Here is a 56751-nt window from a genome sequence, read left to right as displayed (position 1 = left end):
TCGCTTGAATGTCAAAGGTCGGATTGCGGGTTTCGCGGGCCTCGCGCAAGGCACGCTTGCGTTCATCTGCCGCCGATCCGGTGCGTTCAACGTCACTCATCGGCCGATGGCGCAGACCGTAGTACAGGTTATCGCGAATGGTCCCGGTCCAGACATGCACCGAGGACCCGACATAGGCGATCTCGCGGCCCAGGGTGGATTCTGTCAAGCGCTCCAGATCGTGCCCGGCAATCTCCACCCGGCCAGCGGTAGGGCTGAGCAGACCGGCAGCCAATTGCAGGATCTCGGCGCGCCCGGACCCGTCTGGCCCGACAACCGCCACCGCCGTTGCCTTGCGGACATGGAGTGACGCACTGAACACCTCCTGACCGGCAACACCGCCGGTGAAGCTCACTCCGTTCAGAACCACGTCACCATCCAGCGAGACGCGCTCGTCACCGGTGAGGCGTTCAACCGGATAGATGTCCGCCGGATCGAAGTTCTCGACCACAGTCTGGTATTTCACATTCACATCGGCGACGAGCTGATAGTAGTCCAGCAGTTCCTTCCAGGGCCCGGCAAGATCCTTGTAGGCAGCAATGACTGCCAGCAAGGCACCAATGCTGAGACTTCCCTCGATCACAAGATAGCCACCGATCATGTAGAAAAAGAACGGCGTCAGCTGATTGAGGAAATTATTCAGGAATTTGATGAAATACTTCCGGTTGTATATCTCATAACGAATCTTGAAGTTGGAATAGAGGCGATCTGCCACGTCGGCCGAGTGCCAGGCCGAGGCGTCGTTGGCGTGAATTTCCGGAACTGCGCTGATCGCCTCGCCGACCTTGTCGGAAACGATGCGGATGTTCTTCACCCGCTCGCGCGATAACAGCACAACCTTCCGCTGCAGTTTCGGAATGATATAGGCTTGGACAGGATAGGAACTGATTGCGGCAAGACCCAGCAGCGGATCCTGCATGAAGATGAAGCCGAGCTGCACGACCAGCAACCCGCCCTGATAGGCCGGCAGGGCGAAGGCTTCACCGATAAAACCACCGACATCCTCGACCTCGGCCGTGATCATCGGGATGATCTCGCCGGAACTTACTTTACGAAAATGCGGCAGCCGGAACCGCAGCACGCGCTGGAACAGCTCGAAGCGCAAACGCCGCAACATGCGCTCGCCAAGCCGGCCCTTGTAGACATTGATGCCAAGCTTGATGCCGTTGCTGACGATCACCAGTGTCAGAAACGCGACGCAGAGCAGAAACAGATAAGAGATCTGGTCAAACTCGAAACCGAAGATGACCCGGGGAAACCCGTCTCCCTGGACCGCGTCATTGACGATCAGCTTCGGCAGCTCAAGCAGGATGTAACTGACCGGATAAGACAGGACAGTTACGAACAGGATCAGGAGTTGCTGGCGGGCGCTGAACCTCCAGATGAAGCGAAAGAGGCTTTTTTCCATATCCCGGTCCAGTCAGGCACTTTTTGCCATCGCAGTAGTGGTAAGACGTTGCGTATTAACTCGCAACGCCGGATGTGCCATAGAGAGGGGATAGACGGTCGGGAAGGCCGCAAATTTATCAAGGTTTGGGTGTTGCCCCGAGGCAGGTTCCTCGTGACACGACCCAGGGGCAGCAACGGGGCAACATGCGATCCGAATCGCCGCGCATCCTGATTTACAGCCACGACTCCTTCGGGCTCGGTCATCTTCGGCGCTGCCGCGCGATCGCTCAGGCGCTCGTCGGTTCCTTCGACACCCTTTCGGTCCTGATTCTGTCAGGTTCTCCGATCATCGGTAGTTTCGAGTTCCGCTCGCGCGTGGATTTTGTGCGTATTCCCGGCGTCATCAAGCTGCGCGACGGGGAATATACCTCGCTGTCGCTGCATCTCAACATCGACCATACGCTGGAAATCCGCTCCTCGATCATCGAGCACACGGCACAGGTGTTCGAGCCGGACATCTTCATCGTCGACAAGGAGCCGCTTGGCTTGCGCGGTGAAGTCCTGCCGACGCTGGAGCAGCTCAAGAAGGCCGGAACACGGCTGATCCTCGGCCTGCGCGACGTTCTCGATGATCCGCAAGTGCTGCAGCAGGAGTGGGACCGCAAGAACGTCCGCCCGGCGCTTGAGGAACTCTACGACGAGATCTGGGTCTATGGGCCGGAAGGCATGTGCAATCCGCTGGCAGGCATCGATCTGCCGCAGAGCGTGCATGACAAGCTGCTGTACACAGGTTTCCTGCGCCGTGAAATGCCCAAGGGCGCTAGGCTCAGCGAACCGCTGCCCTTCGGCGAGGAGCCTTTCATTCTGGTGACGCCCGGTGGCGGCGGCGACGGGGTGGAAATGGTCGACTGGGTCATGCGGGCATACGAATCCCATGCCAAGCCGCTGTTTCCGGCACTGATCGTTTTGGGGCCGTTCATGCCGGCCGCATCGGTGAGCGAATTCATGACCCGCGCCGAGCATCTGCGGGATGTCCACATCATGCGCTTCACGCCGCAGATGGAGCCCTATCTGCAGGCAGCCACCGCCATTGTCGGCATGGGTGGCTACAACACCTTCTGCGAGATCCTGTCCTTCGACAAGCCGACCCTGCTAGTGCCACGCGTCATTCCGCGCCGCGAGCAGGCCATCCGCGCGGACCGGGCGGCCGAGACCGGCCTTCTGACCGTGCTGCCGATCGAGCAGTATCCGGATCCCGACCAGATGCTTGATGCCTTGTCGGCGCTGCCGCATGCGGCCCCGCCCTCGGCTGCTGGTATCGACAACCTGCTCGGTGGCCTTGATGTCATCGAAAAGCGGGTCGGGCAGATCCTGTCGGCGCCGGACCGGTCGCGTGTCCTTCGACGCGCCGGGCTTTGAAGGAACTGCGCGCGCCATGTCCCGCATTGCCGTTGTCGTCAAAGGCTATCCGCGCCTGTCGGAGACCTTCATTGCCCAGGAAATTCTCGGGCTGCAGAAGCGCTGCATCGGCCAGCTGATCGTTGCCCTGCGCCAGCCCTACGACCCCTATATCCACGACCTGCACCGGCAGATCACGGCCGATGTGCTCTACCTGCCCGAATACCTGAAGGACGACCCGAAGCGGGTGGCGCGAGCGCGCCGCTGGGCCGAAAAGCAGCCGAACTATGCTGCCGCCCGGGCACTGTTCGAAGCCGATCTGGCCCATGAGAACAACATCGGCCGGCATCGCCGCTGGGGTCAGGCCTGTGTCTTCGCGCATGAGCTGCCCGAGGATGTGACCTGGATCCACACCCACTATCTGCACACGCCCTGCTCGGTCGCCCGCTATGCGGCACATCTGTCGGGCCGCCGCTGGTCCTTCTCGGCCCATGCCAAGGACATCTGGACCAGCCCTGAGTGGGATCTGCGCACGAAGCTGGATGATGCGGCCTGGGGTGTCACCTGCACGCGGACCAATGTCGACTACCTGCGCAGCCTCAGCGCCGAGCCGGACAAGGTCGAACTCGTCTACCATGGCCTCGATTTCTCGCCGTTCCCCGCACCGGCAGCTCCGGAGGAGAAGCGCGACGGAACGGGCTCGCCGGTGCGGCTCGTGTCGGTCGGCAGGGCGGTCGAGAAGAAGGGCTATGACGACCTTCTGAAAGCGCTCGCGCGCCTGCCTGCGGGTCTAAACTGGCAGTTCATCCATATCGGCGGCGGCGAGCTGTCGAACCGTCTCAAGGACATGGCCGGCAAGCTCGGCATCAGCGACCGCATCGTCTGGCGCGGGGCGCAGCCGCGCGAGGCGGTGATCGAGACCTGCCGCCGCGCCGATCTCTTCATCCTGCCATCAAAGCTGGCGAAAAGCGGTGACCGCGACGGGCTGCCGAACGTGCTGATGGAGGCGCAGTCCATGGGCCTGTGCTGCCTTTCGACGCGCGTGTCGGCCATCCCGGAGCTGATCGACGACCAGCAGACAGGCGTCCTCGTCGAGCCCGGCAATCCGCAGGCACTGTCCGATGCCATGGCAGAGCTAATCGGCAATCCCGACCGCCGCATCGCGCTTGGGCTGGCGGCGGCGGCCAAAGTGCGGCGCGACTTCTCGACAGAGCCCGGCATCGACCGGCTTGCCGCCAAGTTCCGGCCCGTGCTGTGAGTGGCCTCAGGATCGCCTTCACCGCCCCGATGAAGCCGCTGGACGATCCGCGTCCGTCCGGTGACAGGACCTTTGCGCGGCTGATCGTGCGCGCGCTTGAATCCGCCGGCCACAGTGTCCGCATTGCCTCGCGCTTTGCCTCGTGGCGCCAGGCGGGGAGCGAACTGCCCGAGGCCAAGGCGGCAGCGCTGGCCGAGGCGGCACGGGTCGAGGCAGAGTGGCGGGCGGAGGGCTACCTGCCGGACGTCTTCCTGAGCTATCACCTCTATCACAAGGCGCCAGACTGGATCGGGCCGGCCCTGTCGAACGCCTTCGACATGCCTTATGCCGTGATCGAAGCGAGCCGCGCGCCCAAGCGGGCAACGGGCGAATGGGCCTTCGGATTTGCCGCTGCAGACGCCGCTCTGGGCAGAGCCGATGCCGTTGGGGCCATTCACCGGGCCGACATGGGCTGCCTTGCGGCCGCGCTGCCCTCGGATCGGCTTTATCTTTTGCTCCCTTTCCTGGATGCAGCGCCGTTCCAGGCGCAGCACCGGATTCAACCGGATGCGAGCAGCACAGCAGCTGTGCGCCTGCTGGCCGTCGGCATGATGCGGCATGGCGACAAGGAGCGCTCCTATCGGGTGCTGGCCGAGGCGTTGCGCCACGTGTCGGCTTTTGACTGGCATCTCACCATCGTCGGCGACGGCCCCGCGCGGGCGGAGATCGAGGCGCTGTTTCCGCCGCACCGCTGCAGCTTCCTGGGGGCGCTGCACCCCGAGGAACTGCCGGCGGTCTATGCGGATCATGACCTCTTCGTCTGGCCGGCAATCCGCGAGGCCTTCGGCTTCGTGTTTCTTGAGGCGCAGGCCAGCGGCTTGCCGGTTGTCGGCGGGGCGACGTTCGGCGTTCCGGACGTGGTTGCGGACGGGGTGACCGGTCTGCTCGCGCCGGAAGGCGACGTCGAAGGCTTCGCAGCCGCCCTGCAGCGCCTTCTTTCGGATGCCGACCTGCGCCTGCAGATGGGCGTCGCCGCCAGCCGCCACATCCGCGAACGGCACACGCTGGAGGCTGGAGCCGCAAGGGTGACGGCCTTTCTGGACGCGGCCATCGCCACCCGCAGCAAGGCCGGAGCGCGCGCCTCATGACCCGTCGTGCCTTCATCCATGTGCAGCATCTGCTGGGCACCGGTCATGCAGTGCGGGCGGTGGCCATCGGCAAGGCGCTCGCCCGCGAGGGCGTCGCGGTGCGGCTTGCGACCGGCAACCTGCTGCCGCCGACGCTGGACACCTCGGGTCTTGAGGTGATCGCGCTGCCGCCGGTGCGCGCCCTAGACGCCAGCTTCCGCACGCTCGTGTCGCCGGACGGCAGCCCCCTGCCCGCCGGCTTCGAGGAAACACGGCGGCAGGCGTTGCTGGCGGCCTTCCTGACTGAACCCGTCGACCTGCTCCTCACCGAGACCTACCCTTTCGGACGGCGGCAATTTGCCCATGAGCTGGAGCCGCTGCTGGAGACGGCCCGCGCGCTGCCAAGGCGGCCGCTGATCGCCGCCTCGATCCGCGACATCCTCGTGCGCAAGAAGGATCCCGCCAAGGAAGCCTGGATGGCAGAGCGGGCGCTCGCCCACTATGACCGGGTGCTGGTGCATTCCGATCCCGCCTTCACGCGGCTTGAGGACAGTTTCCCCTTTGCCGACCGGGTCGCGCATCTGGTGCGCTACACCGGCTATGTCGGTGGCGGGGCACGGCCGGAACCGCCGGCCGGTGACGGCGCGGACGAGGTGATTGTCTCCTGCGGTGGCGGCGCGGTGGCGCGGGCCCTGCTTGAGGCCGCCCTTGGCGCGCGGGAACTTTCGCAGCAGGCCGGCGACTGCCGCTGGCGGCTGCTGGTCGGCCACGACCTCCCGGATCCAGAGTTTTCAGCGCTTGCTGCTGCCGCCTCCGCAGGAGTTCTGGTGGAGCGGGCGCGGCGCGATTTCCCGGGCCTCTTGCCCCGCGCGCGCCTGTCGGTGAGCCAGGCCGGCTACAACACCGTGCTCGACGTGCTGGCTGCCGGGGTTCGGGCGGTGCTGGTGCCCTTTGCCCAGGGCGACGAGACCGAGCAGACGCAGCGCGCCGAGGCGCTGGCCCGCCATGGCCGGGCGGTCATGGTGCCGGAAGCCGGACTGACTGCACAGGGCCTGGCCGCCGCCGTCGATGCCGCCCTGTCGCGGCCCGTCGCACAAGCCGATGTTGCCATGAACGGCGCTGCCGAAAGCGCCCGCCAGCTCCTGACCGATCTTGAGGAGATCCGCCGGTGACGTCCGAACTTGCCGCCTTTCGCGCGCATCTCATCGCCCATCTCGACTGGTTCGCCGAGCGCGGCACCCAGGTTCGCTTCTGGTGGCGCGACGATGACGCCATCGCGCCGACGCCGGCGCTGGAGCGGCTGCTTGCTGCGGCCAACGCCCACGACGTCGATGTCGGGCTGGCCGTGATCCCGAAGACCGCGACTGAGGCCCTCGCCGACCGGCTGCGCAACGAGCCCCATGCCGTCGTGCTGCAGCATGGCTGGCAGCATCTCAACCACCAGCGCAAGGACCTGGGGGAAAAGGCAGCCGAGTTCGGCGACCGCCGCGCGCCGGGCGACGCCTTTGCCGAGCTGGTGGCCGGGCGCGAAAGGCTCGAGGCCCTGTTCCCGGCGGCCTTCGTGCCCGCCTTCGTGCCGCCCTGGAACCGGATCGCCCCGCCGGTCGCTCGCCAGCTGGCGGAGGCAGGGCTGAAGGGCCTGTCGACCTTCACCTGGGAGACCCTGATCCCGGCGCAGGTGCAGACGCATCTCGACATCATCAAGTGGAAGAAGGACCGCCGCTTCATTGGCTGGGCATCAGTGAGCGAGCGGCTGGAGCTGCAGTTCCTGCGCCGCCGCAACACCGGCGGCGAGCCGCTCGGCATCCTGACCCATCACCTCGACCACGATGCGGGCTGCGAGGCCTTCGTCGAGGAATTCCTTGCCATCGCCGCCCACCACCCGGGCGCGGCCTGGCCACGCATCGCCGATCTCTTTGCCGAGGTGGCTGCCGCCGCCTAACCAGCCTTTTCCTCATCCAACGCCCGCCTGAGGCGGCGCAGGAGGACCGAGCGGCTCTTCTCGTCCGCCGCGCCTTCAAGGGCCGACTGGATGTCGAGGAGCAGCTGCGGATAGTCGGCGCTCCAGTCGCGCCGCTCGGCAATGCCGGCCTCCGCGCGCGGCGGCGGACCGTCGCGCCGGAGCACCGCCCTGCCCGGCATCAGGTCGTAGATAGCATCCAGCGCCGGCACGACCACATGGCCATCGGCAAAGCCCTTTGCCACCAGGCTCTCGCAGAGCGCCAGCGCCTGGCTTTCCTCGCCGTGGGTCAGGAACAGGCTGCCATGCACCGGCCGCCGCTCGAGGATCCATTCGATCAGGTCGCTGCGGGCGGCATGGCCGGAGTAGATGTCGACCGAGCGGATGTCGGCGCGCACGGTAATCTCCTCACCCATCAGGCGCACGTTGCGCTGGCCTTCCAGCAGCTGCGCGCCCAGCGTGCCCGGCGCCTGATAGCCGACCAGAAGTACCGTTGTTGCCGGCTTCCAGAGACGGTTCTTCAGGTGATGCCGGATGCGGCCGGCATCGCACATGCCGCTGGCTGCGATGATGATCGCGCCGCTGGCAATCCGGTTCAGCGCCTTGCTGTCCTCCACGCTCTCGCACAGGCTGATCCAGCGGTTGTCGAGCAAATGCGGATGCGTGCTCAACTGCTCGAGATCCGCCGCGTGCCGGTTGAAGACCTCGGTCGCGGCGATGGCCAGCGGAGAGTCCAGGAAGATCGGCACATGGCCAATGCTGCCGCTTTCCATCAGGCGCATCAGGTCGACGATCAGCTCCTGCGTGCGCTCGACGGCAAAAGCCGGGATCAGCAGCACGCCGCCCCGGTCCAGCGCATGGCGCACCTCGCCGGCGAGAACCAAAAGGCGCTGCTCTTCAGTGATCTGCGGCCGCTCGCGCCCGCCATAGGTGGATTCGCAGATGAGATGATCCACCCCGCTCACCGCATCCGGATCCGGATGGAACGCCTTGTTGTCCGGGCCGATGTCGCCGGAGAACAGGAGCCGCATCGGCGATGCGGACGGATCAAGGCTGTCGTCCACATGGGCGACCGCGATCTCCAGTTCGACGGAGGCCGAGCCGAGGATATGCCCGGCATTCCAGAACCGCGCCCGCACACCCGGCAACACGTCAAGCCAGATGTCATAGTCATGGGCGGCAAACATCGCCTGGCATGCGATGGCGTCGGTCTGGCTGTAGATCGGGGTCACAGTGTCCTTGCCGCGCCTGAGGTTGCGCCGGTTGAGGTTCTCGACCTCCGTTTCCTGGATGTGGCCGCTGTCCGGCAGCATGAAGGTGAGGAGATCGCGGGTGCCTTCGGTCATGTGCACCGGCCCGCGATAGCCGGCCTTCCAGAGCTTCGGGATCAGCCCCGCATGATCGATGTGGGCATGGGTGAGGATCACCGCGTCGAGGCTGTCGGCGGCAAAGGGAAAGGGCCGGTAGTTCAGCTCCTTCACGGCCTTGGAGCCCTGGAACAGGCCACAATCGATGAGAAGGCGCTGCCCGGCGATGTCCAGCAGGTAGGAAGAGCCCGTCACCATGCGGGCTGCGCCACAGAAGGTCAGTCGAACCGCCATTGCTCCCTCCTCATTTCGTTGGAAGGCGAGCATAGCCGCTTGTCGGCCCGTGACCAGCGGCAAGGCACGGAAAGGGACGTCAAGTCGCAAGGATGCGGATCGCGTTACGGCAGGCTGCGTGCCGGTTCAGACGGCCGCCTGGCAGCTGCGGCAGGTGCCGCGCAGCTCGATGGTGGTCTTGGCCAGGGCAAAACCATTGTTGCCGGCCCAGCCCTTGAGCTGGCGCGTGATCGCCGCATCGGCAAATTCGCTGACAGAACCGCAGGCCTCGCAGATGGCAAAGGCCATGGTCTCGTGGTCGACGCATTGCGGATGGCTGCAGGCGACGAAGGCGTTGAGGCTCTCCAGCCGGTGCACCATGCCGAACTCGACCAGCTTTTCCAGCGCCCGATAGACCTGCAGCGGGGCGCGGAAGCCGTCGTCGCGCAGTTGGTCGAGGATCGTGTAGGCCGTGAGCGGCCCACCGGCCCGCGACAGGGCGCCGTAGACCAGCGTCTGGTTGCGCGTCAGTTTGGCCGGTGCGCTGCCATGGTCATGCGTGTGATCGTGACCATGGTCATGGTCAGGGGCATCGTCATGACCGGAGGCCGCGTGATCATGCGAGTGCTCAGCCATGTCCTCGTTCCTCTGTTCAGGCGTCCTTGCCAATGCGCCGCAGGAGACTTCCGATCCCTGTCGCGACCGGCGTCAGGCTTACACCGAAAAGCAGCATTGCCGCCACCACGATGGAGGGCCCTGAGGGTGTATCGAATTCCAGCGAGCCGAACAGGCCGGCCAGCACGGCCACCGCTCCCGCAATGGCCGCCAGCACGGCCATCTGCTCCGGACCCGTCGCCAACCGCCGGGCAGTGGCTGCCGGGATGATCAGCAGCGCGGTGATGAGCAACACGCCGACGATCTTCATCGCGATGGCGATGACGGTGGCCATCAGCACCATGAAGATCAGGTTGGCACGGGCCGGTTTCAACCCCTCGGCTTCGGCCAGATCCGCACTGACGGTCGCGGCAAACAACGGCTGCCAGATCATCGCCAGCACGCCAAGGACCGCCGCCCCACCGCCATAGATGAGACCAATGTCCAGCCGCGACACAGACAGGATGTCACCGAACAGGAAGCCCATCAGGTCCATCCGCACCCAGGTCATGAAGGCGAGACAGACAAGGCCGAGTGCCAGCGAGGAATGGGCGAGCAGCCCGAGCAGCGCGTCGGACGACAGCCCGCCCCGCTTCTGCAAGGCCAGCAGCAGCAGCGAGATGATCGTGCAGACGGCAAAGACCGCCAGCGTGATGTTGATTTCCAGCAGGAACGCCAGTGCCACGCCGAGCAGGGCTGCATGGGAGAGCGTGTCGCCGAAATAGGCCATGCGACGCCAGACAATGAAGCAGCCCAGCGGCCCGGCAACGAGGGCCACCCCCACTCCAGCCAGGATCGCACGCAGGAAGAAATCATCGAGCATCCGTGGTCTCCCCGCGCCGTGCCGGGTGGTCATGACCGTGGTGGTGGTCATGATGATCGTGGTCATGGTGATGGCCATGATCATGCGCATGATCGTGATGGTGCCCGTCGCCCGGATGGCAATGGTCCGTCACCGAACCATCCTGATGCCGGACGCGCCCATCGGGCAGATGCTCGTGGTCGTGGCTGTGCTCATAGACCGCCAGCGCACCGGCCGCGCGCGGGCCGAACAGGTCGCGGTAGGCCGCTGACCGCGCGACGCTGACCGGCGTGCCACGGCAGCAGACATGCCCGTTGAGGCAAACCACCTGGTCGGTGGCCGCCATCACCACGTGCAGGTCATGCGAGATCATCAGGATGCCGCAGCCGATCTCGTCACGCACCGCCTTGATCAGGTCGTAGAGGACAATCTCGCCATTGAAGTCGACACCCTGGACCGGTTCGTCCAGCACAAGGAGATCCGGTTTGCGAGCGATGGCGCGGGCAATCAGCACACGCTGCATCTCGCCGCCGGAAAGGTTGCGCATCTCTGACTTGCCCAGGTGCTCGACGCCCGTCATGCGCAGCGCCGCCCGGCTGTCCGCTTCAGCGAGCGGGCCGGTCAGCCGCATGAAACGAGCGACGGTCAGGGGCAGGGTCCAGTCGATCGCAAGCTTTTGCGGAACGTAGCCGACCCGCAGGCCGTCCAGGCGATCGGCAGATCCCTCGGTCAGCTTCAGGATGCCCAGCGCCATCTTGGCCGTGGTGGATTTGCCTGAGCCATTAGGTCCGATCAGCGTGACGATTTCGCCCGGAGAGACCGAGAGATCAACGCCGCGCACAAGCCAGCGCTCGTCCTTGAAGACGCCTGCGCCGGTCAGGCGAACAAGAGATTTCGGGGATGTTGGCAACGCGCGATTCCTGATCCCGCAAAACAGCGGATTGCCTTTGCTTATGTCACACGTTATAGGGTAACGCAATTCTTGTTATAACATTACAACTCTGAAGGAGTGTCAGATGACCCGTGCGCCCTCCCCCGCAACCGTGCGCCGCAACCGGCCGTTCCGTTCCCTCGCAGCGTTGCTGACGACGACTGCCGTCTTGTTGCCTTTCTCTGGCCTGCAGGCGGCAGCGGCCCCCAAGGTGGTCGCGTCGATCAAGCCGGTTCACTCCCTCGTTGCCGCCGTGATGCAGGGCGTTGGCGAACCGGACATCATCGTCGATGGCGCCGCCTCGCCGCACACCTTCGCCCTGAAGCCGTCCACGGCCCGGGTGCTGGCTGGCGCGGATCTGGTGTTCTGGGTAGGTCCGGAACTGGAAGCGTTCCTCGAAAAGCCGATCAAGACCCTCGGCGAAAAGGCCGAAGTGGTGGAGCTGTCGCAGGCACATGACCTGACCCTCCTTCCGGTGCGCGAAGGCGGCGACTTTGACGAACATGACCATGGCGAGGGCGGCCATGCCCACGGCAGCAAAGATGCAAAAGCCGGGCATGATCACGGGCACAACCATAGCCATAGCCATAGCCATGACCATGGACACGCGCACGGCGCGTTCGACGCCCACCTGTGGCTCGATCCGGCCAATGCCCGCGCGATGGTGCACGAGATCGAAGAACACCTGACCGAGGCCGATCCGGCCAACGCAGCGACGTACAAGGCCAATGCCGAAGCGCTCACCGCACGGCTGACCGCGCTCGAGGCAGAGCTGACAAAGGAGCTGGAGCCGGTCAAGGGCAAGCCCTTCATCGTTTTCCACGATGCCTACCAGTATTTCGAGAAGCGCTTCGGCATCCAGGCCGCCGGTTCGATCACGCTGAGCCCTGAAGTCATGCCCGGTGCAGAGCGGGTCAGCGAACTGCGCAGCAAGATCACATCGCTGAAGGCGGGCTGCGTCTTCTCCGAACCGCAGTTCGAACCGAAGCTGGTCGGCATGCTGATCGAAGGCACGTCCGTCGGCACCGGCGTCCTCGATCCCCTCGGCGCCTCATTGCCGAATGGCCCTGGCCTCTATGAGCAGCTCCTGCGCGACATGGCCGGGTCGTTGAAGGGGTGTCTGGCGAAGTAGGCGCTCCTGAACCACCGCCGCCCGGCGTCAGGCCAGGCGGTGGCGGGTGGCATGACACCCGCGCGCCATCCCCCGCTCCGTGTCACCCCGGCCGAGCAACGCGAGAGCCGGGGCCCACTCGCTTCCGGAGCGGTGCGGCGAGCGCCGCAGCGCTGCGATAGGCATCCAAACTTCGCCGCAGCCTGTGGTGCCACCGTGCCAAACTCCGCTGCTCTGCAAACGAGTGGGCCCCGGGTCTGCGCTACGCTGCGCCCGGGGTGACATCGTTGGACTTCCCGACGTCAACGCATCGCCCAGCCTCACAGCCGGGCGGTTCACTTCACATTCGATAAGCGGTCAGATGCCCTCGCCGCCGAAGACATAACCGTTGGCGGCGATGATGCCGGCGCGGCGAAGGTGGTTGAGCACGTCCTCGGCTGCCGCTTCCGGATCGCGGCCGACGGTCGCCACCTGCAGTTCCGGCGTCTCGGGCGCTTCATAAGGGCTGTCGATGCCGGTGAAATTGGCGATTTGCCCGGCATCCGCTTTGGCGTAGAGACCCTTCGGGTCGCGCTTGCGGCATTCGTCGATGGGCGTGTCGACAAAGATCTCGACGAACTCGCCCTCCCCCAGCAGCTCGCGCGCCATCTGTCGCTCAGTGCGGAACGGCGAGATGAAGGACACGAGCACGATCAGGCCGGCATCCACGAAGAGCCGGGAGACCTCCGCGACACGGCGGATGTTCTCCACCCGGTCGGCGTCAGAGAAGCCGAGGTCCTTGTTGAGGCCATGGCGGATGTTGTCGCCGTCGAGCACATAGGTGTGGCGGCCTTCCAGGTGCAGCTTCTTTTCCACGATGGAGGCGATGGTCGACTTGCCGGAGCCGGACAGGCCGGTGAACCATAGCACCGCCGGCTTCTGCCGCAGGCTTTCGGCCCGGGCTTCCTTGTCAACGTCCAGCGCCTGCCAGTGGATGTTGCTGGCCCGCCGCTCCGCCTTCACCACCATGCCGGCGCCGACCGTGGCATTGCTCATCCGGTCGATCAGGATGAACGAGCCGGTGGTGCGGTTCGCGCGATAGGGATCAAGCGCAATCGGTGCGGACAGGCTGAATTCGGCGAGCGCAATCTCGTTGAGCGCCAGCGTTTCAGCCGGGGCTTCCTCGAAGGTGTTGACGTTGATCTTGTGCGCCAGCGCCGTCAGCGTGGCCGTCACGGTCCTTGTGCCGATCTTAAGCAGATAAGAGCGGCCCGGCAGCAGGGCCGCATCGGCCATCCAGATCACATGCGCCGACAGGCTGTCAGCCACCGCCGGGCGCTCGTCGGAGCGCGACAGCACGTCGCCGCGGGAAATGTCGATCTCGTCGCGCAAGACCAGCGTGACCGCCTCCCCTGCCTTCGCGCTGTCCACGTCAGAGAAGCCGTTGACGATGCGGGTAACCGTCGAGCTCTTGCCCGAGGCGGCCACCGTCACGTTGCTGCCGACGGTGACGAGGCCGCTGGCGAGCGTGCCGGAATAGCCGCGGAAGTCGAGGTTCGGACGGTTGACCCACTGGACCGGGAAACGGAACTCGGCGGCCGTTTCCTTCTCGCCGACGTCAACGGTCTCCAGGTGCTCAAGCAGCGTCGGCCCCTGATACCAGGGCATGCGGCCCGAGCGGCTGGTGACATTGTCTCCATAGCGGGCAGACATCGGCACCGCGACCACCGTCTCGAAGCGGAAGTTGCCGCCGAGCGCGGCAAAATCGCGCTCGATCTCGTCGAAGCGCTCCTGCGAGAAATCAACGAGGTCGATCTTGTTCACCGCAAGAACGATGTGCCGGATGCCAAGCAGCGAGGCGATGAAGGCATGACGGCGCGTCTGGGTCATCAGCCCGTGGCGGGCATCGACCAGCAGCACGGCGAGATCGGCGGTGGAGGCACCGGTCGCCATGTTGCGGGTGTACTGCTCGTGGCCAGGCGTGTCGGCAACGATGAACTTGCGCTTGTCCGTGGCGAAGAAACGATAGGCGACGTCGATGGTGATGCCCTGCTCGCGCTCGGCCTCAAGGCCATCGACCAGCAGCGCCAGGTCAATGTCCTCGCCAACCGTGCCATGCCGGCGGCTGTCGCGCTCAAGTGCGGCAAGCTGGTCCTCGAAGATCAGCTTGGTGTCATAGAGCAGCCGGCCGATCAGGGTCGACTTGCCGTCATCGACGCTGCCGCAAGTCAGAAAGCGGAGCTGGTCCTTGTTCTGCTGCGCGCGGATGTAATCGAGCACAACCTCTTCGGAGGCGAGGTGATCCGTGAAATCCATGATCAGAAGTATCCTTCGCGCTTCTTCTTTTCCATCGAGGCGGCGTCGTCGTGGTCAATCAGGCGACCGGAGCGCTCGGAGGTGCGGGCAATCAGCATCTCGCGCAGGATGGCCGGCAGGGTCGCGGCATCGGACTCGATGGCACCGGTGAGCGGGTAGCAGCCAAGGGTGCGGAAGCGGACCATCTTCTCCTCGACGGTCTCGCCGGGGCGGATCTTCATCCGGTCATCGTCGACCATGATCAGCATGCCATCGCGCTCGACCACCGGACGCGGGGCAGCGTAGTAGAGCGGCACCATCGGGATGTTCTCGGCCAGGATGTACTGCCAGATGTCCAGCTCGGTCCAGTTGGACAGCGGGAAGGCGCGGATGGATTCCCCTTTGGCCACCCGGGCGTTGTAGAGGTTCCACAGTTCCGGACGCTGGTTCTTCGGGTCCCAGGTGTGCGAGGCGGTGCGGAAGGAGAAGACACGCTCCTTGGCGCGGCTCTTTTCCTCATCCCGGCGCGCGCCGCCGAAGGCCGCGTCGAAGCCGTACTTGGTCAGCGCCTGCTTCAGCGCCTCGGTTTTCATCACATGGGTGTGGACCGACGAGCCGTGATCAAACGGGTTGATGCCCTGGGCAAGGCCTTCCGGATTGGAGTGGATGATCAGGTCCAGCCCGAGCCGCTTCACGGTCTCGTCGCGGAAGGAGATCATCTCGCGGAACTTCCAACCTGTATCGACATGCATCAGCGGGAAAGGCGGCTTCGAAGGATAGAAGGCCTTCATCGCCAGATGCAGCATGACCGACGAATCCTTGCCGATGGAATAGAGCATCACCGGGTTGCGGAATTCGGCCGCCACCTCGCGGATGATGTGAATGCTCTCCGCTTCAAGCCGCCGGAGATTGCTGAGCCGATCAGACATGCGCCACTTCTTCCCTCGCGCCCCGGGGTCTCACCGCGGTTCGGCGGCTGGGGCGATCATGGCGCAACCCTACAAAAGCGGGCCGGTTCACATAAGAAACGGTTTTGCGGGCTTTTGGGAGGAACGGCTTTTCCGGTTCGTTTTTCTCGCCAAGCGGAGAAATCCCTTCGGCAGGGGATCAATCGCCCCGGATGGCCGCAGATCCCTGCCGGGAATCCAGCCCTCCTCCCGCAAATGCTTTGCATCAATGCGTCAACGCCCCGGATGGCCTGAGACCCCGGGGCGTTGATGGATGCAGCTTGTGCTGTCGGTCGAGGAATGGGCTAGCCGAAGAACCTTGGAATGAACAGCACGATCGCCGGGAACAGCAGCAAAAGCCCAACACGCACGATCTCCATGCCGAAGAAGGGCATCACCCCCTTGAAGGTCTCGGTCATCGGCACGTCCTTGGCGAGCGCGTTGATGATGAAGACATTGAGCCCGACCGGCGGCGTGATCAGCCCCAGCTCCACCACGATCAATGTCAGGATGCCGAACCAGATCTTCAGCTCGTCCGCTGACAGGCCATAGGCCGCCGTCGCAGCCGTGACGTAGTCACCGCCGTTGAGATCGATCAGCACCGGCCAGAAGAACGGCACCATGACGAGGATCATCGCGAGGCTTTCCATGAAGCAGCCAAGGATGACGAGGATGATCAGGATGGCGATCAGTACGACCCAGGGGTCGAGGCCGCTGCTGCCAGCCCATTCCGCCAGACCCGAAGGAAGTCCGGCGCGGGTGAAGAAGCCCTTCACCACCTCGGCCCCGAACAGGATGAAATAGATCATGCCGCTGGTGACGGCCGTTTCCAGCATGGCATTCTTGGTCTTGCCGACCGTCAGCCCTTCCGCGCCCCACAGCCGCTGGGCGAAGCCGTAGACGAGAATGACGAACACGCCGATGGCCGCTGCCGGCGTCGGCGTGAACAGGCCGATGCCGAGGCCGAGGATGATCGAGCCGAAGATCAGGATCACCGGAATGAGGCGCAACAGCGCGCGGTTGCGCTCCTCACGCGGCATGGCGGCTGCCACGGGCGCGAGCGACGGATTGAGCCTGACCTGGATCGCAATGACCGCTATGAAGGCGACAACGGCGATAAAGCCGGGAATGACCGCCGCCCGGAACATCTCGATGATCGAGGCCTCCACGATCACCGCATAGATGACCAGTGCGACCGAGGGCGGAATGAGAATGCCGAGGGTGCCGCCCGCCGCCAGCGTGCCGGTGGCCAGTCGCGGCGAATAGTTGAGCCGCCGGAGCTCCGGCAGCGCCACCCGGCCCATGGTGGAGGCTGTGGCCAGTGACGAGCCGCAGACCGCACCAAAGCCGGCACAAGCCCCAATGGCCGAGATCGCCACACCGCCCCTCACCCGGCCCATCAGCGCATTCATGCCCTGGAACAGGTCGCGGCTGAGATTGGCGTGACTGGCGAGATAGCCCATGAACACGAACAAGGGTACGACCGAGAGGTCATAGCTTGCCATGTTGGTCCACAGCAGCGACTTGAACTGCTTGATGTAAGGCTCGAACCGAACATGCGGCAGGGCCAGCGACAGGGCGAACATGCCGCCGATGCCGACGAGGATCATGGCCAGACCAACCGGCACGCGCAAAATCAGGAGCCCGAACAACAGGCCAAGGCCGACCAGGCCGATCAGTTCTGCCTCACCCACGGGCTTCCCCCTCGAAAAGCTGCATCACGCAGACCAGCGCCCACAGGATCATCGAAACAACACCAGGCCCGTACCAGGGCCATTCCTGCCAGCCGAGAATGGCCGTGCGCGTCTGGTCGCCCATCGTCTCGTTCAGGCCGATCCACATCCAGTAGGCCAGGAACACGGCGATGCACCCCATGGTCAGCAGCCAGAGCTTGTCCAGCCCGGCGCGAACGACTTTCGGCAGCGACTGCACGAAGAGGTCGACCACCACATGCCCGCGCTTCAGCTGGCAGTAGGGGATGAAGGACAGCGCCGCGACGCTGATCGCCAGCCGAACGAAGTCCTCATAACCGGAAATGCCGGCAACGGAAGAGCCAAAGAGCCCGGCAATCCGGTTGGCTGTGAAGGCGGAGACATTGATCGTCGTGACGAGGACAATGGCGAGGATGAACAGGCCGCCAAGAAGGGCCCAGGCCGCTGTGGCTTTGCGCAGCAGGGAAATCATGCCACCTCCATGGATAGTGTCTCAGGTGCCCTCCCCACGGGCACTCTGCAGTCCCCTGAGAGCGCAGAAGGCAAGCGGCCGGAAACGGATCGCGTTCCCGGCCGCTGTCAGTTGATGCAACTTACTTGGCCGGGGCTTCGATCACGAGCGCGCGGGCCTTTTCGACCATCGCCGCCGCATCGAGACCTGCGCCGGACGCTTCCTTGATCCAGCGATCAACCACAACCTGCCCCTTGTCGTCAAAGGCCTTGGTTTCTTCCGCTGTCAGCTCGATCAGCTCGCCCTTGGACTTGCGCAGGTCCTTGCCGCCATTCTCGATGCCATCCCAGACAGCACCGTATTTGGCGGCGATATTGCCCATGGAATGATCATCGATCACCTTCTTCAGATCGTCCGGCAGGCTGTCATAGCGGTCCTTGTTCATGGCGATCATGAAGGTGGACGTGCCAAAACGCGTCCCCCCTGCGCCTTCCGTGGAATACTGCGTCAGTTCCTGCAGCTTGAGGGCCGGGAAAATCTCGAACGGAACAAGCGTGCCATCGAGCACGCCCTTGGACAAGGCCTCCGGCACTTCCGGCACCGGCATGCCAACCGGTTCAGCGCCATAGGCCTCGATGGTCCAGCCGCCAGTGCGCGAAGGCGTCCTGACTTTCAGGCCGGTCAGATCTTCAGGCTTGCGGATCGGCTTGCTCACCATGTGGAACGCCTGCCCACCATGGGTATGCAGCAGGATCGGCTTCACGTCCTTGAAGTCCTCGGCTACCATGTCGAACGCGCCGGTCAGCGCAATCGTCGTCTGCATTGCTGAGCCCTTATGCACGGTTGGCAGTTCAAACACTTCGCTGCGCGGGAACGTCCCGGGCGTGTAGCCGAGCACGGTCCAGACGATATCGACAACGCCGTCACGGACCTGACGGTACAGTTCCGGCGGCTTGCCGCCGAGCGACATGGACGGGAAGATCTCGACCTTGATCCGGCCGCCAGAGGCTTCCTCAACGCTCTTGGCCCAGGGCTCCAGCATCTGGGTCTGAGCCGGGGCCTTTGGCCCGAGAAAATGGTGCAGTGTCAATTTGACTTCCTGCGCCGAGGCGCTGGCGATCATCATCGAAGCAGTGACCAGCCCGGTCGCCATTGCGAGAATACGCTTCATCTGTGGTCCTCCCTGTGTTGAGGGGCCAGCGGACCGCGCCCCTGCGTTGCCCCTGCCGTCAGTCGGCACATGCGTGCCGCTCCTCCTGTCGGACAAGGGTCTGATCCTCACGCTACCCACCCACTTTCGTTATGTAAAATGAACAATTATCGAAGCTGAATAACTTGTGGTTATGCAGCTTTGCTCCCAGATCACAAACGAACCGCCGCCTTGTCCGCAGCGAACCGCAGGCAGCCCTGCAACATGACAAGGGCTGGTGTCGGTGCTGTGTCAGCCCGTGTCGTCAACCCCACCGGCCCGGTCGTGCCCGTGGTCTCGATCGGCAATTCGACCAAATCGCCCGCTGCGACATCGCGCGAAACCACACCGGATGAAATGATCCACACCGCATCGGTGTCGAGGGTAAAGCTGCGGCCGAAGGTGTTGGAGATCGTCTCGACGCGGCGCGGCAGATTGGTGACGCCGGCTGCGATGAGCAGGCGCTCCACATAAGGCCGGATGATCGCCTCCTGCGTCGGATAGAGCACAACATGATCGGCCAGACGTCGAACATCGAGCGGCTTGCGATCAAGCAACGGATGCCCCTTGCGCACCACGAACGACACACTCTCCGAATAGAGATGGGTGAAGGACAGGCCTGCCATCTGTTCCGGGTCAGCCAGGCGACCGACCACCAGATCCAGTTCCCCCAACCGAAGCCGGCTGAGCAGGAACGTGTTCGGCCCGGTGATCAGCGTCAGGGTGGTCTCAACGCTTTCGGCGAGGAACCGCTGCACCGCTGTCGGCACGATTCGCGCCGCCACGCTCGGCAGCACGCCGATGTTGAGATAGGACTCTCCCGACATGCGCGCCTGAGCCACGCTGTCCAGCCCCTGCTTCAACGCCGCCAGACTGGCGCCGGCGTAGTGAAGCAGCACCTCGCCGAACTGCGTCAGCACCACGCCCTTGCGGGAACGGTCAAACAGTCGAACCTCGAGAATCTCCTCCAGCTCGCGCAGGGTCTTGGATACGGCGGGCTGGGTGATCGACAATTCCTCTGCCGCCTTCACCAGGCTGCGCAGGCGCGCGACCTCGAGGAAGCACTGGATGTGCCGGTATTTCACCCGCGGATCGATCACTTTCATTCCCTTCGGTTATACAAATGACCTGATTTCTCATTTTACATAACCGAAGCATGGATGAAATATGGGGCAAGCACAAGAACAGGCTGATCGGACACCGCATCAGCCGGGAGCCCCAAGGAACAAACAATGCGCATGATCGCGGCGAACGGTCTGGCCTTGCATGTGGACGACAGCGGCGAGACGGACTTGCCGGCAGTCGTGCTGTGCAATTCGCTTGGAACCGACCTGCGCAGCTGGGATGCGGTCGCAGATCACCTGAAGGGCCGCATGCGCGTCATCCGGCACGATGCACGCGGCCATGGCCTCTCCGAATGTCCCGAAGGCCCCTACTCCATCAACGATCTGGTCGATGACCTTGCGGCGGCACTCGCGCAGCTTGGCGTTGACCGCAGCATTCCCGTCGGCCTGTCGGTAGGCGGCCTTGTGGCGCAGGGCTTTGCGGCCCGTCATCCGGACAAGGTGCCGGCGCTTGTTCTCAGCAACACCGCCGCCCGCATCGGCACGGCCGAGACATGGCAGGACCGCATCCGCCTGATCGAGGCAGGCGGGATCGAGGCAATTGCAGATCCGATCCTGGAGCGCTGGTTTTCGGCCGCCTTCCGCAAGGCAGAGCCCGTCGCGCTTGCCGGCTGGCGCGCGATGCTGACGCGCACGCCGCGCCAAGGATATCTCGCCACCTGTGCCGCCCTTGCCGCCGCTGACCTGACCCACAGCACATCGCAGCTGCCGATGCCAACGCTGGTGATTGCGGGCAGCGAGGACGGTGCCACGCCGCCGGCCCTCGTCGAGGCCACGGCCCGGCTAATACGGGACGCCCGCTTCATCCTGATCGCCGGCGCAGGCCACCTGCCCTGCATCGAGACCCCGGATGCCTTCTGCGCCGCCCTGGATGCCTTTCTTGAGGAGACCGCCGTTGTCTGACCCCGTGCCCGCTGCCCCCAAGGTCCGCTCGCCCGGGTCGCGCCATGCCACCGGCATGACCACGCGACGCGCCGTGCTGGGCGACGCCCATGTCGACCGCTCGATTGCCAGCATGACCCCCTTCGACGCCGACTTTCAGACCCTGATCGTGGAGAGCGCCTGGGGAACGGTGTGGAGCGATGACACGCTGACCCGGCGCGAACGCAGCCTCGTCACCATCGCGCTTCTGGCCGGGCTCGGCCATCATGAGGAACTGGCGATGCATGTCAGGGCCACCGCCAACACCGGTGCCTCGGCCCGCGACATTCGCGAAGCCTTGATGCATGTGGCCATCTATGCCGGGGTTCCGGCTGCCAACACGGCCTTCCGCATTGCCCGCGACACGCTGGCTGCGGCAGGTCGGCTGGACGACGAAATGAGGGAACCTGAGGACGGCGACGCCGTTCGCCACAAGGGAGAGCAGCCGTGAGCAGCTTCGGCACCAACCGCCCTGCAGGGCCGCGCGAGGGCGACTATTACCAGCGCGATCTCACTGTGCATCCGCCAGCCTTCACCCCGATCTACAAGACCTCGGTCACGCGCTCGCCGCAGAAGGCGCTTCTGTCACTGGAGCAGGGCATCGGCGAGATCACTGGCCCGGTGTTCACCGCCGATGACCTCGGCCCGCTCGATAACGATCTGATCCTCAACTACGCCAAGACCGGCGAGCCCATCGGCGAGCGCATCATCGTGCATGGCCGGGTGCTGGACGAGAACGGGCGCGGGGTGCCGCACACGCTGGTCGAATTCTGGCAGGCCAATGCGGGCGGCCGCTACCGGCACAAGAAGGACACTTATCTCGCCCCGATCGACCCGAATTTCGGCGGCTGCGGCCGCTGCCTGACGGACGAGAACGGCTATTACTACTTCCGCACGATCAAGCCGGGCCCGTATCCCTGGCGCAACTATGTCAACAGCTGGCGTCCGGCCCATATCCACTTCTCGATCTTCGGCCGCTCCTTCACCCAGCGCCTGATCACCCAGATGTATTTCGAGGGCGATCCGCTCATCGACGTCTGCCCGATCGTCAAGACGATCCCGGATCCCGAGGCGATCAAGCGCCTGATCGCGCCGCTGGACCTGCGCGCCACTGTGCCGCTCGACTGCCGCGCCTACAAGTTCGACATCGTCCTGCGCGGGCGGCGGTCCACCCTGTTCGAGAACCGGCTGGAAGGAAACTGACCATGGTGCAGCCGCTCAACTATCTCTCCGAGACGACCAGCCAGACGGCCGGCCCTTATGTCCATATCGGTCTCGCACCGGCCGCCGCCGGCTTCGACATTTTCGAGAAGAATTTCTCGCATGTGGTTGCAGGACCTCAGACACGCGGCACCCGCATCCGCATCGAGGGCCGGGTGCTGGATGGCACGGGCACGCCGGTGCGCGACGTGCTGGTCGAGAGCTGGCAGGCCAACAGCGAGGGCCGGTTCAACCATCCGGACGACACCCAGACCAAGGCGCTCGACCCGGACTTTCGCGGCTGGGGCCGCTCCTGTTCGGATTTCGACACCGGCGTCTTCCTCCTCGACACCATTAAGCCGGGTTCGGTGCCCTGGCGCGACGGCCGGCCCCAGGCCCCGCACATCAGCCTCTGGATCGTCGCGCGCGGCATCAATATCGGTTTGAATACAAGGCTTTACTTCTCTGATGAAGAGAGCGCCAACGCGAATGACCCGGTGCTGCGCCTGATCGAGCAGGAGGTCCGCCGCAAGACGCTGATCGCGGAGCGGCAGGAAACGCCGGACGGCCTTGTCTACCGCTTCGACATCCATCTCCAGGGCGATCGGGAAACCGTCTTCTTCGACATCTGACCGCCCTGCCGGGACCGGTTTCCCACCACCTGGCCCCTTCCCCATTTTCACTTGATCCGAAGAGCTGAAGCGACCAGCCATGGCGAAAATCCAGTCCCTGCACGACGCCGTTGCGGAGAACATCCACGACGGAGATTCCGTTGCATTTGAAGGCTTTACCCATCTCATCCCGCATGCGGCCGCGCATGAGGTGATCCGTCAGGGGCGCAAGGATCTGACCGTGATCCGGATGACGCCGGACATGATCTACGACCAGCTGATCGGCATGGGCTGCGTGAAGAAGCTGATCTTCTCCTTCGCCGGCAACCCGGGCGTCGGCCTCCTGCGCCGCTTGCGCGATGCGGTGGAGAACGGCTGGCCGCACCCGATCGAGATCGAGGAGCACAGCCACGCGGCCATGGCCAATGCCTATGAGGCGGGCGCGTCGGGCCTGCCCTGCGCCATCTTCCGCGGCTATCGCGGCGCGGAGCTGACGCGGGTCAACCCCAACATCCGCTTCGTCAAGTGCCCCTTCACCGGCGAGGAACTGGCGGCCGTTCCGGCACTCCGGCCGGACGTGACCGTGATCCATGCCCAGCGGGCCGACCGGAAGGGCAACGTGCTGCTGGAGGGAATTGTCGGGGTGCAGAAGGAAGCCGTGCTGGCGGCCAGGCGCGCCATCGTGACCGTCGAGGAGATCGTCGACGACCTCGCAAGCCCCAGCCCCAATGCCTGCATCCTGCCGTCCTGGACCGTCACCTCGGTGGTGAAGGTGCCCGGCGGGGCGCATCCCTCCTATGTGCAGGGCGTCTATCCGCGCGACAACGCCGCCTATATCGAATGGGACAAGATCGCGTCAGACCGCGACAATTTCCTGACCTGGATGACCCAAAACGTGACCAATGCCGGCCCCGACGTGTTCGCCGGCCGGGTTGCCCCGCTCCTCAAGACGGGAGACGCGTAAGATGACCAGCTTTACCCCGACCGAGATGATGACCATCGCCGCTGCCCGCGCGCTGACCAACGACGATGTCTGCTTCGTCGGCATCGGTGCCCCCTCGGCGGCCTGCAACCTCGCCCGGCTGACCCATGCGCCGGACATCACCCTCATCTACGAGAGCGGCACCATCGGCACCGCGCCGAACGTGCTGCCCCTGTCCATCGGTGATGGCGAACTTTGCGAGACGGCGCTCTGCACCGTGTCGGTGCCGGAGATGTTCCGCTACTGGCTGCAGGGCGGGCGGATCACCATCGGCTTTCTCGGCGGGGCGCAGATCGACCGCTTCGGCAACCTCAACACCACCGTCGTCGGCAGCTACGAGAAGCCGAAGGTGCGCCTGCCCGGTGGCGGCGGGGCGCCGGAGATCGCGATCTCCTGCCGCGAGATCTTCATCACCATGAAACAGTCGAACCGCGGCTTCGTCGAGAAGCTCGACTTCGTCACCTCGCTGGGCCACGGCAAGGGCGGCACGGACCGGGCCGATCATGGCGTGACCACCAAGGGTCCGACCCGGCTGATCACCGATTTGGCCATCTGGCAACCGGACGCCGAAACGAAAGAATTCACGGTCACCTCGCTTCATCCGGGCGTGACCCGCGAGATGGTCGCGGATACGGTCGGCTGGAAAGCCAGATTCGCGGCGGAGGTGGGCGAGACCCCTGCCCCGACGCAAGAGGAGCTTGAGGTGCTGCGCGACCTGCATGCGCGCACCAAGGCTGCCCATGGAGGAGGTTCTGATGCGTGATGTCTTCATCTGCGACTATGTGCGCAGCCCGATCGGCCGGTTTGGCGGCAGCCTGTCCGGCGTGCGCGCCGACGATCTGGCGGCCGTGCCGATCGCCGCGCTGATGGCGCGCAATCCGGATGTGGACTGGGCCGTGCTGGACGAGGTGATCTACGGCTGCGCCAACCAGGCGGGCGAGGACAACCGCAACGTCGCCCGCATGGCCGCCCTGCTGGCCGGCCTGCCCGACACCGTCCCGGGCACCACCATGAACCGGCTCTGCGGCTCCGGCATGGATGCGGTGATCACGGCAGCCCGCGCCATCAAGTGCGGCGAGGCCGAGATCATGATCGCCGGCGGCGTGGAAAGCATGTCGCGCGCGCCCTTCGTCATGCCGAAGGCCGACACCGCCTTTTCGCGCCATGCCGAGATCCACGACACCACGATCGGCTGGCGCTTCGTCAACCCCTTGATGAAGAAGCAGTATGGCATCGACTCGATGCCCGAGACGGCCGAGAACGTCGCCACCGAATTCAACATCTCCCGCGCCGACCAGGACGCCTTTGCGCTCCGGAGCCAGCAGAAGGCCGTCGCCGCCCAGGAGAATGGCCGGCTCGCCAGGGAAATCGTCCCCGTCTCGATCAGCCAGCGCAAGGGCGATCCGATCCTGATCGACAAGGACGAGCACCCGCGCGCCGACACCACGCTGGACGGCCTTGCCAAGCTGAAGGCGCCGTTCCGCGACGGTGGCTCCGTGACGGCCGGCAATGCGTCCGGCGTCAACGACGGCTCGGCGGCGCTGATCCTTGCCTCGCGCGCGGCGGTGGAGAAATACGGCCTGACGCCGATTGCCCGCGTGCTTGGCGGGGCAACCGCCGGCGTGCCGCCGCGCATCATGGGCATCGGCCCGGCCCCGGCGACGCGCAAGCTCTGCGCCCGGCTCGGCCTGTCGCCCGCCAGCTTCGACGTGATCGAGCTGAACGAGGCCTTCGCCTCGCAGGGCCTTGCCGTGCTGCGCGATCTCGGTCTTGCCGACGATGCGCCGCAGGTGAACCCGAACGGCGGCGCCATCGCCCTCGGCCATCCGCTTGGCGCATCGGGCGCCCGCATCACCGGCACGGCAGCACTGGAGCTGAAGCAGCGCGGCGGCAAGCTGGCGCTGGCCACCATGTGCATCGGCGTCGGCCAGGGCATCGCCATCGCCATCGAGGCGGTCTGAGCCATGTCCCCAAGCCGCGATTGCCTCCTCGCCGGACTGATCCGCGATCCAGAGACCGAAGCCCTGCTCGGGGCGACGGCCGAGGTCGCGGCCCTACTGGAGGTGGAAGCGGCACTGGCGCTGGCGGAGGCCGACTGCGGCCTGATCCCGGCGGAGGCGGCGGCGCGGATTGCCGACGCCGCCCGGCTCCTGACGCCGGACCTTGAGGCGCTCAAGGCAGGGATGGGGCGCGACGGCGTCCCCGTTCCCGCCCTCGTTGCCGCCCTGCGCCAGGCGGTGCCGGCGGAGGATGCCGGCTATGTCCATTGGGGCGCGACCAGCCAGGACATCGTCGACACCGCGCTGGTGCTGCGTCTTGCCCGGATCCTCGATCTGTTCGAGACGCGGCTGAAAGCGCTCGCCCTTGCGCTTGGCGCGCTGGCCGAAGCGCACCGGGCAACGCCGATTGCCGCGCGCACGCGGATGCAACAGGCAACGCCGACGAGCTTCGGTCTCAAGGTCGCAGGCTGGGTGCTGCCGCTGACGCGCCATCTCGACCGGCTCGCCGAGCTGCGCCCCCGGCTGCTCGCCGTCTCGCTCGGCGGGGCCTCGGGCAATCTGGCGGCACTCGGGCCTGAGGCGCTCGCCGTCGAGGCGCGGCTCGCCGCCCGGCTGAAGCTGACGACCCTGGCCCTGCCCTGGCACACCGCGCGCGACACGATGCTGGAACTGGGCAGCCTGCTGGCGCTCATCACCGGCAGTCTCGGCAAGATGGGCCAAGATGTGGTGCTGCTCGCCCAGAACGAGATCGGCGAGGTCAGCCTTGCCGGGGCGGGCGGCTCCTCGACCATGCCGAACAAGGCCAATCCGGTGGCGGCCGAAGTGCTGATCGCGCTCGCCCGCAGCACCGGTGGTCTTGCCGGCGTGCTCAATCAGGCAGCCCTTGCCGAACAGGAGCGCAGCGGTGCGGCCTGGCTGATCGAACAGCTGCACCTGCCCGACATGCTGCTGCAGACGGGCGCTGCCCTTGCCACGGCGGCCGACCTTGTTGCCGGCCTCAGCGTCAACGAAGCGGCCATGCGCGCGACCTTCGAGGCAGCACAAGGCCTGATGCTGGCCGAGGCCGCCAGCTTCGCCCTCGCCGACCACATGCCGCGCAGCGCGGCGCAAGCCCTCGTCAAGACCGCCTGCGCCGAGGCGCTTACCTCCGGCCAGAACCTCATCGACGTCCTGCGCACGAAGGCGTCCGCCCCGATCGACTGGGACAGCCTCAAGGACCCCGCCCGGCATTTGGGCGCGGCCGATGCGCTGATTGGCCGGGCGCTGGAGGCATTGAGGCGGGGGTGAATTGGGGCTGGAGATCGGCGGGGTCTAGTAGGTTTTCGAGGTTCGTGTTCTAACGAGCCGAAATTCTGTTCAACCAAACTCATGGCACTGGGCGGGGTACCCCCCCTAACCCCTCCCCACCAGGGGGAGGGGGGCGGAGAGGCTGTGCCATGGGGGCGAAGGCAGGCCGAGACCAACACTCTGGTTTCGAATTCGTGGGAGATCAAGGCACGGCGCTTCTGCTCCCCTCCCCCTCGTGGGGAGGGGTTGGGGGTGGGGGTGGGGGGCTCGGCGGGGCGGAACGGTTCAGCGATAGAGAGTGCCTCTGGGTTGGCGTGCTGCGTCCTTGCATAGAGGCTGGAGCGTGGGACTCCCCCCCACCCCTAACCCCTCCCCACCAGGGGGAGGGGGGCGGAGAGGCTTTGCCGTGACGCCATAATCGCCGACACCAATATTCTGAATTCGACGTGGCAGGAAACCCGGGCTCGGCGCTTCTGCTCCCCTCCCCCTCGTGGGGGCCGAAGGCGGGGCGAGACCCGAGGCTCGACCCCGGTAGGGTCGGGGGTGGGGGGCTCTGCGGAAAACAAAGGGTTCAAACGTCAATCATTCTCCGGGCCAAACAATCCAAGGCGCAGGAGGATGGTTTCGACGACGCCTTCCAGATTGTGTTCGACGTCGCGGGCGGAAAAGCGCCAGACGGTGAAGCCCTGGGATGCGAGCCACTGGTCGCGGGTGGCATCGTGGCGGGACTGGCCGGGGGCGCCGTGGCTGTCGCCATCAATCTCGATGACGAGGCGATGGGACAAGAGGGCGAAGTCGGCGATGTAGGGGCCGATGGGAGCTTGCCGGCGGACATGAAGGCCTTGCGCTTTCAGGGCGCGAAGATGCGGCCAGAGGGCGCGTTCCTGAAAGGTCTGGTCGCGGCGCAGGTCCTTGGCCCGCGTCCGGGTTCCATCCGTGATCCGGCTCATCCGGTCCCCCTTCCCTTGCGACCAACCATGTGACACGATCCGATCCAGTCTGCCGGATCCGGTTGCCGCCGTCATCTGATCCACTTGAGCGGCCTCGCAAATTGATTCAGCCGGGTCACAATCCGATTCCGTTTCATTGGACAAGACGCTGTTTCCGCAGCAGCTTTGGCAAGTTGATGTGGTGAGTCCGATGGTTGCGAAACTGAGTCAGGCGCTTCAGGAAATGAGTCAGAAGCCAGGCGGGCATCGCCGGCGAAATTGTCCAAGCGAATGCCCGGATCGTCCATTCAGGCAGAACAGCGCATGGGAGAGAGTGGCCTTCACCGGCGGCGGAGGGGCGGCCGGGTGAGGAGGAGATCCCCGTGCGCACGCAGGTCGTCATCATTGGAGCCGGGCCGTCGGGCCTGCTGCTGTCGCAGCTTCTGCATCTGAACGGCATCGATTGCGTGGTGCTGGAGCGCAAGAGCGCCGACTATGTGCTGTCGCGCATCCGCGCCGGCGTGCTGGAACAGGGCATGGTGGACATGCTGGAGCGGGCTGGCCTCGGCCAGCGGATGCACGAGATCGGGCTGCCGCATGACGGCTTCCGCCTTGCCGTGGGCGAGACGGCCCTCAGGATTGACCTGATGCGGCTGACCGGGCGCAGCGTCATGGTCTATGGCCAGACCGAGGTGACGCGGGACCTGATGCAGGCGCATGACGCGCGGGGCGCACAGGTCATTTACGAGGCCGAGGCGGTGACGCCGCTCGACTTCGACGGCGACCAGCCGCGGGTGACCTATGTGCAGGACGGGGTGACGCGGGAGATCGCCTGCGACTTCATCTGTGGCTGCGACGGCTATCATGGCGTGGCGCGGGCGAGCGTGCCCAAGGGGGCGATCACCGACTACGAGAAGGTCTATCCTTTCGGCTGGCTCGGCATCCTGGCGCATGTGCCGCCGGTGGACCACGAGCTGATCTATGCCAACCATCCGCGCGGCTTCGCGCTGGCCTCGATGCGCTCGCACAGCCTGTCGCGCTACTACATCCAGGTGCCGCTCGACACGCCGCTGGAGGCCTGGCCGGATGCGGCGATCTGGGACGAGCTGAAGCGCCGGCTGGGCGAGGAGGCGGCCGCACGGATGACGACGGGACCGTCGATCGAGAAGAGCATTGCCCCCTTGCGCAGCTTCGTCGCCGAACCGCTGCGCTTCGGCCGGCTGTTCCTGGCCGGGGATGCGGGCCATATCGTGCCGCCGACGGGGGCAAAGGGGCTCAATCTGGCCGCCTCAGACATCCACTATCTCTCGGAAGGCCTGATCGAGTTCTACAGGGAGAAGTCCGAGGCCGGGGTCGATGCCTATTCGGCGCGGGCGCTGGCACGGATCTGGAAGGCGGAGCGCTTCTCCTGGTGGATGACGCGGCTGTTACATCAGTTTCCAGAGGAAGGCACCTTCGACGCACGGATGCAGCAGGCGGAGATGGATTATCTCGCCGGATCGCAGGCGGCGCAGACGAGCCTTGCGGAGAACTACGCCGGATTGCCCTACTGAACCGAAGCCTCGGAACTTGCCGGGTCTGCCATTGCAGTATCGGCCTGTGCAGTGGACAGCAGGCTGGTCATGTAGGCTTGCGCATCGGCGGTGATCTGGCGGTCAAAGGCGATCACATCGCGCACGAGGCGGGTGCAGGGCGGGCACAGCTCGCTGAAGGGGATGAGGCGCGAGGCGGAGAGCTGGAGCGTCTCCTGCCCGACCACCGAGGGGACGACGGTGTGGGCAACATCGCTCACCGCGCGCGGATCAAGCCCGACCAGCCAGCCGACGAGCATCAGATTGATCGCGGTCAGATAGATCCCGGCATAGCGGGGCGTCAGGGTCAGCAGGCGGCTCATGCGCAGGCGGTCCGGTCAGTTCGTCTCCTGCCCAATTGATTAACGCAGGCACGCCGCCAAACCCACGCCTTTAACGCGAAATTAACTCAAATTGTTAAAACATCGTTAATGTTGGCCGCTCGCTCGCCTCTGGTCAGCCCCGTCAGGCTGGGCCGTCGTCGCGGTGGCGGGCGCGGAAATCGGCCGGGGCCTCGCCGGTCTCCTTGCGGAAGACACGGGAGAAATAGGCCGGATCCTCGAAGCCCAGCTCATAGGCGACCTGGGACACGCTCAGACCGGAAAAGGCGAGCAGGCGGCGCGCCTCGATGATGAGACGCTCGCGCACCGCCTGGGGCGCGGTGCGGCCGATGAACAGGCGGCTGTAGCGGTTGAGCCGCTGCACGGTGAGGCCCATGGCCTCGGCATAGGGCTCGGCGTTCCAGTCCTGGCGGTAGCGCTCCTCGACCAGCTGGCGAAAGCGGAACAGGGAAAAACCGGGCGCGGCATCGGGGGCAACGGCGGGGCCTTCGCCGGGAAACAGCACCAGGAGCGTCAGGGCAACGAGCGGGCGGAACAGGGCGCGGCGGCGGCGACCGGTGTCGAACTCGGCCGCCATCTCGGCGCAGTAGAAGCCGAGGCGGGCACCATCGGACTCGGGATGGATCAGCGTGTTGCCACTGGAGGTCAGCGCGCGCTGCTCGGCCTCCGAGCGGGTGGTGCCGCCGGAGACGAGATAGTCGGGCGTGAAGGAGACCACATAGCCCTCGGTGTCGGGCTGGAAGCTCCAGCCATGCAGCGTGTGCGGCGGGGTGAAGCAGAGGCCGCCGGGGCGGATCTCGCGCTCGCCGCCCTCCTCCACCAGCCGCCCGCCGCCCCGCGTGATGTGCAGCACCTGGGCCAGATGGGCGTGGGCATGGGGCTCGAGCTGCCAGCCGAGCGCCCGGGAGCGGGCGCGGATGGTCTCGATGTGGAAGAAGTCAAACTCCGCCGCGCCCTCGGTCTCGCCGTAGAGGTGGTAACTGGGAAGGGACGCGGGCGACGGCATGGCGGGCTCAGGGTTTGGAGGATATGGGCCGGGCGATCCGGCATGAACCGCCCAAAGCCACATCAAATGCCCTCACCCGGCGGAGTGGTGGGCGTGCCAGTGCCAGGCGATGTCGATGCGGCGGGTGAGCCAGACCTTGTCGTGGCCGGCGACATAGTCGAGGAAGCGGGCGAGCGCGGCCGCCCGGCCCGGACGTCCGACGAGGCGGCAATGCAGGCCGATCGACATCATCTTCGGGCTGCCCTCCTCGCCCTCGCGGTAGAGCGTGTCGAAGCTGTCCTTGAGATAGTCGAAGAAGTGGTCGCCGGTGTTGAAGCCCTGGGGCGTGGCGAAGCGCATGTCGTTGGCGTCGAGCGTGTAGGGAATGACCAGATGCGGCCCGTTCGGGCCCTCGACCCAATAGGGCAGATCGTCGGCGTAGCTGTCGCTGTCATAGAGGAAACCGCCGGTTTCCATGACGAGGCGGCGGGTGTTCATGGAGCAGCGGCCGGTGTACCAGCCCATCGGGCGCGAACCGGTCACCTCCTCATGCAGGCGGATGGCCTCGAGGATCTGGGCGCGCTCCACCTCCTCCGGCATGTCGGCGTGCTCGACCCACTTGAGGCCGTGCGAGGCGATTTCCCAGTCGGCCTCCTTCATGGCCGCGACCACGTCCGGATTGCGGGCGAGCGCGGTCGCGACGCCATAGACGGTGACGGGGATGTTGCGGCTGGTGAACATGCGCCACAGCCGCCAGAAGCCGGCGCGCGAGCCGTATTCGTAGATGGATTCCATGTTCCAGTGGCGCTTGCCCGGCCAGGGCTGTGCCCCGACGATCTCGGACAGGAAGGCCTCGGAGGCCGCATCGCCATGCAGGATGTTGTTCTCGCCGCCTTCCTCGTAGTTGACGACGAACTGCACCGCCACATTGGCTTCGCCCGGCCAGTGCGGATGGGGAATGGCACGGCCGTAGCCGACCATGTCACGGGGGTAGGATGCGTCCATACGCCTGAATTCCTTCTGCAAATTCAGGCTATGGAACCTGACCCGCGCGGCTTTGGCAAGACGCAGATGCGCGGGGTCAGTCGCGAGGCAGCGGGCGGCGCACGGTGGCGTGCACGCGGATCGGGATCAGCTCGCCCTCGATGCGGTCCCGGCGACCGGAGCCCGTGTCCTCGTCGGAGGGCAGCGACATGATCGCGGTACCCATGACAGCGGAGCCCAAGGTGATGATGAGGCCAAAGCCAAGCAGCACTATCGGGACAACCGGATCATCGGCATTGACGATGAGATCGCGCAGGCCGGCCGCATTGCTGACGAGCAGCCCGACCAGAACAAGCAGGGAGACGAGAACGCCGACCGCGCCATTGATGGCAAGCAGACGGAACAGCGGATTTTCCGGCAGGACGCGCTCGATATGGCGCTGAAGCAACGGCAGGTCAGTCTTCATCAGGGGACCTCCAGATCCGGGTCTGGTCGCACAGGGAAACACCGGTTCGCCGATGTCTTGTTTTTGCGTGACCCCAGCGGGAAACCGGAAGTCACCTGTCGAGCATGCGCCAGCTTTGACAGCTCGGCAATGGGCCAAATGGCGAAACCGGCGCGGCGAACCATCGCAAGAACAGCAAAATGGATCCGTACGGACGCAGGGCTTGCCAGCCGCAGCAATTTCGCCGGGCGCGGCCTGTTTATTTTACCGAGCTATATTGTTTTGATATATATCGATCCGATATCAGGTCTATCGCGTAGGAGACGCGATCCGGATTGCCGGTACCTGCAGCGGCGGAAAGATCCTTCTGACCACCGAGAACGTGGGATGCATCGACACAGAAATCAAGTTGCTTCCTGACCGGAGCACCGCGGCAACGGGCTCAGGTCAGGAGTTAATCCAAGGCGAAGCGGGCCGGTCGGACAGGGCACCTGTCCATTCCGGCAGGTCCGGTCGACAACCGCGCCCGTAAGGGCAACCAAAGGCGAGACACGGGCGATGGCGGGCGGGACACCTGCCACGTCCGAACACGGGGCATAACTGGAACCATGAGCGTGCGTAGATTGTGCCTTGCTATCCTCAACTTTGGCGATGCCACCGGATATGAAATCCGCAAGGCTTCGACAGAGGGGGAATTCAGCTACTTCGAGGAAGCCGGTTTCGGCTCCATCTATCCCACCCTTGCCAAGCTTGACGCCGAGGGGCTTGTGACGGTTCGGCACGAGCCGCAGGAAGGCAAGCCTGCCCGCAAGGTCTACTCAATCACCGACACCGGGCGCGCCGAACTGAAGGCACTCCTGTCGGAGCCGCTGGCCGAAGACACATTCCGCTCGCCTTTCCTACTCGTGGCCATGTGCGCCGACCTGGTCGGGGCGGCTGTGGTGCGCAGGGCCGTCGACCGGCAGATGGACCAGATCCGCGCCGAAATCAGCCAGCTCCGGGAGATGACGCAGAAATGCGATCATCCGGCAACGCGCTGGACGATCAATTGCGGCCTCACCTGCATGGAACAAAATCTCAAGTTTCTCGAAATGAACCGGTCGGAGCTCGAGCAGATCGCCGAGACCAAACCAGAACCGTGTCAGGTGACGGCGGCTGCCGAGTGACACGGTGTTTTTTCTTCCGTTTGACGGAGTACAGGTCATGAAACTGAAGATGTCTTATGTGCTCGCGGCACTCCTTGCCGGAGGCGTGGGCTTCTGGATGTGGAGCGGCGATGTCGTGGTCGGTGGCCGCAGTGACGGCGAAAACGCCGCCCGGCCGCTGGCTGAACGGCCCGAAAGCCGCAAGGATGCCCCCTTCAAGGTGAAAGTGCGGGAGATGACGGCGACTGACCGCATCAACGTACTGGACATTCGCGGCATCACGGAAGCCCATGCAAAAGTCACAGTCCGGGCAGAAACGACCGGGCGGATCATCGAACGTCCAGCAAGGGAAGGCACGGTCGTCGCCATGGACGACCCGCTCTGCGTGCTTGATCGCGGCACCCGCGAAGCACGGGTGCTGGAAGCCCAGGCCCAGTTGACCCAGGCCCGGATCGACCTCGAAGCTGCGGCACAACTGAGCTCAAAGGGGTTTACGGCGGAAAACCGGGTGACTGCCCTAAGGGCAGGCTTTGATGCCGCGACTGCCCGTCTGCGGGAAGCCGAACTGGAACTGGAGCGGACAATCATCCGCGCGCCAATCTCCGGTGTGGTCGAAAGCCCGATGGCGAAGGTCGGCGACCATCTCTCCATCGGCTCGGCCTGCGGGACAATTGTCGACACCGACCCGATGATTGCCATTGGCCAGGTCTCCGAGGCGAGCATCAGCCTCATCCAGGTGGGCATGCCGGCCGAAGTGAACCTGATCACGGGACATACGCCGCAAGGCAAGGTGCGCTACGTCGCGCCGGCGGCTGACCCGAACACACGCACATTCCGCGTCGAGATCGAGTTTCCCAATGCCGACGGTCTTGCCCGCGACGGCACCACAGCGCTGACCCGGCTGCCGCTGAGAGCGGAAAAGGCGCACAAGATCTCGCCGGCCATCCTCACCCTGAACGACGCAGGCCGCGTCGGCTTGCGGGTCCTTGCGGAAGACAACACAGCGAAGTTCGTACCGGTTACCATCCTTGGCGGCGAGTCCGACGGGGTCTGGGTCAGCGGGTTGCCTGAGGTGGTTCGGGTTATCGTCGTCGGACAGGACTTCGTCGGCGACGGACAGACCGTCGAGCCGGTGACCGAAGTGGCGGAGGCAGCCCAATGATCGATATGCTGGAAGCCATCCTGCGCCGTCCGAAGACGGTGTTCATGCTGATGATGGCGCTCGTCGTGGCGGGCACCTTCACCTATATCGGCATCCCGAAGGAGGACAGCCCGGACATCGACGTGCCGGTGTTCTATGTCTCGATCAGCCAGCAGGGCATTTCCCCGGAAGATGCAGAGCGCTTGCTCGTGCGGCCGATGGAAACCGAACTGCGCAGCCTCGATGGGCTGAAGGAACTGACCGCTATCGCCTCCGAAGGCCATGCCGGCATCGTGCTCGAGTTCGACATCTCGTTCAACAAGGACGAGGCCATGTCGGATGTGCGCGACAAGGTGGATCAGGCCAAGGCAAAACTGCCGTCAGAGGCCGACGAGCCGACGATCAGCGAAACCAACTTCGCCCTCGCCCCGACGATCACCGTTACGCTGTCGGGCAATGTGCCGGAGCGCACGCTCTATACCCATGCGCGCAAGCTGAAGGACCAGATCGAGTCCATCGATACCGTCCGCTCGGCCGATCTTGCCGGGCACCGGGAAGAGTTGCTGGAAGTCCTGATCGACACGCGCAAGCTGGAATCCTATGCCATCACCCAGCAGGAGCTTCTGACGTCGCTGACGCAGAACAACCAGCTGGTCCCCGCAGGCTTCATCGACAGTGGCGCTGGCCGGTTTAACGTTAAGGTCCCGGGCCTCGTCGAGACCGCCGAGGACGTCTATTCGCTGCCGCTGAAGCAGTTCGGTGAGGGCGTCGTGACGCTTGGCGATGTGGCCGAGATCCGGCGCACGTTCAAGGATGCGACATCCTACACTCGCGTCAATGGACAGCCGGCGATTGCGCTCAACATCACCAAGCGAATCGGCACCAACGTCATCGAAAACAACGCGGCCGTGCGCAAGATCGTCGAGGAGACGTCGAAGGACTGGCCCGAGACGATCCGGGTCGATTTCATGCTCGACCAGTCGGCCAACATCTTCGAGGTGCTCGGCTCGCTGGAATCCTCGATCCTGACGGCGATCTTCCTCGTGATGGTGCTGATCATCGCAACGCTTGGTGTGCGCTCGGCGCTGCTGGTGGGCCTTGCGATCCCGACTTCCTTCATGGTCGGCTTCCTGATGCTGGCCGGGCTTGGATACACCGTAAACATCATGGTGATGTTCGGCCTTGTGCTGACCGTCGGCATGCTGGTGGACGGCGCTATCGTGATGGTGGAATACGCCGACCGCAAGATCGCGGAGGGCATGGAAGACAAGGAAGCCTATATCCGTGCCGCCAAGCTGATGTTCTGGCCGATCATCTCCTCGACCGCGACAACGCTGGCAGCTTTCCTGCCGATGCTGATGTGGCCAGGCGTTGCCGGTGAGTTCATGAGCTACCTGCCGATCATGGTCATCATCGTCCTGACGGCAGCGCTGGTGACCGCGACGGTGTTCATTCCGGTGACCGGCGGCATCTTTGCAAGCATCTCGCATTTCATTTCCCGCCATGCCGCCGTTCTGCTTGCGCTGGTGTTCGCCAGCCTTGCGGCAATGACGGTTGTCGAGGCGCCCCTTCTCGGCTTTGTGCTGGATGGCAACCTGACCCTGCCGCTGGCGGGCGCGGCCTTCCTGCTGGCTGGCGGGTTGTCATTCCTGGTGTTGCGTCCCGTCGTGCGCTGGTCGCAGGCCCGCGCCGCCATCCGGGCTGCCGAGGACAAGGCGCAGGCGGAAATCCTGTCAGGATCCCACGCCTTTGATGTGCGCGAAGTGCGCGGCATTGGCGGGATCTACGTGCGGAGCCTGAAGTTCCTGGCCGGCAATCCGTTCGGCACCCTTGTGGCGCTTGGCGGCATGGTCGTCCTGTGCGTCTGGATCTTCACCGGCTTTTCAAGCAACAGTGCCGGTGTCGAGTTCTTCGTTGACGAGGAGCCGAAACAGGCCGTGGTGCTGATCTCGGGACGCGGTAACCTGTCAGCCGCCGAGGCACGGGACCTGGTCGCCGATGTGGAACGGGAAGTTCTGGCGACAGCGGGCATCGAGAATGCCGTGACTTCGGCCTTTGCACCCGGCGGCGGCGGCGGCGGCGGCAACGCGCTGGGGATCCAGGGCAAGCCGGCCGACGTGATCGGCGAGATCCAGCTCGACCTGTCGGACTATTGCTGCCGGCGTAGCTATGTCGAGATCTCGCAGGAGATCCGCGACCGGACCGCGCCCCTGCCCGGCATCAAGGTGGAACTGCGCAAGATCGAGGGCGGACCTCCGACCGGCAAGGACGTGCAGTTGGAGGTGCGCTCGACCGACTATGCCACCGTCGTCGAGACGGTGGCGCGGATCCGGGCGCATATGAACCAGATGGACGCTCTGATCGACCAGGAGGATGACCGTCCCCTGCCCGGCATCGAATGGCAGCTTGCTATCGACCGCGAACAGGCCGGCCGTTATCAGGCGGGGATCGCCTCGGTCGGCAGCATGGTGCAGCTCGTGACCAACGGCGTGCTGATCGGGAAGTACCGGCCGAGCGACAGCGAGGACGAAGTGGATATCCGCGTCCGCCTGCCGGAGAGCGAACGCACGCTCGACCGCTTCGACGAACTTCGGCTACAGACGCCGCTCGGCCTCGTGCCGCTGGCGAATTTCGTCGAACGGACCGCGGCGCAGAAAGTGTCGTCGATCACCCGGCGTGATGGCCAGTATTCGATGATGCTTAAGGCCACCGTCGACAAGGCCTCCGGCATGCTGCCGGATGACAAGGTGAAGGAGTTGGACGCCTGGCTGAAGACCCAGACCTGGCCGGAGAGCGTGCTGCTGAAGTTCCGCGGCGCGGATGAGGACCAGAAGGAAAGCGGCGAGTTCCTCATGAAGGCAATGGTCGCCTCGCTGTTCCTGATGTTCCTGATCCTGCTCACCCAGTACAATTCGTTCTACCAGACATTCATCACGCTGCTCACCGTGGTGCTGTCGGTGTTCGGGGTGCTGGCGGGCATGTGGATCACGGGGCAGAAGTTCTCGATCATCATGACGGGAACGGGAATCGTGGCGCTGGCAGGTATCGTGGTGAACAACGCCATCATCCTGCTCGACACGTTCAATCGCTTCCGCGAGGACGGCATGGCGACGCTGGACGCGATCCTGAAGACGTCGCTGCAACGCCTGCGCCCGATCATGCTGACGACGATCACCACCATCATCGGCCTGGTGCCGATGGCGACGCAGATCAACTTCAGCTTCTTTGACCAGGTGACGGCCATCGGCGGGATCACCGCGATCTGGTGGGTGCAACTGTCGACGGCGGTGATCTCGGGTCTCGCTTTCTCGACCATCCTGACACTCGTGATGGTGCCGGTGCTGATCGCCGCGCCCAGCACCTGGATGCGGACATTCCAGCGGATCGTCCGACGCCTGACACTCCGGAGCAAACCGGCAGCCGTGACCGATGAAGCTGCAGCCCCGGCTGCGCAGACCGCAGCAGTGGTCAACCTGCCGGAGCGCAAGGAGCCCGCGACCCGGCCGATGGACCTGCCACTGGCCGCAGAGTGATCCTGCCAAGACACAAACACCGCCGGAGCGATCCGGCGGTCAGACTGCTGATAAACCTCGACCCCACCGAAGTCATCCCGGCCAAGCGCAGCGCCGAGCCGGGACCGGAGAGTCGAAGCCTCTGTATTTCAATGAGTTAACCCCGAGAGACCTGGACTCTCCGGTCCCGGATCTCCACTTCGCTGCGTCCGGGATGACGATAGAGGGTTTGGCATCAACAACACCGCCGGAGCGATCCGGCGGTGTTGTTGAAGACAGATCTGAGAGCGGAGCGTCAGTCCAGCTTGCGTTCCGGCGCCGGCTCAGGTGAGCCCTCATCGCCCAGCGTGTCGTCCTCATCCTTGTCCGGCGAATGTTCGGGCAAGGGATGGCCGCCCGCCTCGGCGCGCACATGGGCCTGGTAGCTGCGCAGGGCAAGCGGAATCGAGGCCAGATAGGCAAGTGTCGCAAGGGCAAGCATCTGATAGGGATAGCTGACCGTCAGGGCGACCAGCAGCACCGCCAGCACGAACAGCGGCAGCACCAGATCGCGGCGAACGCGCGTGCCGACCTTCTTGCCCGAATAGGTCGGCAGGCGGCTGATCATCAGCAGGCCGATGCAGACCGTGTAGAGCGCAACGAAAGGGGCAAGCTCGGTCCAATGCGGCAGGATGCCGAGAAACTCAAGATAGATCGGCATCAAGACTGTCAGCGCGCCAGCCGGAGCAGGTACGCCGGTGAAGAAATTCACCGACCAGGCCGGCTTGTCCGGATCATCCAGCGCGGCATTGAAGCGGGCAAGGCGCAGGGCAGCGCAGATGGCATAGGCGAGCGCGGCAATCCAGCCGAGCGACTTGACCTCGCCCAGAAGCCAGACATAGAGCATCAGGGCCGGGGTGACGCCGAAGTTGACGAAATCGGCGAGGGAATCCAGTTCCGCCCCGAATTTCGATGTCCCCTTGAGCAAACGGGCCACGCGACCGTCAAGGGCATCGAGCACGGCAGCCAGAAGCACCGCGCCGACGGCAAACTCCCACCGCCCTTCCAACGCCATGCGGATGCCGGTCAGGCCCGAGCACAGCGCCAGCAGGGTCACCAGATTGGGCAGGATCAGGCGCAGCGGAACCCTGGAAAACCGGCCAGGGCGGCGGCCGCCGCCATTGTCATCGCCGGGATCAAAGCTGGCAAAGGGCGGGGTCACGCTCATCCCTTCCGTGTTCCTTCTCGTCGCGGGCCTCAGTTGACCCGGGTCAGCGGCTGGGCAGTTCCGGCCGTTGCGGTCAGATCGGCCAGAACCGTCTCACCGGCGATCATGGTCTGGCCAAGGGCGACCTTGGGCACGGTGCCCATCGGCATGTAGATGTCGAGGCGGGAGCCGAAGCGGATGAGGCCGAAACGCTCGCCGGCGGCAATGCTCTCGCCCTCCCGGACGAAACAGACGATGCGGCGGGCGACGAGGCCGGCGATCTGGACGACGCCGATGCGGGTGTCGCCATGCTCGATGACGAGGCCGTTGCGCTCGTTGTCCTCGGAGGCCTTGTCCAGTTCGGCATTGATGAACTTGCCCGGCTTGTAGGCAACGCGGGTGATGCGGCCGCTGACCGGGGCGCGGTTCACATGGCAGTTGAACACGTTCATGAACACGGAAATGCGCATCATCGGTTCGGCGCCAAGGTCCAGCTCCAGCGGCGGGCGGCAGGGGCCGACCTGGCTGACGATGCCGTCCGCCGGGGAAATGACGAGACCGTCCTGCACCGGGGTGACGCGCTGCGGATCGCGGAAGAAGTAACAGACCCAGCCGGTGAGGAAGAGGCCGATCCAGAACAGCGGCTCGATGAACCAGCCGAGGATCAGCGTCGCGGCAAGCGCGATGGCAATGAAGGGCCAGCCTTCGCGGTGGATCGGCACAAAGGCCTTGGTGACGGAATCGACAAGCGACATGGGTGTTCCCGTTGATCAGAGGGCGGCCCGTGGGGCCACAGTCCGGTTCACTCTTAGTGCCTTTGCGCCCGCAACTGAACCCTCTATTTGCCTCAGGCGGCCGTTGCTCCAAGGATCCGGTGATCGGCCTCCCAATACGCGGGGCTGCCATACTTGGCGCGCAGGAAGTCAACGAGAACACGGGCCTTCAGCGCCATGGAGCGGCCCGGAGGCGCGACAGCCCAGATGGCGCCAACGCGGGTCACCGGATAATCCGGCATGACCGCGACCAGATGCCCGTCGCGCAGGTCGTCCCAGACATGGGCCAGCGACTTGATGGCCAGACCAAGGCCGAGGCGGGCGGCATCATAGGCAAAGTCGCCATTGTCGCCGCTGATCGAGGCCTCGACCGGATGCGCGATCTCGCCGTGTGGCCCCTCGAAATACCAGACCGGCATCGAGCGAAAACTCAGACAGTCATGGTCCTTCAGCTCCATTGGCGACCGGGGCGCGCCGCGTCTTGCGATATAGGCGGGCGACGCACAGAGCACCCGGGGATTACCGGCAAGGCGGCGGGCGATGAGGCTGGAATCTGCCAGCGGCGCGCCGCGCAAGGCCAGATCATATCCCTCGGCAACGAGATCGACGATCCGGTCCGAAAAATCGAGATGCAGCCTGAGGTCCGGATAGAGGTCGCGAAACTCGGCCAGATAGGGCAGCACGTGCTTGCGTCCGAAGAACATGTTGAGGGACATGCGCAAGGTGCCACGCGGTGTCTCGGCCCCCTCCTCCATTTCGCGCAAGGCCCCGTCGAGAAGATCCAGCGCATCGCCGGCGTTGCGCAGCAGCAATTCGCCCGCGTCCGTCGCCTGGATCCGGCGGGTGGTCCTGAGAACAAGCTGGGTGCCGACATCCCGCTCCAACGCCGCCAGACGGGAGCTTGCCGCGGACGGGGACAGACCGATCTCGCGGCCGGCCGCCGACAGGCTGCCAAGGGCCGCCGCCCTCACGAAAAAGCGCAAGTCCTCAAGCCGCATTGTCCGAAACTTTCGAAGAGTTCTTACGATGCGAGCCAGATTATCAGATTTTCCCGGATATGCGAATGTCGTCGCATCGAAACAGAACTGATGCGGAGCAACCGACATGATGCACACAGGCGACCACTATGAACGCCGCGCCCGCGAGGAACGCGCCCTGGCCATTCGCGCTGCCTGGCAGGGTTTGCGGAACCTGCTGCGCTTTCACAGGCCCCAGCTGCAGATATTCTCAGTGTCCAGCGCCCTGCCGCTCAGCGCTGGATGCGTGTCGAGAGGATGATGGACGACAGCGTCCGCTCCACCCCCTCCAGCTCGCCGATGCGGTCGATCAGGTGGTCGAGCTCGGCGATGGAGGCGGCGGAGACGATGGCAATGAGGTCATAGGTGCCGCTGACCGAATGCAGCGTGCGCACCTCGGGAATGCCGTTCAGCTCCGCCGTCACGCGCGGCAGGGACTTTGGCGCCAGCGTGATCAGCACATGCGCCTTGACGAAGCCACCGCGGTACTCGTCCGACAGGCGCACGCCATAGCCGGTGATGACCCCTTCCCGCTCCAGCCGCTCCAGCCGCGCCTGCACCGTGGTGCGCGACAGACCGAGCCGCCGCGCCAGCGTCGCCGTGGGCATGCGGGCATTCTGGCCAAGGAGGTCGAGAAGCGCGCGGTCCGCGTCGGTGATCGTCACCGTGGTCATGTCGACTTTGCCCCTTGTCGTCACAATGCCCATCCGCTTCGTCATATTGCCCGAAACCGAGCGTCATTATGCCCGTTTCAACGCTGTGAATCGACTAGCGTTTCGCACATCCTGACAGGAAATGATCCTGGAGGGGACAGCATGAAGCATGTAGCCGTCATCGGGGCCGGCAAGATCGGCTCCACCATCACCCGCATCCTGGCTGCGACGGGCGACTATCATGTCACGGTGATTGACCGGACGCCGGCGGATCTGGCCGGGATTGAGCCGCACAAGGCGGTGGCCACCGTCGCGCTCGACATCGCCGATGGAGCGGGTCTGACCGAGGTCCTGCGGGGCAAGTTCGCGGTGCTGTCGGCAGCGCCGTTCCACCTGACCGTCAGCATCGCCAAGGCGGCGGCGGCGGCGGGCGTGCATTACATGGACCTGACCGAGGATGTGGAGTCCACGCGGCAGGTGAAGGAGATCGCGGCGACGGCCTCGACCGCTTTCATTCCGCAGTGCGGGCTCGCACCCGGCTTCATCTCCATCGTGGCGCATGATCTGGCCCGCCATTTCGACAGTCTCGAAGCGGTGCGGATGCGGGTGGGTGCCCTGCCCCAGTATCCCTCCAACGCGCTCAACTACAACCTGACCTGGAGCACGGACGGGGTCATCAACGAATACATCGAACCCTGCGAGGCCATCGTCGAAGGCAACCTGATCGAGGTGCCGGCGTTGGAAGAACGCGAGGAATTCGCCCTCGACGGCGTCGCCTATGAGGCCTTCAACACCTCCGGTGGTCTCGGCACCCTGTGCGAGACGCTGAAGGGCAAGGTGCGGACGCTCAACTACAAGACCATCCGCTATCCCGGCCATGCGGCGATCATGAAGGCGCTGCTGAATGACCTTGGCCTCCGGCATCGCCGCGAGGTGCTGAAGGACATCCTGGAGAATGCCCTGCCGACGACGACGCAAGACGTGGTAATCGTGTTTGTCACCGTCAGCGGCCGCCAGAATGGCCGGCTGGTGCAGGAAACCTACGCCAACAAGATCTACAGCGGCGTGGTCGCCGGCAAGCTGCTCAGCGCCATCCAGATCACCACCGCCAGCGGCATCTGCGCCGTGCTCGACATGCTGGCCGATGGCTCGCTGCCGTCATCCGGCTTCATCCGGCAGGAGGAAATCCCGCTGGACCGCTTCCTCGCCAACCGCTTCGGCAGCGCCTATGCGCAGAGCGAAGCCGGGCATCGCAAGGCGGGGTGAAACCGCTCCAGCCCCAACAGATGCCGGGCGCCTCTCCCCAAGCGGGAGGGCTTCGCCTGCTCATGCCCGCGACCGGCCGAGCCAGACCTGGAGCCGACCCGCACAGCCGGCCAGCAGCGACAGGACGAAGGCAGCCATCGCGGCCGTGAGCAGAGCGAACTTGGTGGCAGCGGCGGTGGAACTGACCCAGCCGGCCGTGACCAAGATTCTGCAGAAGTTTGCAAGCCTCGGGCTTGTCGAGATCCTGCGCGATGCCCGCGACGGCCGCAACCGCCCGGCCCGCCTCACCGCCGCCGGCTTCGCCCGTGTCGGCGACGTCCAGCGCAGCTTCGCCCCGGCGTTCGACCGGCTGCTGGCCGGCTGGACGGCGGACGGCCTGGAACACCTGATCACCGACCTCACCCGGCTGACAGCACGGATGGATCAGATGGAGGGTGGTGCGGTGGGATGCCCTGCAAGTAACGCCTGAGTTCGTGGCGTCCCCCCACCCCCAACACCTCCCCACCAGGGGGAGGGGGGCGGAGAGGTTGAGCTGTGGGGTTCTGGGGTTCTGGAACAGACGCTTCAGTGATCAAGGCGCTTACGAAAAGGGAACGGCGCTGCAGCTCCCCTCCCCCTGGTGGGGAGGGGTAAGGGGTGGGGGGTATTACGCCGGACGAGTTGAAAACGGCGAGATTGTACAGCGCCTGCCCTTACTCTCCTGCCGGCCGTCCCCTCACCACAACACCCAGCTTGTCGGCCTCGCGGGCGGCGCGCAGGCGTTCTTCGGCTTCGTCGGCCTCGCGCTGGCGGTTCCACATGGAGTGGTAGAGGCCGTTCATGGCGAGGAGTTCGGCGTGGGTGCCGCGTTCGACGATGCGGCCTGCCTCCAGCACGAGGATCTGGTCGGCGTTGACGACCGTCGACAGGCGGTGGGCGATGACCAGGGTGGTGCGGTTCTGCGACACCTGGTCGAGCGCGGTCTGGATCTCGCGTTCGGTGTGGGTGTCGAGGGCGGAGGTGGCCTCGTCTAGGATCAGGATCGGCGGGGCCTTCAGGATGGTACGGGCGATGGCTACGCGCTGCTTCTCGCCGCCCGAGAGCTTGAGGCCGCGCTCGCCGACCTCGCTGTCAAAGCCCTTCGGCAGCGTCTCGATGAAGGGCGCGATCTGGGCCATGCGGGCGGCCTCCTGCACCTCCTCGAGGCTGGCGCCGGGGCGGCCATAGCGGATGTTGTAGGCGATGGTATCGTTGAAGAGCACCGTGTCCTGCGGCACCATGCCGATGACTGAGCGCAGGCTTTCCTGCGTGATGTAGCGGATGTCCTGGCCATCGATGGTGATGCGGCCACCGATAACGTCATAGAAGCGGAACAGGAGGCGCGACAGGGTCGACTTGCCCGCCCCAGACGGACCAACGACAGCCACGGTGTGGCCCGCCGGCACGTCGAAGGTGAGGCCTTTCAGGATCTGGCGGTCCGGATCGTAATGGAAGGTGACATCCTCGAAGCGGATCGCGCCGGAGGACACGGCCAGGGCCGGGGCACCCGGCTTGTCCTCGATCTCGGCCGGGACGGCGAGGACCGAGAACATGGATTCGATGTCGGCCAGCCCCTGACGGATCTCGCGATAGATGAAGCCGACGAAATTGAGCGGAATGGCGATCTGCATCAGGAGCGCGTTGATCAGGACGAAGTCGCCGATGGTCTGGGTGCCGTTGAGGACAGCCATGGCCGACAGCGCCATGCAGGCGGCGGTGCCGAGGCCGAGGATGGCGGACTGGCCGAAGTTGAGCCAGGCGAGCGAGGTCCAGGTGCGCACAGCGGCCTTTTCGTAACCAGCCATAGAGACGTCGAAGCGCGCGGCTTCCATCTTCTCGTTGCCGAAATACTTCACCGTCTCGTAGTTGAGCAGGCTGTCGACCGCCTTGGAATTGGCGTCCGTGTCGCTGTTGTTCATCTCGCGGCGGATGGCGATGCGCCAGTTCGAGGTCTTCACCGTGAACCAGACATAGGCGACGATCATCACGGCGACGATGACCACATAGAAGAAGCCGAACTGCCACCAGATCAGCCCCGCCATGATGGCGAATTCCAGCAGGGTCGGGATGCCGTTGAGGATGGTGAAGCGGACGATGGCCTCGATGCCCTTCACGCCGCGCTCGATGACGCGGCTGAGGCCGCCGGTGCGGCGGGAGAGATGGAAGCGCAGCGACAGGCGGTGCAGGTGGGCGAAGGTAATGTTGCCCAGCTCACGCACGGCATGCTGGCCGACCTGGGCAAAGAGCGCGTCACGGAGCTGGTTGAAGGCGACCGCCAGCACGCGGGCGGCGTTGTAGGCCAGCACCAGCATCACAGGGGCTACGAGGAAGGCCGGCAGGCCCGCTGTCTCTCCGGTGAGCGCGTCAGAGGCCCAGGCGAAGAAATAGGGCGAGAACACCGTCACGATCTTGGCGAGGACCAGGATCAGCAGCGCCCAGACGACGCGCATCTTCAGGTCGGGCCGGTCAGCCGGCCAGATGTAGGGCCACAGGGCGACGAGCGTGGCGCCGGTGGAGCCTTCGTCGGCGCTGACAGCCGGCGCCGGCTTCTGCGATTTCGTTGTGTTGCTGGTCATGATTGGTCTCTGGTGCCGGCTTGGCCGGTCGGTTCAGTCTTTTTCGGAGGCAGGTGCGGATGCGCCAGCGAGAGACGCAAGGCGGGCAAGAAGGGCGGCAGCGGCCGCAAGATCGCCGGCCACGGCCGCAAGGTCGAGGCTGTAGCGGCAGGTGCGGCCGCGCACCTCGCAGGTGATCAACCCGGTCTCCTTCAGCATCTGGAGATGCTGCGAGACGGTGGACTGGGCCAGCGGCAGGCAGTCGACGATGTCGCCGCAGCAGGCGTCGGGCCGCCGCGCCAGCTCCTCCAGGATGCCGAGACGCGCCGGATGGCTCAGCGCCCGGAACAGGTCCGCGAGGCGCTGGACCTCAGGATCCTTCGCGCGGCAGCAGCCGGCGGTGTTTTCAGGGTCGGACATGTCGAGGGCCGTGTTGAATTCATCGTATAAATACGATCATTGCGAGGGTTTGCCAAGGAGGCAATTGTTTCAAGACGGAACATGGGGCCTCTCCGCTCCCCTCCCCCTCGTGGGGAGGGGTTTGGGGGTGGGGGGAGCGGACTAAAATCCAGATCTCGCGTTTCTGGCCACGCGTGCTTCAGACGCATTGGGAGATGACTGGCTGCCGTGCCCCCCCACCCCTCACCCCTCCCCACGAGGGGGAGGGGGGCGGAGCGGCTACTGCTCTCCCCACCATGGGTTGAAGCGCAGCAGTTGTTGCCCCTCTCCACCCTTGAGGGGGAGATGTCTGCGCCAGCAGACAGAGGGGGGTAGCGGCGTTGCAACACAATCCGGCTCTAATCTGTCTGGAGAGGCAGAATACCCCCCTCTGCCCCCTGCGGGGGCATCTCCCCCTCAAGGGGGGAGAGGGGTGCTGCGGCCTGCCGTCGCTTAAGCCCTCCCCTACCCGGCGCGGGATTGCCGCCAGCGGCGCAGGGAATCGAGGCTGACGAGGGCGAGGGCGAGCCAGATCATCGAGAAGGTGCCGAGCTGCGCCATCTGCAAGGGCTCGCCCCAGATGTACACGGCCTGCAGGAAATGCAGGGACGGGGCGATGTACTGGATAAGGCCGATGAGCACCATCGACAGGCGCCGGGCGGCGCCAGAGAACAGGATCAGCGGCACGGCGGTGATGATGCCGGTGCCGGCCAGCGCCAGCATCTGGCCCGTGCCGGTGAAATAGGCTGGCGACAGGCTTTCGGGTGCAAAGAACACCACATAGCCGAGCGCAAAGGGCATCAGGAGGATGATCTCGATGAAGAGACCGGCCGCAGCGCCGACGGGCGTGATCTTGCGGATATAGCCATAGAAGGCAAAGCTGACCGCCAGCGAGATCGCCACCCAGGGCAGACCGCCGGAGAACACCGTTTTCAGGATCACAGCAAGGGTGGCGATGCCAACGGCGAGCGCCTGAACCGGCGTGAGTTTCTCACGCAGGATGACGAGACCGAGCAGGATCGACACCAGTGGATTGATGAAGTAGCCAAGGCTCACATCCAGCACCTTGGCCTGGCCGATGGCCCAGACGAAGATCAGCCAGTTGGCGGCAATCAGCACCGCCGAGGCAAACAGCAGGCCGACAAGCCGCGGCGTCTTCAGGATGCCGATGATCTCCGGGATGCGGCCCTGCAGGGCAAGATAGCCGCCGACGAAGACCGTCGACCACAGGATTCGGTGGGCCACGACGACATCCGGCGCGACGCCGTCGAGCAGCTTGAAATAGGCCGGTAGCACGCCCCACATGCCATAGGCGGCAAGGGCGAGGATGACGCCGAGACGCGTCTCGTCAGAAGCGCCGGGAGTGCCTGAAGCGCCGTTTGCGGATGCCATGAACCGATGACCTGTTGCCATGCCCGCCGTCGGCCCCATCCCGAGGGACAGGACCTTGGCAAGCCAAGGGCCAGAACGTCCGCGTCAGCGGGCTTCCTCGGCCTTCAGCAGGGCGTAAGTGATGGAATCGACGAGCGCCTGGAAGGAGGCGTCGACGATGTTGGACGAGACGCCAATGGTAAACCAACGGCGGTGGGTTGCAAGATCGTGGCTTTCGATCAGCACGCGGGTGACCGCGCCCGTGCCGCCGTCGAGGATACGCACCTTGTAGTCCACCAGCTCCAGCCCCTCGATGGCGGACTGGTATTTGCCGAGATCCTTGCGCAACGCGCCGTCGAGGGCGTTGACGGGGCCGTTGCCCTCGCAGACGGACATGCGGGTCTCTCCGTCCACATCCACCTTCACCACGGCCTCCGACATGGTGACCAGCTCGCCGATGGCGTTGAAGCGGCGCTCGACCATGACGCGGAAGGACTTTACGTCAAAGAAGCGCGGCACCTTGCCCAGCATGCGGCGGGCCAGCAGCTCGAAGGAGGCATCGGCGGCTTCATAGGCATAGCCCTTGGCCTCGCGCTCCTTCACCTCGACCAGCAGCGCGTCGAGCTTGGGATCGGCCTTGTCGACGTCAACGCCGAGACGGGCGAGCTCGCCGAGCAGGTTGCTCTTGCCGGCCTGGTCGGAGACAAGGACCTTTCGCTTGTTGCCGACAAGTTCCGGTTCGACATGCTCGTAGGTCTTGGGGTCCTTCAGCAAGGCGGAGGCGTGGATGCCGGCCTTGGTGGCGAACGCGCTTTCGCCGACGTAAGGCGCATGGCGGTTCGGCGCGCGGTTCAGCATCTCGTCGAAGGCGCGGGAGATGGCCGTGAGATCGCGCAGATGCGCCGGCGTCAGGGACAGCTCGACCAGATCCGTATAGGGCGCCTTCAGCATCAGCGTCGGGATCAGCGACACCAGATTGGCGTTGCCGCAGCGCTCGCCGATGCCGTTCAGCGTGCCCTGGATCTGGCGCACGCCGGCCTCGACGGCGGCGAGCGAGTTGGCCACCGCCTGGCCGGTGTCGTCATGGGCGTGGATGCCCAGATGCGTGCCCGGCACGACCTCGCGCACGCGGGCGACGATTTCCCTGACCTCGCCCGGCAGCGTGCCGCCGTTGGTGTCGCACAGGACGACCCAGCGCGCGCCGGCCTCATAGGCGGTGCGGGCGCAGGCCAGTGCATAGTCCGGGTTGGCCTTGAAGCCGTCGAAGAAATGCTCGCAGTCGATCAGCGCCTCGCGGCCGGCCGCGACAGCCGCCTGAACCGTGTCGCGGATGCTGTCGAGGTTTTCCTCATTGGTGCATCCCAGAGCCACCTCGACATGGTAATCCCAGGACTTGGCGACAAAGCAGTTGGCATCGGCCTTCGCCTCCAGCAGCAGCTGCAGGCCGGGATCGTTTGACACCGACCGCCCTGCCCGCTTGGTCATGCCGAAGGCGGTGAAGCGGGCCTTCGTCGTGCGCTTTTGCGAAAAGAACTCGGTGTCGGTGGGGTTGGCACCCGGATAGCCGCCCTCGACATAGTCGACGCCCAACCGCTCGAGAAGCTCGGCAATCGCAATCTTTTCCACCACCGAGAAGTCAATGCCGCTGGTCTGGGCCCCGTCGCGCAGGGTGGTGTCGAACAGATAGAGTTTCTCGCGGGTCATGGCTGGATACCGGATGCTTGTTATTGAAGGTCAGACGCTGGGAAGGCCGGCGAACTGGTCGGTGGCACGGATCAGGCGGTCGAGAATGCCTGGCTCGTTATAAGCATGGCCGGCCCCCTCGATGAGGTGGAACTCGGCGCGCGGCCAGCGCTTGTGCAGCTCATGGGCATAGCGCGCCGGACAGGGCATGTCGTAGCGGCCATGCACGATGACGCCGGGGATGTCGGCCAGACGCCCGGCATTGGCCAAGAGCTGGCCCTCCTCCAGCCAGCCGCCATGCATGAAGAAGTGGTTCTCGATGCGGGCGAAGGCATGGGCGAATTCGTCCTCGCCGAAGTGGTCGGTGTTGGCCGGGCTCGGCAGCAGCGTGATGGTCTCGCCTTCCCACAGGCTCCAGGCCCTAGCCGCCGCGACCCGCACCGCCTTGTCGGGATGGGTCAGCCGGCGCTGGTAGGCGGCCATCATGTCGTGACGCTCGTCGGCCGGAATGGGCGCCTGGAAACGCTCCCATTTTTCCGGGAACATCTCGGAGACGCCGAACTGGTAGTACCAGGCAAGCTCCGCCTTGGTCAGGGTGTAGATGCCGCGCAGCACCAGTTCACTCACCCGCTCGGGATGGGTTTCGGCATAGGCCAGCGCCAGCGTCGAGCCCCAGGACCCACCGAAGACCAGCCACTGATCAACGCCCGCCATCTCGCGCAGGCGCTCGATGTCGGCGACCAGATGCCAGGTGGTGTTGGCCTCCAGCTCCGCATGGGGCGTGGAGCGGCCGCAACCGCGCTGGTCGAACAGCAGCACGTCATAGTGCTCGGGATGGAACAGGCTGCGATGCGCCGGCGAGATGCCGCCACCGGGGCCGCCATGCAGGAACACGGCCGGCTTCTTGCCCGGCGTGCCCGAACGCTCCCAGTAGATCGAATGGCCTTCGCCGACGTCGAGCATGCCGGACGCATAGGGCTCGATCGCGGGGTAGAGGTCGCGCAGAACGGTCATGGATCAGTCCTTTGTGGAGGGGGCGTGCGGCGGCCAGTCGGTCGTGTCGTGGTCGGGATGCTGGTAGGAGACCACCGAGGCAAGGAAGGCCACGGCGGCGGCGTCCTCTTCGGTCCTGCGCTCGGCGATTTCCGCCATGCGATCGGTGTAAGGCAGCTTGCCCTCCACGCCATAGGCTATGACGGGCACGATATCGTCCGGCTTGTCGAAGGCAGCAATCGAGAGCGCCATGCCGTCCGGGGCCTCGTAGGTCAGCGGGGTGCCGCAGGCCGAACAGAAGCCGCGCGCAACCACGTTGGAGCTCTGGAACCGGGCCGGCTCGCCCCGCGTCCAGTCCACGCTGTCCGCCTCGCGCACGGAGACGAGCGGTGCATAGAAGCCGCCAAAGGCCTTCTGGCACATGCGGCAATGGCAGATCGAGGCATGCCCGAGCTTGCCCCTCACCCTGAACCGCACCGCCCCGCACTGGCATCCGCCGGATCGTTCTTCCGTCATGCTGTCTCCTCCCCTCGATCTGTTTCAACACCGCGTGCCCGCAGACATCTCCGCATGGTTCAATTGCAAGTGCTAGCGCCAGCCCCCCACCCCTCACCCCTCCCCACGAGGGGGAGGGGGGCGGAGAGGCCTTACCCCCTGGCTGAAGTCCTCGGGCCGCCTGGCTGAAGTCCCAAGCGCAGGCGCTTCAGCTCCCCTCCCCCTCGCGGGGAGGGGTTGGGGGGAACCCCGAACATCAGCGCTTGACCTCCCAGGTGGTGGTGCGCTGGCCGGTGGCGGGGTCCTTGCCGTCCTTGAGCAGGACGCCCATGGCGATGAGCTCACCGCGCAGGCGGTCGGCCTCGTCGAAGTCTTTCGCCTCAAGGAAGGCGAGACGCTCTGCGACGAGAACCTCGATGGCCTGCTGCTCCGACTGATCGCCGCCACGCAGCCAGGCTTCCGGCTTCTGCTGCATGAGGCCGAGGAACCGGGCCGAGGCCAGGGCAACGGCGGCGGATTCCGGCTGGTAGAAGTCCCAGCCCAATGTACTTTCACCAAGCACCAGGTCGCCGAGGCGGGAGGACGAGAACAGACCCTGCAAAACCTTGATCGCAGCCCCGGTGTCGAGATCATCCGCCAGGGCCACAATCAGATCATCGCTGACGGTGGACGGCGCCACGTCGCCAGCCTGATCAAGCATGCGGTACCAGCGGGTCAGGATGTTCTCCGCCTCCTCCAGCTTGCGGACGGAGAAGTCGATCGGCTCGCGGTAGTTTGTCATCAGCATGGCAAGGCGCAGCACTTCGCCGGGCCACTTGCGGCCGCCGAAGACGTCCGTATGCAGCAGGTCGTGGATGGTGAAGAAGTTGCCGTCGGACTTCGACATCTTGCGGCCTTCGACCTGCACGAAGCCGTTGTGCATCCAGTAGTTCGACATCACCGGCGTGCCATGGGCGCAGCAGGATTGGGCGATTTCGTTTTCGTGGTGCGGGAAGATGAGATCGAGCCCGCCGCCGTGGATGTCGAAGACCTCGCCAAGATGCGCCTTGCTCATCGCCGAGCATTCGATATGCCAGCCAGGGCGGCCACGGCCCCAGGGGCTGTCCCAGCCGGGCTCTTCCGGCGACGACAGTTTCCAGAGCACGAAGTCGCCCGGGTTCTTCTTGTGCGCATCGACCGCGATGCGGGCGCCGGCGAGCTGGTCGTCGAGATTGCGCTTGGAGAGCTGGCCGTAGGTCGGCATGGAGCCGGTGTCGAACAGCACCTCGCCGCCCTCCTCCGTTGCCGCCACATAGGCGTGACCACGGGCGATCAGGGTCTCGATCATCGAGACCATGCCGGCGATGTGCTGGGTCGCGCGGGGCTCATGGGTGGGCGGCAGGTTGCCGAGGGTGGCGACATCCTTGTGGAACTGGTCGGCGGTGGTCTTCGTCACCAGCGCGATGGCGTCGTTGAGCGGCAGGCCCGGATGATCGCGCAGGGCTCTTGCGTTGATCTTGTCGTCCACGTCCGTGATGTTGCGGACATAGGTGACGTGATCCGCGCCATAGACATGGCGCAGCAGCCGGTAGAGCACGTCGAAGACGATGACGGGGCGCGCGTTGCCGATATGGGCGAAGTCATAGACGGTCGGGCCGCAGACATACATGCGCACGTTCGCGGCATCGATGGGGGAGAACTCCTCCTTCGACCGGGTCAGCGTGTTGGTCAGACGCAGGATGGGTGCGTCCGGCTTCGCATGGGTCATGACAAAACATCTCCTGGCCTGCTGGCCGGGACGTCCGTCTCTTGGAAAAATGACGCAAGAAGGGAACGGCCACAGCCAGCGATTGCGCTAGCTGCAGATAATGGTGATCGGAATGAGGGTCCGGTTGGCCGTGTTCATGGGCAAAACCTTTGACCGGTTTCAGGGCAGCGGTCAAGCGAAGATGCAAAACCATCAGGCCTCGCCTTTTGCGGCACAATCGGGGCAGAAAACTGGACTGGGGCTGCCAACACGCTAGGATTTGCCGGTCGGGAATCGCCCGGCCGGCCGGGGGGCGCGACATGACAGGCACGTATCGACTTGCAAGGATCACCGGAGCGGCAAAGACCGCTGCAGCACCGAGGCATCGGCTCACCGCGCGCGGCTTCGCAGCTGCGGTGCTTGCCGGGCTGATGCTGTCAGGTGCGGTGCTCGTGACTGCGCCGGAACCTGTGGCAGCACAAACAGCAAGCACAGCAGCGACCGATCAGGGCATCGGCAATGTGATTGCCGAAGCGATCCTGGCGCGGCTTGGCACGGTCCCGGATCCCGCCATCGCGGCCTATTACGCCGCGCGCGGCGGGCAGCCGCTGTGGGTGCTGTCGGACGGAGCGGAGGCAGGACTTTCGGAAAACGGCCACCTGGCCATCGCCGCCTTTGCCGCAGCCAATGACCATGCGCTCAACCCGGATAACTATGCCCCGATCGATCTGGCCCGGCGCGCCGATGCGGCTGCGACGGCCGAAGACTATGCCACGCTAGACATCGACCTGACGCGCAATTACGTGCGCTACGGCACGCATCTGGCCTCCGGCCGGGTGCAGCCGAATGTGGTGAGCAAGGCGCTCAACATTTTCCCCGAGATCCCGGACCCGGCTGATCTCCTGAATGCAGTCAGCCAGTCGCCGGATTTCGGCGCCTATCTCGAGGGGCTGGCGCCGCAGTCGCCCTCCTACGCGCGGCTGAAGCAGCGGCTGGCGGAGTACCGGGACAAGGCCGCGCGGGGCGGCTTTACCCACGTGCCGGCGGGCGAGACGCTGAAGCCGGGCATGACGGACCCACGCCTTGATGCCCTGCGCAAGCGGATGGCCGAGGAGGACTACCTCACTGCTGCCGCGCATACGGGCGACGTCTATGACGGGGCGCTGGTGGAGGCAGTGAAACAGTTCCAGGAGTATCACGGCCTGACGGTGGACGGGGTGATCGGGCCGGGAACCCTGGCCGAGATCAATGCCTCGATCACCCAGCGCCTGATCCAGATGGAGCTGAACATGGAGCGCCGGCGCTGGATGCCGGACGATCTTGGTTCGACCTACATCTTCGTCAACCTGGCCGATCAGGTGCTGAAGGTCGTGAAGAACGACAAGACCATCCACACGGCGCGGGTTGTGGTAGGCAAGCCCTATCACGCGACGCCGGTGTTCTCGCGCAATATGACCTATGTGGAGGTCAATCCGTTCTGGAACGTGCCGCAGTCCATTGCGGTGAACGAGTATCTGCCCAAGCTGATCAAGAATCCTTCTGCGCTGTCCGGCCAGAACATCCGCGTGTTCAAGGGCGACACTGAAGTGAACCCGGCGAGCGTGGCCTGGGCGTCGTTCAAGGGCACCGGCCTGCCCTACCAGCTCCGCCAGGACCCGGGCGACAAGAATGCGCTTGGCCGCATCAAGTTCATGTTCCCGAATGCCTTCAACATCTACATCCACGACACGCCGTCGAAAGCGCTGTTTGACCGTTCGGAACGCTATTTCAGCCACGGCTGCATCCGGGTGTCGGATCCCTTTGCCCTGGGTGAGGTGCTTCTGGCAGCGCAAGGCTATGACCGGGCGAAGCTGGAGAAAATCAAGGGCAGCGGCGACCGGCAGGTGATCACCTTGAAGGAACCGGTGGCGGTGCATCTGACCTATCTGACAGCCTGGATGAACAAGGACGGCTCGACCCACTTCCGCCCGGACATCTATGAGCGCGATGAAGCGCTGCTGAAGGCGCTCGCCCGCGCCATGCGGGAGAACCTTTGACCGGAACGCCGGAAATCGACGACCTGAAGGCCCTCAGACCGTTGACAAACCCACGATGGTCTTCCCGGACGAGAGCGAAGCGGAGATCCGGGACCGGAGAGCCACAGTCTATCCAGTTCTGGCTCATTGACACATCAAGGCTTCGGCTCTCCGGTCCCGGCTCGGCGCTTCGCTTGGCCGGGATGACGCCGGTCAGGTTGAGGTTCATCAGCAAGCTGGCAACTAACAACCGTTCACGAAGCTGAACGGCAGCTGAAAGCCTGTCTCAGCATGGGTTCAGCCCCGCCCTGCCATTGTAGCGCCATCAGGTCGTCATGGACCGGGCGCAGCCCGGCCGGCAGCGGAGCTTCCCATGGTATCGCGTATCGTCTCCCTCACCTTCGTTCTGTCGGTCCTGCTGTTTCCGCTGATGGGGATGGCGGCTCTTGTCGCCGGCCCCGCCGTTCCCCAGGCTGTATCGGCACAGAAGAGCATGTGCCTGACCTCAGGCCTTGGCTGCGGTGCCGGCCACATGCTGCTGCCGGCCCTGTCGCGGCATTGAGCCGGCGCAACTGGCGCAAGTGCCGGGCATCTCCGGCTCGGCTTTCCGGCCCTGGAGGATGATTTGCCGCGCGCAAAGCCTGTCACAATCTGGTATTGATTGCAGCGCAAACGGAAACCTGTTACTTTCGAGATCATGAAACCAGAAGCACTCGAGGCCAAGGCCGAAATGGCTGCCCAGTTCCTGAAAATGATCGCCTCTGCGCCGCGGCTCCTGCTGCTGTGCCAGATGGCGGAAAAGGAATGCAGTGTCGGTGAACTGGCCGAAAAAACCGGCATGCGCATGCCGACAGTCTCGCAGCAATTGAGCCTCCTGCGCGCTCAGGGGCTTGTTCTGACCCGGCGCGAAGGCACAACAATCTATTACCGTCTGGCCAGCGAGGCAGCCCGCGAAGTGATGGGCGTGCTGTTCAAGCACTTCTGCGCGGTCGACGCCAAGGGTCTGCCCGTTTTAGCCGGCGTGGATGAAACCGAGACGGCCTGAGGGCTGAGAGCCCGGTAAGACATCCCAATTACCCGTCGAGGCCTTGTGCACGGGCTTGAGCCCAGGTGCGGATGTGCGGGTTTATCTATCTCCAGAGAAAACAGAACGGGTCCCGGCACAAGGCCGGGACAGCGCAGAGAAAATGCCCTGGCAGTCCCTGCCATGGGGAAGCCGCAAGATCACTTCGTGACGAAATCACTGCAGCGCGGGGCCGGCTGGTCGCCCCAAGGCATGATCGGAACGGTCGAGGTCGAGTTTTTCGGGCTGCCCTCGATGATCTTGTCGGAGTAGACGAGATAGACCAGCACGTTGCGCCTGGCATCACAGCCGCGCACGATGCGCATCTTCTTGAACAGGAACGAGCGGCGCTGGCGGAACATCTCGTCGCCCTGCTCGAATTTTCCCTTGAAGGTGACCGGTCCGACCTGACGGCAGGCGAGCGAGATATCTGAGACTTCCTCCGCAACGCCAAGCCAGCCCTCCACGCCGCCCTTTTCCGGAACGGTGAAATGACAGGCTACGCCGTCGACCACGGGATCGTCGATGGCATAGGTGGCGAGCTTGTGGTCGGGGGTCAGGAATTTCCAGACAGTCGATTTCTTGAAGATGAGGTCCGGTTCATCGCCAGCAGCCAGGGCGCCGCCTGATGGCAGCACCGCAGACAGGCAGAGGACGGCAGCGGTGGCGAGGGCGGTTTTGCGCAGCGACATGGGAAACCTTCCGGATGTGACCTTGAGCAGAACGGCGCAACTTGCGCCGGACCGCATGTGGGCACGGACATCGTTAACTACCAGTGCCGGAGCGCCCCATGCGTAGAAATGCGTAAGGGGCCGGACAGTGCCTCCCACCGGTTGGATGACAAGCTCTAGTCTGCTGAGATCTTGCTCAGTGTCACCCCGGGCGTAGTGAAGCGGAGACCCGGGGCCTACTCGTTCGCAGAGCGACCATTTTGCGGCTCGAAAGTCACGGCGAGACCGTTTCCGCTTTCCGGTCCGTCGCTTGGTTACATAGGCTCTGCGAGCGAGTAGGCCCCGGCTCTCGCGTTGCTCGGCCGGGGTGACACCGATGGGCTTGTCATCAGCCTCAGGGGCTGGACAGTTCCGACCCCTTGCCAAATGCGTGTACGGAGTAGCGGATCAGGCGGCGTTGCTGGCCGTGCTCTGGTCGTCGGCCCGGTCCATGGAACCGAGCAGGCCGAGGGTCTGGCGATAGCGATCCGCTGTCCAGACCTGGGGCAGGTCCTGGCCTCCGGCCTCCTCAAGCGCCCGGACGACATTGAACGGCATCCGGGTGCTGTAGTGCGCCAGCTTGCCGAAACGCGGGTCCATGGCGTCGCGGATGGCAGCATAGGCCTCCTTCAAGGACATTCGCTCGTCGGCGCAGGCCTTGGCGGTGCCAAGCAGGGTATCGAGATAATCACGCGTGCGGTTGAGGGCCTCGCCGACTTGGGTCGGTCCGGCGACGGCGGGGGCACAGCCGGCAATCAGCGCATTGGCGCGAAAGGCGCGCATGCGCTCCAGCGTCCGCAGCCAGTCGGCA

At 64.9% G+C, this 56751-nt stretch carries 52 protein-coding genes (2 of these 52 running past the window's edge); 23 read left to right on the top strand and 29 right to left on the bottom strand.

Going from position 1 to position 56751, the window contains the following annotated elements:
- A protein-coding gene (locus tag C8348_RS04780) for an ATP-binding cassette domain-containing protein (RefSeq protein WP_106752144.1) crosses the window boundary here: on the bottom strand, nucleotides 1–1447 show its 5' portion. Its footprint begins 1172 nt before the window's first position; 1447 of the gene's 2619 nt are visible here — the first part of the coding sequence; its start codon is at nucleotides 1445–1447; the stop codon falls past the left edge of the window.
- A gap of 185 nt (nucleotides 1448–1632) precedes the next feature.
- Between C8348_RS04780 and C8348_RS04775 the strand changes: the two genes are divergently transcribed.
- The 5 genes from C8348_RS04775 to C8348_RS04755 are packed head-to-tail and all read left to right on the top strand — an operon-like array spanning nucleotide 1633 to nucleotide 7132.
- The gene (locus C8348_RS04775; protein ID WP_106752143.1) at nucleotides 1633–2847 is read left to right on the top strand and encodes a glycosyltransferase family protein; all 1215 of its coding nucleotides are present in this window, start codon (nucleotides 1633–1635) and stop codon (nucleotides 2845–2847) included.
- Between the two features lie 16 nt (nucleotides 2848–2863).
- Nucleotides 2864–4084 (top strand): glycosyltransferase family 4 protein, encoded by a 1221-nt coding sequence (locus tag C8348_RS04770; protein WP_106752421.1) that lies wholly within the window; start codon nucleotides 2864–2866, stop codon nucleotides 4082–4084.
- Nucleotides 4081–5211, top strand: coding sequence for a glycosyltransferase family 4 protein (locus tag C8348_RS04765; RefSeq protein ID WP_208983553.1), 1131 nt, complete (start codon nucleotides 4081–4083; stop codon nucleotides 5209–5211). Before C8348_RS04770 ends, C8348_RS04765 begins: the two co-directional genes overlap by 4 nt.
- Nucleotides 5208–6362 carry a glycosyltransferase family protein gene (locus tag C8348_RS04760; protein WP_106752141.1) on the top strand — a complete coding sequence of 385 codons (1155 nt, stop codon included), beginning with the start codon at nucleotides 5208–5210 and terminating at the stop codon, nucleotides 6360–6362. Before C8348_RS04765 ends, C8348_RS04760 begins: the two co-directional genes overlap by 4 nt.
- The gene (locus C8348_RS04755) at nucleotides 6359–7132 is read left to right on the top strand and encodes a polysaccharide deacetylase family protein (protein WP_106752140.1); all 774 of its coding nucleotides are present in this window, start codon (nucleotides 6359–6361) and stop codon (nucleotides 7130–7132) included. The genes C8348_RS04760 and C8348_RS04755 overlap by 4 nt, the downstream gene beginning before the upstream one ends.
- Here C8348_RS04755 and C8348_RS04750 read toward each other — a convergent pair.
- The 4 genes from C8348_RS04750 to C8348_RS04735 form a co-directional block, all read right to left on the bottom strand.
- Nucleotides 7129–8751 carry an MBL fold metallo-hydrolase RNA specificity domain-containing protein gene (locus tag C8348_RS04750; RefSeq protein WP_106752139.1) on the bottom strand — a complete coding sequence of 541 codons (1623 nt, stop codon included), beginning with the start codon at nucleotides 8749–8751 and terminating at the stop codon, nucleotides 7129–7131. The two genes, C8348_RS04755 and C8348_RS04750, sit on opposite strands and share 4 nt — an antisense overlap.
- A gap of 126 nt (nucleotides 8752–8877) precedes the next feature.
- A complete protein-coding gene (locus tag C8348_RS04745) occupies nucleotides 8878–9366 on the bottom strand; it encodes a Fur family transcriptional regulator (protein ID WP_106752138.1) in 489 nt (162 codons plus the stop codon).
- Nucleotides 9367–9382: 16 nt separating this feature from the next.
- Nucleotides 9383–10207 (bottom strand): metal ABC transporter permease, encoded by an 825-nt coding sequence (locus tag C8348_RS04740; RefSeq protein WP_106752137.1) that lies wholly within the window; start codon nucleotides 10205–10207, stop codon nucleotides 9383–9385.
- Complete coding sequence (locus C8348_RS04735) at nucleotides 10197–11096, bottom strand: ATP-binding cassette domain-containing protein (RefSeq protein ID WP_198646934.1); 900 nt, start codon at nucleotides 11094–11096, stop codon at nucleotides 10197–10199. Before C8348_RS04735 ends, C8348_RS04740 begins: the two co-directional genes overlap by 11 nt.
- A gap of 106 nt (nucleotides 11097–11202) precedes the next feature.
- On the opposite strand from C8348_RS04735, the gene znuA reads away from it, so the two are divergent.
- Nucleotides 11203–12249 (top strand): zinc ABC transporter substrate-binding protein ZnuA, encoded by a 1047-nt coding sequence (gene znuA, locus C8348_RS04730; protein WP_106752136.1) that lies wholly within the window; start codon nucleotides 11203–11205, stop codon nucleotides 12247–12249.
- Between the two features lie 336 nt (nucleotides 12250–12585).
- On the opposite strand, the gene cysN is transcribed toward znuA, so the two are convergent.
- From cysN to pcaQ, 6 genes are all read right to left on the bottom strand, one after another.
- Nucleotides 12586–14523, bottom strand: coding sequence for a sulfate adenylyltransferase subunit CysN (cysN, locus tag C8348_RS04725; protein WP_106752135.1), 1938 nt, complete (start codon nucleotides 14521–14523; stop codon nucleotides 12586–12588).
- A 2-nt stretch (nucleotides 14524–14525) separates the two neighbouring features.
- Nucleotides 14526–15431, bottom strand: a complete 906-nt coding sequence (gene cysD, locus C8348_RS04720) for a sulfate adenylyltransferase subunit CysD (protein WP_106752134.1) — start codon at nucleotides 15429–15431, stop codon at nucleotides 14526–14528.
- Nucleotides 15432–15754: 323 nt separating this feature from the next.
- Nucleotides 15755–17143 carry a TRAP transporter large permease gene (locus C8348_RS04715; RefSeq protein ID WP_106752133.1) on the bottom strand — a complete coding sequence of 463 codons (1389 nt, stop codon included), beginning with the start codon at nucleotides 17141–17143 and terminating at the stop codon, nucleotides 15755–15757.
- Nucleotides 17136–17633 (bottom strand): TRAP transporter small permease, encoded by a 498-nt coding sequence (locus tag C8348_RS04710; protein WP_106752132.1) that lies wholly within the window; start codon nucleotides 17631–17633, stop codon nucleotides 17136–17138. Before C8348_RS04710 ends, C8348_RS04715 begins: the two co-directional genes overlap by 8 nt.
- 121 nt (nucleotides 17634–17754) lie before the next feature.
- The gene (locus tag C8348_RS04705; RefSeq protein ID WP_106752131.1) at nucleotides 17755–18783 is read right to left on the bottom strand and encodes a TRAP transporter substrate-binding protein; all 1029 of its coding nucleotides are present in this window, start codon (nucleotides 18781–18783) and stop codon (nucleotides 17755–17757) included.
- Between the two features lie 191 nt (nucleotides 18784–18974).
- Nucleotides 18975–19901 carry a pca operon transcription factor PcaQ gene (gene pcaQ, locus C8348_RS04700; protein ID WP_106752419.1) on the bottom strand — a complete coding sequence of 309 codons (927 nt, stop codon included), beginning with the start codon at nucleotides 19899–19901 and terminating at the stop codon, nucleotides 18975–18977.
- A 132-nt stretch (nucleotides 19902–20033) separates the two neighbouring features.
- Here pcaQ and pcaD point away from each other — a divergent pair, with 132 nt between their 5' ends.
- The 8 genes from pcaD (at nucleotide 20034) to pcaB (ending at nucleotide 26926) form a co-directional block, all read left to right on the top strand.
- Nucleotides 20034–20828: a 3-oxoadipate enol-lactonase gene (gene pcaD / locus C8348_RS04695; protein ID WP_198646932.1), complete on the top strand. Its 795-nt coding sequence runs from the start codon at nucleotides 20034–20036 to the stop codon at nucleotides 20826–20828.
- A gap of 55 nt (nucleotides 20829–20883) precedes the next feature.
- Nucleotides 20884–21297, top strand: coding sequence for a 4-carboxymuconolactone decarboxylase (gene pcaC / locus C8348_RS04690; protein ID WP_244293944.1), 414 nt, complete (start codon nucleotides 20884–20886; stop codon nucleotides 21295–21297).
- Complete coding sequence (pcaH, locus tag C8348_RS04685) at nucleotides 21294–22049, top strand: protocatechuate 3,4-dioxygenase subunit beta (protein ID WP_106752129.1); 756 nt, start codon at nucleotides 21294–21296, stop codon at nucleotides 22047–22049. Before pcaC ends, pcaH begins: the two co-directional genes overlap by 4 nt.
- 2 nt (nucleotides 22050–22051) lie before the next feature.
- Nucleotides 22052–22678: a protocatechuate 3,4-dioxygenase subunit alpha gene (gene pcaG, locus C8348_RS04680; RefSeq protein ID WP_106752128.1), complete on the top strand. Its 627-nt coding sequence runs from the start codon at nucleotides 22052–22054 to the stop codon at nucleotides 22676–22678.
- A 79-nt stretch (nucleotides 22679–22757) separates the two neighbouring features.
- A complete protein-coding gene (locus C8348_RS04675; protein ID WP_106752127.1) occupies nucleotides 22758–23621 on the top strand; it encodes a CoA transferase subunit A in 864 nt (287 codons plus the stop codon).
- 1 nt (nucleotide 23622) lies between these two features.
- Nucleotides 23623–24402 carry a CoA-transferase subunit beta gene (locus tag C8348_RS04670; RefSeq protein ID WP_106752126.1) on the top strand — a complete coding sequence of 260 codons (780 nt, stop codon included), beginning with the start codon at nucleotides 23623–23625 and terminating at the stop codon, nucleotides 24400–24402.
- Nucleotides 24395–25600 (top strand): 3-oxoadipyl-CoA thiolase, encoded by a 1206-nt coding sequence (gene pcaF, locus C8348_RS04665; protein WP_106752125.1) that lies wholly within the window; start codon nucleotides 24395–24397, stop codon nucleotides 25598–25600. The genes C8348_RS04670 and pcaF overlap by 8 nt, the downstream gene beginning before the upstream one ends.
- A 3-nt stretch (nucleotides 25601–25603) precedes the next feature.
- Nucleotides 25604–26926, top strand: coding sequence for a 3-carboxy-cis,cis-muconate cycloisomerase (gene pcaB, locus C8348_RS04660; RefSeq protein WP_106752124.1), 1323 nt, complete (start codon nucleotides 25604–25606; stop codon nucleotides 26924–26926).
- Nucleotides 26927–27504: 578 nt separating this feature from the next.
- Here pcaB and C8348_RS04655 read toward each other — a convergent pair.
- Complete coding sequence (locus C8348_RS04655; protein WP_106752123.1) at nucleotides 27505–27876, bottom strand: endonuclease domain-containing protein; 372 nt, start codon at nucleotides 27874–27876, stop codon at nucleotides 27505–27507.
- A gap of 362 nt (nucleotides 27877–28238) precedes the next feature.
- Here C8348_RS04655 and pobA point away from each other — a divergent pair, with 362 nt between their 5' ends.
- On the top strand, nucleotides 28239–29408 hold the full coding sequence (gene pobA / locus C8348_RS04650; protein ID WP_106752122.1) for a 4-hydroxybenzoate 3-monooxygenase: 1170 nt from the start codon (nucleotides 28239–28241) through the stop codon (nucleotides 29406–29408).
- On the opposite strand, the gene C8348_RS04645 is transcribed toward pobA, so the two are convergent.
- The 4 genes from C8348_RS04645 to C8348_RS04630 all read right to left on the bottom strand — a co-directional run bounded on the left by C8348_RS04645 (nucleotide 29402) and on the right by C8348_RS04630 (nucleotide 32202).
- Complete coding sequence (locus C8348_RS04645; protein WP_106752121.1) at nucleotides 29402–29749, bottom strand: hypothetical protein; 348 nt, start codon at nucleotides 29747–29749, stop codon at nucleotides 29402–29404. The genes pobA and C8348_RS04645 overlap by 7 nt on opposite strands.
- Nucleotides 29750–29891: 142 nt before the next feature.
- Nucleotides 29892–30773, bottom strand: coding sequence for a helix-turn-helix domain-containing protein (locus C8348_RS04640; RefSeq protein ID WP_106752120.1), 882 nt, complete (start codon nucleotides 30771–30773; stop codon nucleotides 29892–29894).
- A 72-nt stretch (nucleotides 30774–30845) separates the two neighbouring features.
- On the bottom strand, nucleotides 30846–31757 hold the full coding sequence (puuE, locus tag C8348_RS04635; protein ID WP_106752119.1) for an allantoinase PuuE: 912 nt from the start codon (nucleotides 31755–31757) through the stop codon (nucleotides 30846–30848).
- A gap of 76 nt (nucleotides 31758–31833) precedes the next feature.
- A complete protein-coding gene (locus tag C8348_RS04630) occupies nucleotides 31834–32202 on the bottom strand; it encodes a hypothetical protein (protein ID WP_106752118.1) in 369 nt (122 codons plus the stop codon).
- 587 nt (nucleotides 32203–32789) lie between these two features.
- Here C8348_RS04630 and C8348_RS04625 point away from each other — a divergent pair.
- From C8348_RS04625 to C8348_RS22355, 3 genes are read left to right on the top strand one after another with little or no spacing between them, the layout of a single operon-like run.
- The gene (locus C8348_RS04625; RefSeq protein WP_106752117.1) at nucleotides 32790–33347 is read left to right on the top strand and encodes a PadR family transcriptional regulator; all 558 of its coding nucleotides are present in this window, start codon (nucleotides 32790–32792) and stop codon (nucleotides 33345–33347) included.
- Nucleotides 33348–33384: 37 nt separating this feature from the next.
- Nucleotides 33385–34488, top strand: coding sequence for an efflux RND transporter periplasmic adaptor subunit (locus C8348_RS04620; RefSeq protein WP_106752116.1), 1104 nt, complete (start codon nucleotides 33385–33387; stop codon nucleotides 34486–34488).
- Entirely contained in the window at nucleotides 34485–38000 is a 3516-nt protein-coding gene (locus C8348_RS22355) for an efflux RND transporter permease subunit (protein WP_106752115.1), read from the top strand. The genes C8348_RS04620 and C8348_RS22355 overlap by 4 nt, the downstream gene beginning before the upstream one ends.
- Before the next feature lie 274 nt (nucleotides 38001–38274).
- Here the strand turns inward: C8348_RS22355 and C8348_RS04610 are convergent, their stop codons facing one another.
- From C8348_RS04610 to C8348_RS04595, 4 genes are all read right to left on the bottom strand, one after another.
- A complete protein-coding gene (locus C8348_RS04610) occupies nucleotides 38275–39186 on the bottom strand; it encodes a CDP-alcohol phosphatidyltransferase family protein (protein WP_106752114.1) in 912 nt (303 codons plus the stop codon).
- Between the two features lie 29 nt (nucleotides 39187–39215).
- The gene (locus C8348_RS04605) at nucleotides 39216–39920 is read right to left on the bottom strand and encodes a phosphatidylserine decarboxylase (protein ID WP_106752113.1); all 705 of its coding nucleotides are present in this window, start codon (nucleotides 39918–39920) and stop codon (nucleotides 39216–39218) included.
- Nucleotides 39921–40012: 92 nt separating this feature from the next.
- Nucleotides 40013–40936, bottom strand: a complete 924-nt coding sequence (locus tag C8348_RS04600) for a LysR family transcriptional regulator (RefSeq protein ID WP_106752112.1) — start codon at nucleotides 40934–40936, stop codon at nucleotides 40013–40015.
- A gap of 251 nt (nucleotides 40937–41187) precedes the next feature.
- The gene (locus C8348_RS04595; RefSeq protein ID WP_106752417.1) at nucleotides 41188–41628 is read right to left on the bottom strand and encodes an Lrp/AsnC family transcriptional regulator; all 441 of its coding nucleotides are present in this window, start codon (nucleotides 41626–41628) and stop codon (nucleotides 41188–41190) included.
- A 141-nt stretch (nucleotides 41629–41769) separates the two neighbouring features.
- On the opposite strand from C8348_RS04595, the gene C8348_RS04590 reads away from it, so the two are divergent.
- Together C8348_RS04590 and C8348_RS04585 are read left to right on the top strand one after the other, a co-directional pair.
- A complete protein-coding gene (locus C8348_RS04590; protein ID WP_106752111.1) occupies nucleotides 41770–42873 on the top strand; it encodes a saccharopine dehydrogenase family protein in 1104 nt (367 codons plus the stop codon).
- Between the two features lie 145 nt (nucleotides 42874–43018).
- Nucleotides 43019–43342, top strand: coding sequence for a MarR family winged helix-turn-helix transcriptional regulator (locus C8348_RS04585; protein ID WP_157950379.1), 324 nt, complete (start codon nucleotides 43019–43021; stop codon nucleotides 43340–43342).
- 223 nt (nucleotides 43343–43565) lie between these two features.
- On the opposite strand, the gene C8348_RS04580 is transcribed toward C8348_RS04585, so the two are convergent.
- The 7 genes from C8348_RS04580 to cysS form a co-directional block, all read right to left on the bottom strand.
- On the bottom strand, nucleotides 43566–45467 hold the full coding sequence (locus C8348_RS04580; protein WP_106752109.1) for an ABCB family ABC transporter ATP-binding protein/permease: 1902 nt from the start codon (nucleotides 45465–45467) through the stop codon (nucleotides 43566–43568).
- Between the two features lie 33 nt (nucleotides 45468–45500).
- Nucleotides 45501–45866 carry an ArsR/SmtB family transcription factor gene (locus tag C8348_RS04575; protein ID WP_106752108.1) on the bottom strand — a complete coding sequence of 122 codons (366 nt, stop codon included), beginning with the start codon at nucleotides 45864–45866 and terminating at the stop codon, nucleotides 45501–45503.
- Nucleotides 45867–46349: 483 nt separating this feature from the next.
- Nucleotides 46350–47276: an EamA family transporter RarD gene (gene rarD, locus C8348_RS04570; protein WP_106752416.1), complete on the bottom strand. Its 927-nt coding sequence runs from the start codon at nucleotides 47274–47276 to the stop codon at nucleotides 46350–46352.
- Between the two features lie 84 nt (nucleotides 47277–47360).
- Entirely contained in the window at nucleotides 47361–48959 is a 1599-nt protein-coding gene (gene cimA / locus C8348_RS04565) for a citramalate synthase (protein ID WP_106752107.1), read from the bottom strand.
- A 30-nt stretch (nucleotides 48960–48989) separates the two neighbouring features.
- Nucleotides 48990–49952 (bottom strand): prolyl aminopeptidase, encoded by a 963-nt coding sequence (gene pip / locus C8348_RS04560; RefSeq protein ID WP_106752106.1) that lies wholly within the window; start codon nucleotides 49950–49952, stop codon nucleotides 48990–48992.
- A 3-nt stretch (nucleotides 49953–49955) separates the two neighbouring features.
- Nucleotides 49956–50447: a GFA family protein gene (locus C8348_RS04555; RefSeq protein WP_106752105.1), complete on the bottom strand. Its 492-nt coding sequence runs from the start codon at nucleotides 50445–50447 to the stop codon at nucleotides 49956–49958.
- A gap of 235 nt (nucleotides 50448–50682) precedes the next feature.
- Complete coding sequence (cysS, locus tag C8348_RS04550) at nucleotides 50683–52173, bottom strand: cysteine--tRNA ligase (protein WP_106752104.1); 1491 nt, start codon at nucleotides 52171–52173, stop codon at nucleotides 50683–50685.
- Between the two features lie 299 nt (nucleotides 52174–52472).
- On the opposite strand from cysS, the gene C8348_RS04545 reads away from it, so the two are divergent.
- From C8348_RS04545 to C8348_RS04535, 3 genes are all read left to right on the top strand, one after another.
- The gene (locus C8348_RS04545; protein ID WP_208983551.1) at nucleotides 52473–54188 is read left to right on the top strand and encodes a L,D-transpeptidase family protein; all 1716 of its coding nucleotides are present in this window, start codon (nucleotides 52473–52475) and stop codon (nucleotides 54186–54188) included.
- A gap of 352 nt (nucleotides 54189–54540) precedes the next feature.
- A complete protein-coding gene (locus tag C8348_RS04540) occupies nucleotides 54541–54729 on the top strand; it encodes a hypothetical protein (RefSeq protein WP_106752103.1) in 189 nt (62 codons plus the stop codon).
- A 135-nt stretch (nucleotides 54730–54864) separates the two neighbouring features.
- On the top strand, nucleotides 54865–55212 hold the full coding sequence (locus tag C8348_RS04535) for an ArsR/SmtB family transcription factor (RefSeq protein ID WP_106752102.1): 348 nt from the start codon (nucleotides 54865–54867) through the stop codon (nucleotides 55210–55212).
- Nucleotides 55213–55391: 179 nt separating this feature from the next.
- Here the strand turns inward: C8348_RS04535 and C8348_RS04530 are convergent, their stop codons facing one another.
- Nucleotides 55392–55922, bottom strand: a complete 531-nt coding sequence (locus tag C8348_RS04530) for a CreA family protein (RefSeq protein WP_106752101.1) — start codon at nucleotides 55920–55922, stop codon at nucleotides 55392–55394.
- 426 nt (nucleotides 55923–56348) lie between these two features.
- A protein-coding gene (locus C8348_RS04525; protein WP_106752100.1) for an MBL fold metallo-hydrolase crosses the window boundary here: on the bottom strand, nucleotides 56349–56751 show its end. It continues 593 nt past the right edge of the window; the window shows 403 of its 996 coding nt (coding positions 594–996); its start codon lies beyond the right edge, outside the window; it ends in the stop codon at nucleotides 56349–56351.

It is taken from the genome of Pannonibacter carbonis (assembly GCF_003012935.1).
Classification (GTDB): Bacteria; Pseudomonadota; Alphaproteobacteria; order Rhizobiales; family Stappiaceae; genus Pannonibacter; species Pannonibacter carbonis.
This window is presented reverse-complemented; position numbering and strand designations above follow the sequence as displayed.

What these genes read in the sequence shown, in the direction of transcription:
- pcaB (WP_106752124.1), top strand. Translation starts at nt 25,604, where the DNA reads ATGTCCCCAAGCCGCGATTGCCTCCTCGCCGGACTGATCCGCGATCCA.
- puuE (WP_106752119.1), bottom strand. Translation starts at nt 31,757, where the DNA reads ATGGACGCATCCTACCCCCGTGACATGGTCGGCTACGGCCGTGCCATT.
- cimA (WP_106752107.1), bottom strand. Translation starts at nt 48,959, where the DNA reads ATGACCCGCGAGAAACTCTATCTGTTCGACACCACCCTGCGCGACGGG.
- C8348_RS04595 (WP_106752417.1), bottom strand. Translation starts at nt 41,628, where the DNA reads ATGACCACGGTGACGATCACCGACGCGGACCGCGCGCTTCTCGACCTC.
- C8348_RS04590 (WP_106752111.1), top strand. Translation starts at nt 41,770, where the DNA reads ATGAAGCATGTAGCCGTCATCGGGGCCGGCAAGATCGGCTCCACCATC.
- C8348_RS04750 (WP_106752139.1), bottom strand. Translation starts at nt 8,751, where the DNA reads ATGGCGGTTCGACTGACCTTCTGTGGCGCAGCCCGCATGGTGACGGGC.
- C8348_RS04775 (WP_106752143.1), top strand. Translation starts at nt 1,633, where the DNA reads ATGCGATCCGAATCGCCGCGCATCCTGATTTACAGCCACGACTCCTTC.
- C8348_RS04705 (WP_106752131.1), bottom strand. Translation starts at nt 18,783, where the DNA reads ATGAAGCGTATTCTCGCAATGGCGACCGGGCTGGTCACTGCTTCGATG.
- cysD (WP_106752134.1), bottom strand. Translation starts at nt 15,431, where the DNA reads ATGTCTGATCGGCTCAGCAATCTCCGGCGGCTTGAAGCGGAGAGCATT.
- pcaC (WP_244293944.1), top strand. Translation starts at nt 20,884, where the DNA reads ATGACCACGCGACGCGCCGTGCTGGGCGACGCCCATGTCGACCGCTCG.
- pcaG (WP_106752128.1), top strand. Translation starts at nt 22,052, where the DNA reads ATGGTGCAGCCGCTCAACTATCTCTCCGAGACGACCAGCCAGACGGCC.
- C8348_RS04580 (WP_106752109.1), bottom strand. Translation starts at nt 45,467, where the DNA reads ATGACCAGCAACACAACGAAATCGCAGAAGCCGGCGCCGGCTGTCAGC.
- C8348_RS22355 (WP_106752115.1), top strand. Translation starts at nt 34,485, where the DNA reads ATGATCGATATGCTGGAAGCCATCCTGCGCCGTCCGAAGACGGTGTTC.
- pcaF (WP_106752125.1), top strand. Translation starts at nt 24,395, where the DNA reads ATGCGTGATGTCTTCATCTGCGACTATGTGCGCAGCCCGATCGGCCGG.
- C8348_RS04640 (WP_106752120.1), bottom strand. Translation starts at nt 30,773, where the DNA reads ATGCCGTCGCCCGCGTCCCTTCCCAGTTACCACCTCTACGGCGAGACC.
- C8348_RS04770 (WP_106752421.1), top strand. Translation starts at nt 2,864, where the DNA reads ATGTCCCGCATTGCCGTTGTCGTCAAAGGCTATCCGCGCCTGTCGGAG.
- C8348_RS04675 (WP_106752127.1), top strand. Translation starts at nt 22,758, where the DNA reads ATGGCGAAAATCCAGTCCCTGCACGACGCCGTTGCGGAGAACATCCAC.
- C8348_RS04620 (WP_106752116.1), top strand. Translation starts at nt 33,385, where the DNA reads ATGAAACTGAAGATGTCTTATGTGCTCGCGGCACTCCTTGCCGGAGGC.
- C8348_RS04655 (WP_106752123.1), bottom strand. Translation starts at nt 27,876, where the DNA reads ATGAGCCGGATCACGGATGGAACCCGGACGCGGGCCAAGGACCTGCGC.
- C8348_RS04545 (WP_208983551.1), top strand. Translation starts at nt 52,473, where the DNA reads ATGACAGGCACGTATCGACTTGCAAGGATCACCGGAGCGGCAAAGACC.
- C8348_RS04625 (WP_106752117.1), top strand. Translation starts at nt 32,790, where the DNA reads ATGAGCGTGCGTAGATTGTGCCTTGCTATCCTCAACTTTGGCGATGCC.
- C8348_RS04670 (WP_106752126.1), top strand. Translation starts at nt 23,623, where the DNA reads ATGACCAGCTTTACCCCGACCGAGATGATGACCATCGCCGCTGCCCGC.
- C8348_RS04745 (WP_106752138.1), bottom strand. Translation starts at nt 9,366, where the DNA reads ATGGCTGAGCACTCGCATGATCACGCGGCCTCCGGTCATGACGATGCC.
- C8348_RS04645 (WP_106752121.1), bottom strand. Translation starts at nt 29,749, where the DNA reads ATGAGCCGCCTGCTGACCCTGACGCCCCGCTATGCCGGGATCTATCTG.
- C8348_RS04575 (WP_106752108.1), bottom strand. Translation starts at nt 45,866, where the DNA reads ATGTCCGACCCTGAAAACACCGCCGGCTGCTGCCGCGCGAAGGATCCT.
- C8348_RS04740 (WP_106752137.1), bottom strand. Translation starts at nt 10,207, where the DNA reads ATGCTCGATGATTTCTTCCTGCGTGCGATCCTGGCTGGAGTGGGGGTG.
- znuA (WP_106752136.1), top strand. Translation starts at nt 11,203, where the DNA reads ATGACCCGTGCGCCCTCCCCCGCAACCGTGCGCCGCAACCGGCCGTTC.
- rarD (WP_106752416.1), bottom strand. Translation starts at nt 47,276, where the DNA reads ATGGCATCCGCAAACGGCGCTTCAGGCACTCCCGGCGCTTCTGACGAG.
- pip (WP_106752106.1), bottom strand. Translation starts at nt 49,952, where the DNA reads ATGACCGTTCTGCGCGACCTCTACCCCGCGATCGAGCCCTATGCGTCC.
- cysN (WP_106752135.1), bottom strand. Translation starts at nt 14,523, where the DNA reads ATGGATTTCACGGATCACCTCGCCTCCGAAGAGGTTGTGCTCGATTAC.
- C8348_RS04630 (WP_106752118.1), bottom strand. Translation starts at nt 32,202, where the DNA reads ATGAAGACTGACCTGCCGTTGCTTCAGCGCCATATCGAGCGCGTCCTG.
- C8348_RS04600 (WP_106752112.1), bottom strand. Translation starts at nt 40,936, where the DNA reads ATGCGGCTTGAGGACTTGCGCTTTTTCGTGAGGGCGGCGGCCCTTGGC.
- cysS (WP_106752104.1), bottom strand. Translation starts at nt 52,173, where the DNA reads ATGACCCATGCGAAGCCGGACGCACCCATCCTGCGTCTGACCAACACG.
- C8348_RS04610 (WP_106752114.1), bottom strand. Translation starts at nt 39,186, where the DNA reads ATGAGCGTGACCCCGCCCTTTGCCAGCTTTGATCCCGGCGATGACAAT.
- C8348_RS04540 (WP_106752103.1), top strand. Translation starts at nt 54,541, where the DNA reads ATGGTATCGCGTATCGTCTCCCTCACCTTCGTTCTGTCGGTCCTGCTG.
- C8348_RS04535 (WP_106752102.1), top strand. Translation starts at nt 54,865, where the DNA reads ATGAAACCAGAAGCACTCGAGGCCAAGGCCGAAATGGCTGCCCAGTTC.
- C8348_RS04710 (WP_106752132.1), bottom strand. Translation starts at nt 17,633, where the DNA reads ATGATTTCCCTGCTGCGCAAAGCCACAGCGGCCTGGGCCCTTCTTGGC.
- C8348_RS04555 (WP_106752105.1), bottom strand. Translation starts at nt 50,447, where the DNA reads ATGACGGAAGAACGATCCGGCGGATGCCAGTGCGGGGCGGTGCGGTTC.
- C8348_RS04760 (WP_106752141.1), top strand. Translation starts at nt 5,208, where the DNA reads ATGACCCGTCGTGCCTTCATCCATGTGCAGCATCTGCTGGGCACCGGT.
- C8348_RS04605 (WP_106752113.1), bottom strand. Translation starts at nt 39,920, where the DNA reads ATGTCGCTTGTCGATTCCGTCACCAAGGCCTTTGTGCCGATCCACCGC.
- C8348_RS04530 (WP_106752101.1), bottom strand. Translation starts at nt 55,922, where the DNA reads ATGTCGCTGCGCAAAACCGCCCTCGCCACCGCTGCCGTCCTCTGCCTG.
- pcaD (WP_198646932.1), top strand. Translation starts at nt 20,034, where the DNA reads ATGCGCATGATCGCGGCGAACGGTCTGGCCTTGCATGTGGACGACAGC.